Below are 55,301 nucleotides of genomic sequence, written 5' to 3' on the forward strand. Positions count from 1 at the left end.
TTGTAGACGCCGGGACGCACCCCCCCCCCCCCGCCGGCCGGGCGGGGGGGGGGGGGGGGGGGGGGGGGGGGGGGGGCGGGGGGGCCCCCCCCCCCCCCCCCCCCCGCCGCGCTCGTGTCCGTGCTCGTGTCCGCGCTCGCGGCTCAGCTGCCGGACCACACCGTGGTGACGTTGCAGAACTCGCGGATGCCGTGACCGGACAGCTCCCGCCCGTAGCCGGAGCGCTTGACCCCGCCGAACGGGAACGCCGGGTGCGAGGCCGTCATGCCGTTGAAGAAGACGCCGCCCGCCCGCAGGTCGCGCACGCACCGCTCGCGGTCCGCGTCGTCCGTGGTCCAGACGTTCGAACTCAGGCCGAACGGGGAGTCGTTGGCGACGGCGATCGCCTCGTCCAGGTCGGCGACCCGGTAGACGGTGGCGACCGGGCCGAAGGCCTCCTCGCGGTGGATCCGCATCCGGGGGGTCACCCCGGTCAGCACCGTCGGCAGGTAGTACCAGCCGCCCCCCAGCGCCGGGTCGTCCGGCCGGCCGCCGCCGCACTCGACGGACGCGCCGTGCCCGACCGCGTCGGCGACCAGCTCCTCCAGGTCGGTGCGGCCCTGCTCGGTGGCCAGCGGCCCGACCTCGGTGCCCTCCGCCATCGGGTCGCCGACCGTCAGCGCCCGCATCCGGGCCGTGAACGCCGACAGGAACTCCTCGTACACGTCCGTGTGCACGACGAAGCGCTTCGCGGCGATGCAGGACTGCCCGTTGTTCTGCACCCGCGCCGTCACCGCCCGCTCCGCCGCGGCCGCCACGTCCGCCGAGGGCAGCACCAGGAACGGGTCGCTGCCGCCCAGCTCCAGCACCGTCTTCTTGATCTCGTCCCCGGCGACCGCCGCCACCGACCGGCCCGCGCCCTCGCTGCCGGTCAGCGTCACCGCGGCGACCCGCTCGTCGCGGATCACCGCCTCCACCGTGGACGAGCCGATCAGCAGCGTCTGGAAGCAGCCCTGCGGGAACCCGGCCCGGGCGAACAGCTCCTCCAGCGCGAGCGCGGTGCGCGGCACGTTCGAGGCGTGCTTCAGCAGGCCCACGTTGCCCGCCATCAGCGCGGGCGCGGCGAACCGCACCACCTGCCAGAACGGGAAGTTCCACGGCATCACCGCCAGCACCGCACCCAGCGGCCGGTACCGGACGAACGCCGACGCCCCGCCCGAGTCCGCGACGTCCTCCGCCGCCGGGTGCTCGTCGGCGAGCAGCGCCTCGGCCCGGTCGGCGTACCAGCGCATCGCCTTCGCGCACTTCGCCGCCTCGGCCCGGGCCTGCGCCAGCGGCTTGCCCATCTCCAGGGTCATCGTCCGGGCGATCTCGTCGTTCGCCCGGTCGAGCAACTCCGCTGCCCGGTGCATCAGTTCGGCGCGGTGCGCGAACGTGGTCAGCCGCCAGGACTCGAACGCCGACTGCGCCCGGGCCAACCGGTGCTCCACGGCGGCCTCGTCCAGCGGATCGAAGACCTCAACGGTGCGGCCGTCGGCCGGATTGACGGTGGCGATGGCCATCGGGGGCCACTCCCTCCTCGACTGCCGCCCGGCCAACCGGGCGGGGGGCGGACGACCGAGGGGAGCGAGGAGGTGGAGACAGGAATCGAACCTATGTACGCGGCCCTGCAAGCCGCTGCCTCGCCTCTCGGCCACTCCACCGGGCTCCCTCGCGTGACTCACAAGCTAGCAGCGGGAAAACCGCGCACGGGAATCCGACCCACCCGGAACTCACCCGAATGCCATGCCCCCTTCGAAGTACGACGAACGTCCGGCAGATCATCGTTCTGCCCCGCCCCCGCCCCCGCCCCCGCCCTCCGGCCCCCGCCGCCCGTCCGACTCCCCGACTACCCTGGGCGCCGTGCAGATCGACGACCTCAAACGCCTCCGCCGGGCCCGCGACACCATGGACCGCGACTACGCCGAACCGCTGGACGTCGCCGCCCTCGCCAAGGTCGCCCTGATGTCCGTCGGCCACTTCCAGCGCAGCTTCCGCGCCGCGTACGGCGAGACCCCGTACAGCTACCTGATGACCCGCCGCATCGAACGCGCCAAGACCCTGCTGCGCCGCGGCGACCTGTCGGTCACCGAGGTCTGCATGGCCGTCGGCTGTACCTCGCTGGGCTCCTTCAGCACCCGCTTCACCGAACTCGTCGGCGAGAGCCCCAGCGCCTACCGGGCCCGCGACCACAGCGCCGCCGAACACATCACGGCCTGCGTCGCGATGTACCTCACCCGTCCGATCCGCGGCACCGACACCGGCCGCCCGGGGCAGGCCGCCGACCGGGCCCCGCAGCAGGCCGCCGACCGGGCCCCGGCGCAGGAGATCAGGAACGGAGAAGCGGAGGGCGCGGCCGGTCAGTAGCGTCGGGGGCATGGACATCAAGCTCTCGCAGTGCTTCATCGCCGTGGACGACCACGACGCCGCCCTCGGCTTCTACCGCGACGCCCTCGGCCTGGAGGTGCGCAACGACGTCGCCTTCGAGGGAATGCGCTGGGTCACCCTCGGCTCGGCCGCGCAGCCCGAGGTCGAGGTCGTGCTCGAACCCCCGGTCGCCGACCCCGGCGCCACCGACGCCGACCGCCAGGCCGCCGCCGAACTGCTCGCCAAGGGCCTGCTGCGCGCCGTCAACTTCCGCACCCCCGACTGCGACACCACCTTCGAGAAGATCCGCGCCACCGGGGCCGACGTGCTCCAGGAGCCGATGGACCAGCCCTACGGCGTCCGCGACTGCGCCTTCCGCGACCCGGCCGGCAACATGGTCCGCTTCGCCCAGCCCCGCCGGTAGCGGCCCGTCGGCGGGCCCCGCCGCGGGGCCCGCCGAGGCCGGAGCCTCAGCCCGCCAGCAGCGGGTAGTGGTCCGACAGGTCGGTGTACGTGTACGAGGTGCCCCAACTGCTCACCGTCCAGGGCGCGGAGTGGAACCGGTGCACCGTGTTGGTGTACTGCTGCGGGCGCGCGTGGTCGGCCCGGTACAGCACGTAGTCCAGGTCCTCCTGCGGCTCGCCCGGGTACCGGTAGGCCGCGATCGAGTTGTCGACGGTGTCGAAGGAGTTCGCCCAGCCGGTGCGCGCCGTCGCCGGGGCCAGGTTGCCGTTGGCCAGCAGCGCCGGGTACTCGCCGCCGTGCGAGTCGATGTTCAGGTCGCCCGCCAGCACGACCGGCTCGCCCGCCGGGATCCGCTTGGCGTCCAGGAACGCCCGCATCGCCTGCAACTGCTTCGCCCGGACGTCCGCGGCCTGCCCGCTCGCGCAGCCGGAGTCGGTGGACTGCAGGTGCGTGCCGACCACATGGGTGAGCTGCCCGTTCACGTTGATCTGCGCGTAGACGAACCCCTTGTTGGACCACCAGTCCGACCCGCACGCGTCCTTGAACACGTACTGCTCCTTGCGCAGGATCAGCCACCTGCTCAGCAGCAGCACTCCGCCGTCCTCCGGCGTCGTGCTGCTGTAGCCGCCGGACGTCGCGTCCCACCCGGAGGTCGAGCGACCCACCACCGGGGTGCGGTACGGGTAGGCGCCCGCCGCCTTCGCCGCCAGCGCGTCGGAGGCCGCGTTGTCGAACGCCTCCTGCAGCACCACCACGTCGTGGCCCTGGAAGAAGTCCGCGCCCGCGATGGCCTGCGCGCGCTGCGCCTGGCCCCAGTTCGGGTACAGCGAGGTGCTCATCAGGAAGGTGTTGTAGCTGAGCACGTCCAGCGGGGCGACGGCGGCGGGCGCGGTCTCGGCGGGTGCGCTCTCGGCGTGCGCGGCGGTGGCCGCGGTGACGGCCGTGACGGCCTGCGCGGTCGTCAACAGGGTTGCGGCGACGGCGAGTACGGCGGTGGTGCGGGTGGCGCGGGGCGCGGTCATCGGGTCTCCGGTGGGTGAGGGCCGGTCGGATGTCGTGCATCCAACTCGGGCCCGCGTGACGCGGACAAGACAGCGGGCGGCCGGTGGGTGAACTCGGCTGAAACACCCCCTACCGGCGAGTAGGAATCGGCCGCGCCGGGAGCTGTCAACTGACGGTTGACACTCCTCCTACTGTCAACCTAGGGTTGCCTCATGGCAGACACCTCCGGAGCGAAGCCCTCCGTCCGGCTCGACGACCTGATCGAGGGCATCAAGAAGTCGTACCCCGAAGCGCTCGACCAGCTGTCCAACGCGGTGCTGGTCGCCGACCACCTCGGCGACGTCGCCGACCACCTGATCGGCCACTTCGTCGACCAGGCCCGTCGCTCCGGCGCGTCCTGGACCGACATCGGCCGCAGCATGGGCGTCACCCGCCAGGCCGCCCAGAAGCGCTTCGTCCCCAAGGACCCGGGCGAGGTCAGCGAGATCGACACCGCGCAGGGCTTCAACCGCTTCACCCCGCGCGCCCGCAACGTGGTGATGGCCGCCCACCAGGCCGCCAAGGACGCCCGCAACGACGAGGTCCGCCCCGAGCACCTCGTCCTCGGACTGCTCGCCGAACCCGAGGGCCTCGCCGCCGCGTACGTCGTCACCAGCGGCGTGCCCCTGGAAGCCGTCCGGGAGGCCGCCCTGGCCGCCCTCCCGCCCGCCGTCGAGGAGGCCCCCGAACTCGTCCCCTACGACGCCGGGTCCAAGAAGGTCCTCGAACTCACCATGCGCGAGGCCCTCCGCCTCGGCCACAACTACGTCGGCACCGAGCACCTGCTGCTGGCCCTCCTCGAACACGAGGCGGGCCACGGCATCCTCACCTCCCTCGGCCTCGACAAGACCGCCGCCGAGACCGAGTTCCTCGCCACCCTCGCCCAACTCAGCACCGAATCCTGAGGATTCCCCCACACCCCGCGAGCGGCGGGACCGCCCTGGGACGGGAGCGGCCCGCCGCTCCCGGCTGCCCGGCCCGTCCTCCGGCCCGGCCCGGGACGCCCACGAGTCGATCAGCGCCAGCAGTTGGGCGTTGAACTCCCGGGCCTCCCCGGGCCTCCCCGGGCGTCAGCCGCAGCCAGGCCTCGGTCGACATCGCGCACCCCGTGCGCCGGTCACCGGCACCGACCGGTCGATGAGCGGGTCGACCTCACGCGCCGGGCGGTGCGGCCGCGGGAACGATCCGCGCCCCCGTGCGGCGGGCCCGCCCCTCGCCCCACGCGTGCAACGCCTCCAGGACCGGTACCAGGCTCTCGCCCTCCGCAGTCAGCCGGTACTCGACCGACGGCGGAACACCCCCGTCCGAACGTCGGGACACCAGGCCCGCGGCCTCCAGCCCGCGCAGCCGCTGCACCAGCACCTTCTCGCTGACCCCCGGGATCCGCCGCCGCAGCGCACCGTAGCGGTGCACGCCCTCCTTCAGGTGGGCGAGCACCACCACCGCCCACTTGCCGCCGATCACGCTCAACGACAACTCGACCGCGCAGTTGTACTGCTGACGACCCGTCGCCGCCGCGCCCGTCGACTCCTCCGAGTCCGCCACCGTGCAACCCCCGTCCAGGTGCTTACCGCGAAGTGCGTTCTTGCTCCGTGCCGAGTCCTGCGGTTGGGTTCCGATCATGACGGTCGAATACATCCGCTACCGGATCGACGCGGCGCGCGCCGCCGCCTTCGAGGAAGCCTATGCCCGGGCCGCCGGGCCGCTCGCCCGGGCCGAGCAGTGCCTGGACTTCGAACTGAGCCGGTGCACCGAGGAACCGGACCACTACGTCCTGCGGATCCGGTGGACCTCCACCGAGGAGCACCTCGAGGGCTTCCGCAAGGGCGAGCACTTCGCCGCGTTCTTCGCCGAGATCAAGCCCTACGTCGCGGACATCGCGGAGATGCGCCACTACGAGCCCACGGCGGTGGCCGGAAGGGGCGGCGCCCACCCGACCCTGTACGACTGGGCGGGCGGAGCGCCCGCCCTGGAACGCTGGTTCACCCGGTTCTACGAACACGTCGACGCGGACCCGCTGCTGGCCCCGCTCTTCGCGGACAAGCACCCCGACCACGCCCGGCACGTCGCCGCCTGGCTCGGCGAGGTGTTCGGCGGCCCCCGCGCCTACAGCACCGACCACGGCGGCCACCGCCACATGGCCGCCCGCCACCTCGGCCGCGGCATCGAAGAGGCGCAGCGCCGCCGCTGGGTCGCCCTGCTGCAGGACACCGCGGACGAGGCCGGCCTCCCCGCCGACCCCGAGTTCCGCGCCGTCCTCGCCTACTACCTGGAGTGGGGCACCCGGATGGCCGTCCTGTACGCCGGACCCACCCCGCCCCCGGTCCTCGACGCGCCGGTGCCCCGCTGGGACTGGGGCCTCACCCCGCCCTACCGGGGCTGACCGACCCGCCTGCCGGTGCCGGGGAGTTCGTCGGGGAAGAGTGGGCGTCCACGGGGCGAAACTCCGTTGACGCCGGTCCGCCCCCGCCGGTTCGCTGCTGTCGACGAAGATCCCGAAGGAACGGAGCGGACATGGCATACCGGCTGGAGGGCCCCGTGCTGGAGGGCGCCCTGGTGCGGCTGGAGCCGCTGGAGCAGCGGCACGCCGCGGAGTTGGCGCAGGCCGCGGAGGAGAGCCGGGACAGCTACGGGTTCACCTGGGTGCCGCGCGCCGACGAGGTCGCCGGGTACATCGCCACCCAGCACGGCCGCGTCGCCACCGGCAGGCTCGCCCCGTACGCGCAGATCTCCCGGGCCACCGGCCGGGCCGTCGGCGCCACCGCCCTCTGGGAGCCGCGCACCCACCCCGACACCGACGTCCTGTACGCCGTCGAGGTCGGCTTCACCTGGCTGGCCGCCTCCGCGCAGGGCACCGGCATCAACGCCGAGGCGAAGCTGCTCCTGTTCCGGTACGCCTTCGAACGGCTGAGCGTCCGCCGGGTCGACCTCAAGACCGACGCCCGCAACGAGCGCTCCCGCGCCGCCATCGCCTCCGTCGGCGCCCGCTTCGAGGGCGTCCTGCGCAACTGGTCGCGCTCCTGGGCCCCCGGCGAGGACGGCCGCCTGCGGGACGCCGCGATCTTCTCGATCACCGACGACGAGTGGCCGCAGGTCGAGGCCGCCCTCCAGGAGCGCGTCGCCCGCTACCGGAAGTGACGCTCGGTCCGTCACTTCCCGTGCGGCGGCGGCGGATTGGCCGGTCCGGGCGGCGGCGGGGGCGCGCCGCCCATCCCGGTCGGCTTCCCGGACGGAGCTTTCTGCGGTGCCACGTTGCCCCTCCTCGGTGCGTGCGTCGGCGGCGGAACGGACCACCGCCGACCGGTGCGGTCTACGGCTGGATTCCCGTCCCGCGCCCGTCTGATGCGGCAGTGCGCCCCGTGCGCCGTCGCCTGCCCGCACCCCCGGCGAGGCTACGGCGCCGGCGGGGACAGGGGCGACCGGGGCAGCCGGGGCGGCACCCAGGCGTGGTGGCGCAGGATCGCCCGCACCGCCGCCCGGCCGGGCGTCAGCCGCATCGCGGTGTTGCGCACCGCCACCGCCACCGGGTGCGACAGCCCCTGCCCCAGCCGCCCCGCCTGCCGGGCCGCCCGCGCCACCGCCTGCGCCCGCGGTCGGCGCTCCGCGTCGTACCGGGTCGCCGCGGCGGCCGGAGTGGGCGCGCCCGCGACGGCGGCGGCCAGGGTCACCGCGTCCTCCAGGGCCTGGCAGGCGCCCTGGCCCAGGTTCGGCGTCATCGCGTGCGCGGCGTCCCCCAGCAGCACGATCCGGCCGTGGGCGAACGAGGGCAGCGGGGTGCGCAGTTCGCGCAGGTCGTGGTGGAGGACGGCCTCCGGACGGGTCGCCCCCAGCAGTTCCGGGACGGGGTGGTGCCAGTGCCCGAAGCGCCGGCCCAACTCGGCGAGCGGGTCGGTGAAGCGGCTGCCCGGCGGCAGGTCCAGCACGGCGTGCCACTCGGCGCGGCCGTCCGGCAGCAGGATGTGGCCGAACTCGGCGCCGTCGCCCCAGGTCAGCTCGAAGTCGCTGACGGGCCCGAACCGCCCACCCGGTGCGTCCGGTCCGCTCGGGGGAGCGGTGTCGGGAGCGGTGTCGGTCGCGGGGGCGACGGGCTCGGCGGTGATCGCGCGCAGCACCGCGGTGCCGACCAGTACCGCCCCCGGGTGGTCCGGCAGCGCCCGGGCGCGCAGGCGGCTGCCGACACCGTCCGCCGCCACCACCAGGTCGGCTTCCAGGACGCGGTCCGCGCAGCGCACCCGCACCGGGCCGGGCCCGTCCTGCTCGACCGCCGTGGCCTGCACGCCGAGCAGCAGCGCGTCGGACGGCAGGGCCGCCCGCAGCAGCCGGTGCAACTCGGCGCGGGTGATCCCGACGATCGGGGAGCCGACCGCCCGCTCCAGCGCCGCCCCGTCCATCCGCGCCAGCCACGTCCCGTCCGGGGTACGGGTGCCGCCCCGGTACTGCCCGCGGGCGGCGGCCCGCACCGCGGCGCCGACGCCCAACTCGTCCAGGGCCCGCAGTCCGTTGGCCGCCAGCGAGATCGCCGCACCGGCGTCCGCCGGGACCGCCGACCGCTCCACCACCGTCACCGACCACCCTACCCGCCGCAGCCCGAGCGCCGCCGCCAGCCCGCCGATCCCGCCGCCGACCACCACCGCCGTGCCGTTCACCCTGGCACCTCCGTTCTTCTACACCTGTAGAAGGCCCACGGTAACCGACCGCCGAAACCGCCCACCCACGGCCCCCTCCCGCCCCCGCCGCGCCCGGCCGCCACCGCCCACCGAGCCGCTGACCACCTCGAGGGGCCCGCCGTCCCCCTGCCGGGCCTCACCGGCCCCTTGCCGTGCCTGGTCAGGCTTCCCCCACCGCCCGCAGACGCTCCGGCCGCGCCTCCCGTGCCCTGCCGGTCGCCCGCCCACCATCCGCCGCCCGCCCCGGCCCTACCGCCCACCCGTCGGTCCCGCCAAGCCCGCGCCCGGAGTGGCGTACAAAGGGGTGCATGGCCATCGACCGACGCACGCTCCTCGCCGACACCGCCCTCGGCGTCCTCGCCGACCAGGGCATCCGCGGCCTCACCCACCGCGCCGTCGACCGGGCCGCCGCGCTGCCCGAGGGCACCACCTCCGCCTACTTCCGCACCCGCTCGGCCCTGCTCACCGCGGTGGTCCGCCGACTCGTCGAGCTGGACCAGGCCGAGCTGCGCCGGGCGGCCGAACGGCTCCCGCCGCCCCGCACCCCGGCCGAACTGGTCGACGGCCTCGCCGCCCTGGCCCGGCAGCGGCTGGGCGGCGAAGGGCGCCGCCGCTCGCTCGCCCGGGCCGCCTGCGCGGTGGAGAGCGTCCGCGACCCGGAGTTGCGCGAGATCCTGCAGCCGCGCGAGAACCCCGGCCGGGACGCGGTGCGCCGCCTGCTCGCCGCGCACCGCGTCCCGGACGTCGAGACCCGGACCCTCACCCTGCTCGCCTGCTTCGACGGTCTGGTCCTCGACGCCCTGCTCGCCGGCGGGCGGCCGGAGGTGGCGCGGGCGTCCCTGGAGGGGCTGGTGGTCGCCGCGCTGCGCCCGTGACGGCCCGCCAGGAGGCCGTCAGGGGCCGGTCGGAGCGGCCCACTGGTGGACGGTGCCCTGGTGCAGGGCGGCGTAGACGCGGTCGCGCAGCGCGTTGGCGTCCGCGTCGGTGAGGGTGCGGTGCAGGTCGCGCAGGACGACCTTGACCAGCAGGTTGTGCTGCTCCGGACGGGCCCCGAGCCGGGCCAGCGCCTGCGGCGGCAGGTCGTGGCAGGGGGTGCTGGAGAGCACCTCGACGGTCTCCACGCAGTCCGCGTCCGCGCCGAGGGCGTCCCGGACGCGGTCGCCGAGGTCCTCGGCGAGGTCGGCGCCGTCCACCGCGACGGACAAGTCACGGCGGACCGCGGGCAGCGCGGAGACCGGCCGGTACGGGGCGAGGTCGGTGAGCTGGACGGCCACGGCGGGGTCGGCGGAGCGCAGCAGGCGGATGTCCGGGACGCCCTTGCGCAGCATCAGCACCCGGTCCAGGCCCATGCCGAGCGCCAGCCCGCTCCACTCCGGCCCCAGCCCGGCCCCGGCCAGCACCTCGGGGTGCGCGAGCCCGCACTCGGCGACCTCCACCCACTCGCCGCCACCCGCCCCGTCCGCCCTCACGTCCAGTTGACGCCCCGCCAGGGTGTACGGGTGGACGCGCTCCTCGGTGCGGTGCGCCGCCCCCGGCAGCAGCGCCTCCACGAGCGCGGCGACCATCCCGGTGAGGTCGTCCGCCCCGGCCGGGGCTGGACGGCGGGTCAGGTACCACAGGTCCAGCTGGTGCGGCGTGCCGCTGTGCAGCCGGTCGATGCTGTCGCGCCGGTACACCAGGCCCGGGCAGGCCAGCAGCACCGCCTCCGGTGCCTCCCCGGCCGCCGCCCGCGCGGCGAGGGCCCGCAGCGCGCCCGGGACCAGCGCGCTGGAGTGGCTGCGCAGCATCCGCCGGTCGTCGACGTACCGGGTGTAGCGGGCGTCCCGGGTGACGTCGTCGCCGCAGTAGTTGAGGTGGTCGTAGTTGTCGGCGACGGTCACCACCCGCTCGCCCCGGTGCACCCGCACCGGGCAGCTCCAGTGCCCGGTCAGCGCCCGTACGGCGTGGTCGACGAGCAACTGCAGGGCGTGCGGCCCGGCGGCCGGATCGGTCAGGTCGCGGACGGCGAGGTCACGGGCGAGCTGTTCGGGGGAGAGGAGGCGGACGGCGGGGTGAACGGACACGGCGTGCTCCAGGCAGGACGGATCGGGACGGGACCAACAGGGGGGACACCACACCCCCCGGCCCCTGGGCACGACCCGCCGCCGGGCCGACCCGATCCGCCGAACTCCCTACCGGCGCAACGGAACCAATCCCCTGCGGCACCCATCGGGAGCCGGGGGGCCGGTAAATCGGCGAGAGATCGCTACGACGGCCATGGCCCGGAGTCTACGCACCCCGCCCCACCCGCCCGCAACGCGTTTTCCACCGGACGGACCACCCGCCCCGAGGGCCTAGGCTGAGCGCTTCCACGCAACGGGCGACGGACGGGACGGGGGCGCGGCGGATGACGGCGGACGGCGGGGTCGGGCAGGCGTACGACGGGGTGGCGGAGCTGTACGCCACCCTGTTCCGGGGCGAACTCGGCGGCAAGGAAGCGGAGTTGGCGCTGATCCGACGGCTGGTCGCGGCGCCCCCGGTGGCCGGGCGCGGACTGCCGGTGGGCGACCTCGGCTGCGGGCCGGGGGAGGCGACGGAGCTGCTCGCCGGGCTCGGCGTCCGCGCGTTCGGCCTGGACCTCTCGGCCGGGATGTTGGCCCAGGCCCGACTCGCCCACCCGGCACGGCCGTTCGTGCGGGGCACCCTGACCGCGCTCCCGCTCGCCGACGGCAGCCTCGGCGCGGTCCTCGCCCGCTACTCGCTGATCCACCTCCCGCCCGCCGAACTCCCCACCGCGCTCGCCGAGTTGCATCGCGTCCTGGCCCCGGGCGGCCTGCTGCTGACCGGGTTCTTCGCCGCCGACCCCGACCTCGGCGACACCGACCGCCCGGTCCCGTTCGACCACAAGGTCACCACCGCCCACCGCTGGCCGGTCGACACCCTCGCCGCCCTCTTCCGGCAGGCCGGTTTCACCGAGACCGCCCGCACCCTGCGCGCCCCGGCCCCCGGCGAACGCTTCCCGCAGGCCACCCTGCTGCTCGGCCGGGACGGCGGTGCGTGACAGGGGCGCGTGACGGCAGGTACGGGGCGCGCCCCGCCCTCACCCGACCGCGCGGAACGCCGGGTAGCCGGGCAGCTCGGGCGCGTCCCACCCCGCGGCGACCTCGGTGAGCAGCAGCCGCACGGTGGCGCCGAAGGCCGGGTACCCGGCCAGCCCGAGCGCGCCCGTCCAGCGGTGCCGCAGCAGCTGGCGACGGGTGGGCACCGGTCGGCGGGTGCGGTGCATCGGCCCGTCCTCGAGCAGCGCGCGGCGCAGGAGGTGCAGCGTCGAGTCGACCGTCCAGACCACCACCGCCCGGTCCATCCCGGCCTGCCAGAGCGCGTCCTCGGCCAGGTCGGGGTACTGCGCCACCACCTCGGAGCGGTAGGCCTCCTCGACCCGCCGGGCCAGGTCGCCCGGCAGCCGGTAGACGCACCAGCAACTGGAGAACGGCATCCGGCAGTAGGCGGCGGTCAGGAAGACCGACTGGTAGCCGGCCGCCTCGAAGTCGAGCAACCGCAGGCCGCCCGGGGTGATCAGGTTGTTGTCGGGGCAGGTGTCCCCCGGCGTGAAGCCGGGGTACCGCTCGCCGTCGGCGGTGCCGACCGCGGTGAGCTCCGCGGCCAGCCCGGGCGGGGCGGTCAGGCCGCACTCGGCGAGCAACTCGACGAAGGCGTCGACGTTCTGCCGCTGCCACGGCTCGTCCTCCCAGCTCGGCAGGCCCCGGCCGTGCCGCTGCCAGAGGGCCGCGAACTCGGCCCGCCGCGGCACCGAACGGGCCGCCAGCCGGCCCAGGCCACCGGCCCACTCCAGCAGGCCGCGCTCGGCGGCCTTCGGGTCGGTGCCCAGCAGCAGGTCTGCCAGGGTGGGGGCGTCCCCCAGGTCCGCCATCACCAGCAGCCGCTGCTCGTGGTCCGCGGCGAGCAGCTCCGGCCCGGCCAGGCCGAGCGAGAGACCGGCCGCCTCCCCGGCGTACGCCCGCCGCGCCCCGGGCTCGTCGACGAACGCCTTGACGACCACGCTGCCGCCGGTGGCCGTCCGGCAACGCAGCACGGCGCTCCGCGGGCTGCCGCCGAGATCGACGGGGTCCCTGAGGGGCTGGCCCAGCAGCGCGCCCGCGGCGCGGATGATCTCGTCCACCCCGGCATCCTGCCAGTGCGCCGGGCCGACCTCACCCGGTTTGTTCCGGCGGGACGGGGACGATCCGGCTCCCCGCCCCCCGGCAACCGGAGCGGGGCGGAGCGGACGGAGCGGGGATCAGCCGTCCAGCCCGCCCGGCCCCTCCCGTTCGTCCAGTTCGTCCAGTTCGTCCAGCAACTCGGCGACCAGCCGGTGCAGTTCGTCCGGCCGCTCCAGGTGCACGTCGTGCCCGGCGCCCAGCAGGCTGATCGCGCGGACCTCGGGGCGCAGCGCCAGCATCCGGTCGGTCTCGGCGGGCGGGATGATGCCGTGCTGCCCGAGCACCAGCAGGGTCGGGCAGCGCAGCGCGGCCCACTCGTCCCAGTGGTCGCGGGCGGCGACCGGGGCCAACGAGGCGACCATCAGCTCGACCTCGAAGCGCGGCCACCAGCCGTCCGGGCGCTGCTCCAGGCCGTCCGCCCAGGCCTCGCCGCCCGGTCCGCCGCCGAAGAAGCCGACGGCCGCGGCCCGGTCCGGGAAGGGCAGCGGCCACCCGCTCAGCAGGCCTTCGATCTGCGCGGGCGCGTCCTCGGCGCGCCCGGCGGCGGCCTCGACCAGCACCAGGCCGCCGAACCGCTCCGGGTGCGCGGCGGCGGCCAGCAGCGCGGTGTGGCCGCCGAGCGACTGCCCGACCAGCAGCGGCCGTTCCAGCCCGAGGCGGTCCGCGACGGCGAGCGCGTCGGCGACGTACGCGGCCCGGTCGACCTGCTCCGGGCGGCGGGTGGAGCGTCCGTGCCCGCGCTGGTCGAAGGCCACCACCCGGCGTCCGGGGGCCAGCGCCGCGGCCAGCGCGTCCCACTCGCCCGCGTACCCGGCCAGCCCGTGCAGCAGCAGCACCGGCCGCCCGTCGGCGGCGCCCGCCCAGTCCCGGCAGTGCAGTTCGACGTCGCCGCGCACCACCGTCCGCGCTTCCCAACCCCGGCCCGTCACCCGTTCCCCCCTCGTCCTGCGCCCTGTGCCCGCCCGGCGCTGCCGCGGCAGCGCCGGGCCGGAGCGCCGAGGATGGCACACCGACCCGCTCATGATCAACAGGACGCCCGCCGCGCCCGGATCCTCCTGGGGGCGTACGCGGCGGCCGATCCGGCGCGACACCATGGCGGAGGACCGACCACCGTGCGCAGGAGGAACGATGAGACGACGGACGCTGCTCGGGATCGGCGCGACGGTCACGCTCGGCGGGGCCGGGGTGGCCGGGATGGTCGGCGGCGTCCTCATGACGGCCGGGGCGGTCGGGACGGTCGGTGACGTCCGCGCGGCGGCGCCGCCCGACGGGGCGGGCGCGGGCTTCGTCACCACCGGCGTGCGCACCGACACCGCCCCGATGGCCCTGCTGTTCGACGGGCTCGGGCCGATCGAGCAGGCCCACTGGGTCATGGAGGGCCCCGGGCCCCGACGGCCAGCCGCTCCGAGCTGGTGACGCGGTGGTCTACGCCCTGCTGCGGCCCTCCGCGCCCCGGGCCGCTCCCTCCACCCAGCCCGCGCCGACCGCGCCGACCGTCCCGGCCCAGGCGTCCGCGCCGCTCGCCTTCCGTGACCACGACCGTCCCGCCGCCGACGACCGGGTCCCGCACGCCCTGGCCGCCTTCGCCCCGCCCGGTGCGGTCTGGGAGCCGACCCCCGGCCTCCCCCTGACCACGAACGCCGAGAGCTGCACCGCCTGGATCGACCGCGGCTCCGGCACCCTCTGCGCCCGGGTGCTCCGGCCCCGGGTGCCGCTCGGCTGACCGGGCCCGCCGACCCCGCTCAGCCGTGCGGGTAGCGGATCACCAGCACTGCCTCGACGTCCGCCCCCACCGCCTCGTAGCGGTGCGGGACGTCCGCCGCCCAGGTGTGGTGCCCGCCCGCGGCGACCGTCGCGGGCGCGGCCTCCGCACCCACCAGGGCGGTGCCGGACAGGACGACCAGGTGCTCCACCGTCCCCGGCGGGTGCGCCGCCGAACGCTGCACCCCGCTCGGCCGGATCCGGATCCGGTACGTCTCCGACACCGCCGCCGCGTCCTCGAACCGCTCCAGCAGCACGGCGTCCAGCACCCGCCCCGACACCCCGGGCCCGGCCACGTCCCGGAGGGCCGCCCGCGAGGGGCCCGGCAGCACGTCGCTCAGCGGCAGGCCCAGCGCGGTCGTCAGCGCGTACAGCGTCTCCAGCGTCGGGTTGCGGGTGCCCGCCTCCAGCCCCGACAGCGTGGCCTTGCCGACGCCCGAACGCCGCGCCAGCTCCGAGAGCGAGAGGCCGCGGGAGGCGCGCAGCTCGCGCAGCCGCAGCCCGATCCGCGCCGAGAGTTCGGCGCTCGTCGGGTCGGCCGCCCGCGCGGTGCCCGCCGCGTCCGGTCCATCCGTTGCTCGCATGCGGCCCATCGTTCCAGAGCCGGAACGCACGCACCGCGGTGGCTCCGCCGCACCCCGCGGCGCGCAGCGGTCAGTCGCTCGGGCCGATCCGCCCGTGCAGGTCGGTGAGCAGACGGTCGAGCAGCCCGGCGAGCTGCCCGCGCTCGGCCGGGGACAGCTCGGTGACCAGCTCCGACTCCCGACCCAGGACGGCGTCCACCGAACGTTCGACGAGCGCGTGCCCGTCCGGGGTGAGTGCGACCAGGACGGCCCGCCCGCCCGCCGGATCGGGGCTCCGCCGCACCAGCCCCTCCCGCTCGGCCCGGGCCACCCGCTGCGAGACGGCCCCCGCGGTGACCAGGGTCCGCCGGGTCAGCTCACGGGTCGTCAGCTCGTACGGAGCGCCGGAGCGACGCAGCACCGCGAGCAGGTCGAGCGTCGCCGCGTCGATCCCGGCGGCCCGCAGCACCCGGTTGCGGTCGTCCGCGAAGAGCTTGGCCAGCCGCCAGATCGGCGTGACGATCTCGATCGAGTCGGTCGGCACCCCGGGCCGCTCCCGCTGCCACGCAGCCGCGATCGCCGCCGCCGACCGCCCCGCCACCTCCTCCGCAGACCGCGCCCCGGGCCCGGCCTCGGCCTCCGATCGCGCTCCGGCCCCAGGGCCGGCCGCCGACTCGGCTCCGACCCCGGTCACCGGTCCAGCCCCGGCCTCCGGCCCCACTCCGGTCCCGGCTTCCGGTCTGGCACCTTCCTCGGCCCCGGCCTCCGGCCCGACCCCGGTCACCGGCTCCGCCCCGCCCGCCGCCCCGGCATCCGCCCCCGTACTGGATCCGGTCATGGGGTTGCCTCCCGCTGCTCCTGAGCTATGTTTAGCACTAAACGTACCAGTCGCCACCGCAGGAGGACGCAGTGACCCGCACCGTGCTCGTCACCGGAGGAAGCAGCGGCATCGGCCGCGCCGTCGCCGCCCGGTTCGTCGCCGACGGGGCCGAGGTGCACCTGACCGGGCGGCGGGCCGAGGCGGTGGAGCGGACGGCGGCGGAGCTCGGGGCGCACGGGGTGGTCTGCGACGCGACCGACCCGGTGGCCACCGCCGCCCTGGCCGCCCGCTTCCGGACGCTGGACGTGCTGGTCAACGCCGCGGGCGGCCTGCCCGCCGGGCCCGCCACCGGCAGCCCGCTCGGCGACCTGCTCGCCACCTGGCAGGCCAACCTCGCGCAGAACCTGCTCGGCGCCGTCCTCACCACCGAGGCCCTGCGCCCCGTCCTGGCCCCGGGCGGCACGGTGATCAGCCTGGGCTCGATCGGCGCCGAGCGCCGCGGCGGTGCGTACGGGGCCGCGAAGGCCGCCCTCGCGGCCTGGAACGCCGCGCTGTCGGCCGAGTTGGCGCCCCGCGGGGTCAGCTGCAACGTCATCGCGGCGGGCTACGTCGAGGGCACCGGCTTCTTCGGCGGGGCCATCGCCGAGGAGCGCCGCCGCGCCCTGATCGAGGAGACCCACGACGGCCGCCCCGGCACCGTCGAGGACATCGCCGCCACCGCGTACTTCCTCGCCTCGCCCGGGGCCCACCACCTCACCGGCCAGACCCTGCACGTCAACGGCGGTGCGCACACCACCCGTTGACGTGACGGGGGGCGGGCGTCAGGCGTTCCGCCCGGCCCGCTGCTCGCCGTCGCGCAGCAGGCTCGCGGCGTCCTTGAGGTGGGTGTGCGCCGACCACGCGTGCCAGTTGGCGTTCCGGCGTTCGAGGGCGATGTCCGCCAGCTCCTGCAGCGACTCCACCACGCCCGCCAGCGCCCCCAGCAGGAGGTGCTCGTCCGTCTCCGGGAACCGGCCCCGACCGGCCCGCAGCGGGGCGGTCACCTCGCCCCGGAGCTTCTCCCGCGTCTCGTCCAGCCCGGTGACGGCCTTCTGCAGCTCGGCGTCCACACCCGCTCCTCTCCGCCGCGGACGGCCGGACGCCGCCCTCTCCCGTGCGATCTACCCGGTTCCGGATCACCGCATCCGCAGCGAAAGCCCCCGGCGCCCCGCGTCCCTCCCGGGCACCGCCCCCACCCGCCGCTAGCCTGGCCCGATGAGCAGCGGGCGAGGCGGCGGGCGCGGCAGCGGCCGGGCGGACGGAGCGGACGGAACGGACGACGGACGGGCCGGCGCGCAGCACGGCGCACGGCCCGCCGCACCACCCCCCGGCAAGCGCCGCAAGCCCCGCTACCGCGCCCTGTCGCCGCTGCGCGAGCACCTGCGCGAGGCGTTCTGGTTCGCCCCGCTGCTGACCTGCGTCGGCGCGGTGCTGCTGGCCGGCCTGACCGACCTGCTGGACCGCGAGATCTTCGCCGAGGCGTCCGCCGCGCAGACCGCCGACACCCTGCTCTCGTTCAGCTCGGCGGCCAAGAGCGTGGTCTCCACCGTCAGTTCGGCGATGCTGACCTTCATCGGCGTGGTCTTCTCGATCTCGCTGGTCTCGCTGCAGATGGGCGCCAGCCAGTTCAGCCCCCGGGTGCTGCGGCTGTACGTGCGCAGCCGCCTGATCAAGGCGACCTTCGCGACCTGCCTGGCCACCTTCGTCTACACCCTGCTCGTCCAGCTCGGCTACGACGACACCAGCGACCCGTCCCGCGCGGTGTCCGTCCCGATCGTCTCCACGATCGTCGCGCTCGCCATGGTGATGCTCAGCCTGGCCCTGTTCGTGCTGTACGTGCAGGCCACGATGCGCCTGCTGCGCGTCCCGCACGTGATCGACCGGGTCACCCGGGAGTCCCTGCAGGTGCTGCAGGCCTACCGCTGGCTGACCCCCGAGCTGGGCCCGACGCCCGGCGACGTCCCGCCGGGGCCGACCCTGCTGCACGAGGGGCGCGGCGGTGTCCTGCGCGACGTCAACATCCGCTGGCTGATCCGGGTCGCCCGGCGGCACGACGCGGTGCTGTACCAGGTGCCGCGGATCGGCGACTTCATCGCGCCCGGCACCCCGACCGTGGTCGTGGTCGGCGGCAGCGCGCCCCGGCCGCGCCGGATCACCACCGCGCTGAACGTCGGCGTCGACCGCACCATGCACCAGGACCTCAGCTTCGGCTTCCGCCAACTCGTCGACATCGCCATCCGCGCCCTGTCCCCGGCCGTCAACGACCCCACCACCGCCGTCCAGGCCGTCGACCGGATCCACCAACTGCTGGCCGTCCTCGCCCCCGTCCACCTCGGCGAGCTGCGCCACCGCGACAAGGACGGCGTGGTCCGGCTGGTCCAGCCGGTGCCGGGCTGGGAGGCCACCGTCGACCTGGCGTTCACCGAGATCCGGATCTGCGGCGCCGGACAGCCCCAGGTCACCCGCCGCCTCACCGCCGCCCTCGACGACCTGCTGCGGATCACCCCCGAGCAGCGCCGCGCCCCGCTGCTGCTCCAGCGCCGCCTGCTGGAGCGCGCCGTCGCCGCGTCCGTCCACGACGAGGACAACCGCCGCTTCGCCCTGGCCCCCGACCGCCAGGGCATCGGCTGACCCGCCCGGAACGACGAGAACCGCCCGGAACGGACGGGCCGTTCCGGGCGGTTCTCCGCTCTCCCCGCGCTACGAGGCCTGACCGGCGGCCTGACCGGCGGCCCGGTCGGCAGCCTGACCGGCGCTCTGACCGGCAGCCCGGCCGGCGGCCCCCCGGTCCAGCGAGGCCAGGTACCGGTTGTACGCCTCCAGCTCGGCGTCGCCGTCCCGGTCGGCGGCCCGGTCGCGGCGGCGGGCCTGCCGCTCCTCGGACTTGGCCCACTGCAGGGTCAGCGCGATCAGCACGATCGCGGTCGGGATCTCGCCGAACGCCCAGGTGATGCCACCGGCCAACTGCTGGTCGTCGTGCAGGTTCGTGCCCGGCGGCGCCGTCGCGGCGCTGAAGGTGGAGACCAGCTGCCCGGAGGCCATCATCACCGCGACGCCGAAGAAGGCGTGGAACGGCATGCCCATGAACAGCTCGATGATCCGCATCACGAAGCCGGGGCGGTGCGGGCCCGGGTCGACGCCCATGATCGGCCAGAAGAACAGCATGCCGACGGCCAGGAAGTGCAGCATCATCGCCAGGTGCCCGACCCGGTACTGCATCAGGAAGTCGAACAGCGGCGTGAAGTACAGCACGTACAGGCTGGCGATGAACAGCGGGATGGTGAACGCCGGGTGCGAGACGATCCGCACGTACGTGGAGTGCAGCAGGGCGACGAGCAGTTCGCGCGGGCCCCTGCCGCTGCCCTTGCGGGCCGGGCGCAGGGCGCGCAGCGCGAGGGTGATCGGGGCGCCCAGCAGCAGCAGGATCGGGGAGAGCATGGACAGCACCATGTGCTGCATCATGTGCGCGCTGAACAGCACCATGCCGTAGTCGTTCAGGCCGGTGCTGGTGACCAGCAGCACCGTGCCGACGCCCGCCGTCCAGGCGACCGCCCGGCCGACCGGCCACTTGTCGCCGCGCCGCCACAGCCGGACGGCCCCCGCCAGGTACAGGCCGAGGGCGAGCGCGCAGAAGAGCAGGTAGGGCCAGTCCGGCGACCACTCCAGGGCGCGGGAGAGGGAGAAGGGTGGGAGCGGTCCGCCTCCGTGGTGGTGCATCCCCGTCATGCCGTCGCCCATCGGGCGGCCCCGCTTTCGTCCATGCCGACCGGGGCCGCGCGAGCGGCGGCCCGGGCGGCCCGGTGTGGTCCGGTCCGGTTTGGTCCGGTTTCGTTCGGCCCCCAGCCTAAGCGGCGCTTACCCCGCCCCGCCGAGCGCCCCCGTCCGCCCGCCGCCGCCCGTGCGGCGGTCAGTCCTGCGGCACCAGCGTGTTCTCGTTGGTGCGGCCCTGCGCGAAGTCGTCCACGTTGCGGGCGGTGGCCTCGATGATCTGGCCGACCGCGGTGCGGGTGAAGTACGCCTGGTGCGAGGTGACCAGGACCTGCGGGAAGCTGATCAGCCGGGCCAGCGTGTCGTCGGTGATGCCCTGGACGGAGCGGTCGGTGAAGAACACGTCGGCCTCCTCCTCGTACACGTCCAGGCCGACCCCGGCCAGCCGTCCGGCGCGCAGCGTCTCGACCAGGGCGGTGGCGTCGACCAGGCCGCCGCGGGAGGAGTTCACCAGGATCGCGTCGTCCTTCATCAGGGCCAGCGCGTCCCGGTCGATCACGTGGTGGGTGGAGTCCAGCAGCGGCACGTGCAGCGAGACCAGGTCGCTGCGGGAGAGCAGCTCCTCCTTGCCGACGTACCGCATGCCGAGCGCCTCGCACTCGGGGTTGGGGGCGATGTCCCAGCCGAGCAGGGAGGTGCCGAAACCGGCCGCGATCCGGGCGAAGCACTCGCCGATCTTGCCGGTGCCCAGCACCCCGACCGTCATCCCGTGGATGTCGCGGCCCATCAGGCCGTCCAGCCGGAAGTCGAACTCCCGGGAGCGGTTGACCGAGCGGATCAGCCGCCGGTTGACCGCCAGCGCCAGCGTCCAGGCGTGCTCGGCCACCGAGAACGGCGAGTAGTACGAGACCCGGGCCACGGTCAGGCCGAGCTTCGCGGCGGCGTTCAGGTCGATGTTGTTGAAGCCGGTGGAACGCTGGGCGACCAGCCGGGTGCCGCCGGCCGCGAGCAGCGAGAGCACCTCCGCGTCCAGGGCGTCGTTGACGCTGCTGGAGACGACCGGGAACCCGGCGGCCAGCGGGGCGGTGTCGGCGGTGAGGAAGACGTCCAGCATGCGCAACTGGTGCCGCTCCAGGGCGGCGTCGAGCAGCGGGCGCTCGTCGGACTGGACGCCGTACGCGAGGATCTCCATGCGGTGAGGCTAGGCCCTGTCCGGCCGATCTTGTCGGATCAGCGCGCGGCGTCGGGCGCCCGGCAAGATCGGCCGGACGGGGCCGAGCCCCCGGGGGCGTGCGCGGCGGGCCGCGACGCGCCCCCGGGGCGGGGGAGCCGACCGGCCGTCAGATGACGGTCTCGGCCTCCTTGTAGCGCTCCGCCGGGACGGTCTTCAGCTCGGCCACGGCCTCGCCCAGCGGCACCAGCTTGATCTCGGTGCCCTGCAGCGCCGTGATGTGGCCGAAGGCACCCTTGTGGGCGGCCTCCACCGCGTGCCAGCCGAAGCGGGTGGCCAGGACGCGGTCGTACGCGGTCGGGGTGCCGCCGCGCTGGGTGTGGCCCAGGATCACCGGACGGGCCTCCTTGCCGAGGCGGTGCTCCAGCTCGCGGGAGAGCTGGGTGGCGATGCCGGTGAAGCGCTCGTGGCCGTACATGTCCTTGACGCCCTCCTCCCACGGCATGCTGCCGGGCTCGGGCTTCGCGCCCTCGGCGCAGACCACGATCGCGAACTTCTTCTGCCGGTCGAAGCGCTCGCGCACGACGTCGGTCAGCTTGTCGATGTGGAACGGGCGCTCCGGCACGATGATGGCGTGCGCACCGGCCGCCATGCCCGCGTTCAGCGCGATCCAGCCGGTGTGCCGACCCATCACCTCGACCACCATGACGCGCTGGTGCGACTCGGCGGTGGTCTTCAGCCGGTCCAGCGCCTCGGTGGCCACCGAGACGGCGGTGTCGAAGCCGAAGGTGACGTCGGTGCAGGCGATGTCGTTGTCGATGGTCTTCGGCACGCCGACCACCGGCAGGCCCGCGTCGCTCATCAGCTTCGCGGCCTTCAGGGTGCCCTCGCCGCCGATCGGGATCACCGCGTCGATGCCCAGGTCCGCGCAGTGCTGCTTGGCGCGCTCCACGCCGTCGCGCAGGTGGCTCGGCTGGACCCGGGAGGAGCCCAGGATCGTCCCGCCCTGGGCGAGGATGCCGCTCACCGAGTCGAGCGTCAGCGGGCGGTGCACGCCCTCCAGGAGACCGCGCCAGCCGTCCTCGAAGCCGATGATCTCGTCGCCGTGGTCGACCACCCCCCGGTGGACCACGGAACGGATGACGGCGTTCAGGCCGGGGCAGTCACCGCCGCTGGTCAGGACACCAATACGCATTGCTTTGCCAACTCCCGAGCAGGATCGGACGGCCGGACTGGTGGGTGGGAATCGGACATCTCGCCCGAAACTGACCTGCTGCACAGCATACGGTTCCTGCGTCCGGCCGAGCCGAAACCGACGCGGGAGCGGCTTCCTCGACGCACCACACGTAACTGCGACCCGACCGCCGAGGAGGGTGTTGCGCCCGGGCACTCCTATTCTCCTATGAAGTTGTCCCGCCGTGGGACGGCTGACCACATGGCGGTCAGCCGTCCACCGCCGTGACCTCGGCTTACGCGCGGGTGAACGCCCGGCGGGGCCGCTCCGGCGGCCCCACCGGGCGTTCACCCCGGCCGTCAGGCGGGGCGGGCCGCGGCGATCCGCTCGGCGCGCAGCTCGTCGTACCAGGTGGTGTCGGCGGGCGGCAGCGCGTTCACGTCCAGCGCCAGCTTGATCAGCATGTCGGCGACCGCGGGGTTGCGGGCCATCACCGGGCCGTGCAGGTAGGTGCCGAACACGGTGTCGCGCCAGGCGCCCTCGGTGCCGTCGCCGGTGCCGTTGCCCCGGCCTACCTGCACGGTGGCGAGCGGGCTGACGCCCTCGCCGAGGTGGGTGACGCCCTGGTGGTTCTCGAAGCCGGTCAGCTGCGGCAGGTTCAGCTGCGGGTCCACGTCCGCCAGCACGTCGCCGACGCAGCGCGCGCCCTCGCCGCGGACCGTCCACACGTCCAGCAGGCCCAGGCCCGCCTCTCGCTCGCCCAGGTCGTTGACGAACTCGTGGCCCAGGATCTGGAAGCCCGCGCAGACCGAGAAGATGATCGCACCGTTCTCGGCCGCCCGGACCAGCCCGCCGTCGTTGCGCAGCCGCTCCGCAGCCAGCCGCTGCGGCCGGTCCTCACCGCCGCCGATCAGGTAGATGTCGCCGCTGGTCGGCACCGACTGGTCCGAGCGCACGTCGATCCGCTGCACCCCGAGGCCGCGCTGCCGCGCCCGCCGCTCCACCACCAGCGCGTTGCCGCGGTCGCCGTACGTCGACAGCAGGTCCGGGTAGACCCAGACCACCCGCAGGCTGCTCTCGCTCATCCTCGAAGACCTCCCGAACTGCTGCTGGGGCGCGGGCTGCTGCGGAGCGTCCCCGCCGTACTGCCGGTGCTGCGGCTGGTGCTGGTACTGCTGGTGCTGTCGGCCGTCGTACGCCTGCTGCTGGTCGTACTGCTGCTGCTGCGGGGGCTGCTGCTCGTACTGGCCGTACTGCTGCTGGTCGTACTGCTGGGGCTGCTGCTCGTACCGGCCGTACTGCTGCTGGCCGTAGTCGCCGTGGCCCTGCTGCCCGTCGCCGAACTGCGGCTGCTGCCCGTAGTACTGGTCGCTCATCAGGCCACCACGGCCTTGCGCAGCTGCTGGAAGGCCGTGTAGTTGGCGATGGCCTCGATCCGGCCGCCCGGGGCGGCGTCCACCGCCTGGGCGAGCGTGTCGACCACCTGGAACTGCAGGTTGGCGACCTCCAGGCGGACGGCGAGGTCGAGCTTGCGCTGGCCCATCACGAAGATCGGGTGCCCGGCCAGGCGCTCGTAGTCGACGTCCCACAGCCAGGAGGTGTCGGTGCCGTCCGCGTCCAGCGCGTTCACCGACAGGACCACCGGCGCGGGCGGCCCGTCGATCAGCGAGAAGGTCTCCAGCCAACCGGCCGGGTTCTTCGCCAGCAGCAGCCGGACGTCCCGGCCGCGGTACTGCACCACGTCGTAGCGGCCCGCGACCGCGGCCACCGACTGCATCCGCTGCAGCGCGACCTGCGGGGCCACCCCGAAGACCGCCGCGACGGCGGCCGAGCTGGCGGCGTTCGCCAGGTTGGCGCGGCCCGGCAGCTGCAGCTGGATCGGCCAGGCACCGCGGTGCGGGTCGATCACGTGCGTGCCCTGGAGCGCCCAGTGCGGGTTCGGACGGCGGAAGCCGCACTCGCCGCAGAACCAGTCGTCGCCGGGACGCTGCATCACGCCGCCGCAGGACGGGCACGACCAGGCGTCCTCCTTCCAGGCCTGCCCGGCGGCCACCCAGACCACCTTCTTGCAGGAGGAGGCGGCCCAGGTCACCAGCGGGTCGTCCGCGTTGGCGACGATCACTGCCTCGGTGTCCTTGAGGCCCTCGCGCCACTTCTCGGCCATCATCCGGGTCTCCGCCGCGCGGTCCAGCTGGTCGCGGGAGAGGTTCAGCAGCGCTATGGCCTTCGGCCGGGTGTCCCGGGCGACCATCGGCAGGTACTTCTCGTCGACCTCGATCACGCCGAAGCGGGCGGTGGTGTTGTTGGCCAGCGCACCGGTGATGCCGGCCGGCATGTTCGCGCCCAGTGCGTTGGAGACCACCGGGCCGGCCGCCCGCAGCGCCTCGGCGATCAGCCGGGTGGTGGTGGTCTTGCCGTTGGTGGCGCTGACCAGGACCACGTCCAGGTGCTCGGTGAGGGTCGCCAGCAGGTCCGGGTCGAGCTTGAGCGCGACCTTGCCGCCGATCACCGAACCGCTGCCGCGGCCCGCCTTCTGGGAGAGCGCGGCGGCCATCTTGCCGGCCGTCACGGCGATCTTCGCGCGGGCGGGCAGCGAGGCGTCGCGCGGGGCTTCCGAATCGGTGCCTGGCATGCTCAGGGGTTCCTCCTTGCTGCGGCACCGCCCGGGCCGTTCGACGTCCCACGGGCGGCGGGGTCGGGATCAGCCTACCGACTCCCGCCCGCACACTTGAGCAGGGGCGACAACCTGCGGCGCGAGCCCAGCCTTCCGGCAGACGACCACGCACATCAGGGGCCCGGTGAGAACCGCGGGCGCGAGGCTGCTCACGGTGCACTGCCGGTGCGCGCCGTGGCTTCGGGTTCTGTCACCCCGGCCCGAAGCAGCACGGACACATCGATGGGCTCCGGCCGCCGGCAGCTCGGACTCGCCGTTCCCCGAGCCCCTGAATGCGCGCCCCGCCGTTCTCCCCGAGCCCCTGGAGGGACCTTTCTCAGCGGGAGGGCCAGGGGGCCGGGAGCTTCTCGGTGGCCTCGGCGAGGTGGGCGGTGATGACCAGGGTGCCGTCCTCGACCTGGTAGTCCAGCGGGGCGGAGAGCCGTCGCATGGTGGAGATCAGTCCGGTGTTGGCGGCGGTGGTGACGGCGTAGACGGTGCGCACGCCCGCCTCCAGGGCGAGGGCGGCCATCCGGCGGACCAGGTCGACGCCCAGGCCGCGGCGCTGCCAGGCGTCCTCGACCAGCAGGGCGATCTCCGCGCCCTCGTCGTCCCACATCAGGTGGGCGAGGGCGACCAGGCGCCCGTCGGCGGTCTCGACGGCGAGGGTCTGGCCGTGGCGGTGGTCGAGCAGGTGGTCGAGGTAGCGGTCGGCGTCCTTGACCGGGCCGTGGTAGCGCCGGCGCAGCGACTCCGCGGAGCAGCGGGCGTGCATGGCCAGGGCGGCGGGCTTGTCCTCGGGGGTGGCGCGGCGGACGGTGAGCTCGGCGCCGTCCAGGTGGTCGATCCGGGCGGCGACGGCCGGGACGCGCGGGCCGAGGACGGTGTCGAGCTCGACCAGGGCGCGGGCCCGGGCGAACTCGGTGGGCGTGAAGGGCAGGTGGGGCCGGGAGAGTTCGAGCAGGTCGCCGCCCGGCAGGGGCAGTCGCATCAGGTGTCCTTCCAGGCCGGCCTGGGTGCCGTCACCGCGGCCGGGGTACTGCCGGATGGTGGCGCGGCCGAACAACTGGCGCAGCGCGACCGGGAGTTCGGCGGCGTCCAGGGCGGTGCGGGTGGCCAGCGCGAGCACCTGCCGGGGGACGTCGACCAGCTCGTGGGCGTCGGCCCGGTCGGTCCAGATGTCCCAGCCGCCACCGGCCGCGACGGCCGCGGCGAGCTCGGTGCGGGGCAGCGCCTCGGGGGCGCGGACGATGAACTCGTCGACGGTGCAGTCGGGCAGCGGGTGCGCCTGCATGGAGACGATGTTGACCCGCAGCCCGGCCAGTGCCGTGCACACCCGGGCCAGGCTGCCGGGCGCGTCGGAGACGCTGGTGCGCAGCCGCCACAGGACGGTCGGCTCCTCGGCGGGGGTCATCGCGTCGCCGCCCGGCGGTGCGGCCGGGCCGGGCGGGCCGTGCGGGTGCCGGTGGGCGAGCCAGCCGCGGAACAGCGCGGTGGCGAGCATGGCCGCCGCCGAGGCGACCAGCAGCACCGGCCCGTCGTGGCCGTGCACGACGACGTTGGCGACCAGGTCGGCGGCCGCGACGGCGGCGAAGACCGCCGCGAGCTCGACCGTCTCCCTGCGCCAGCGGTGCCCCCGGTTCCGCCGCCGCTCCTGCCGCTCGTCGCTGACTCTGTCGTGGGTGTACGCCATGGTGTCCATGCCTGCATGGTGGCGCTCCGCTGTTTCACGATCACGAATCCCCCGTGACCTGACGGTAAATGTCTCGGCGGGCCCCCGTCGGATCGGCGCTGATCCGCTCCCGCGCTCAGTTGGACGTACGGCACCGGTCCAGGAGTTCCGCTCCCGCGGACTTCACCTCGTCCAGCAGCAGCCGCAGGTCCGCCTCGGTGGTGGTGGCGTTCAGCAGGCAGGCCCGGAGCGTCTCGCGGCCGCGGTACACGGCGCCGGTGACGAAGACCCGGCCGCGCTGCTGGACGGCCACCGGCAGGAGCGAGTTGAGCCGCTGCAGCCCGGCCCCGTCGAGCCCGGCGGGGCGGTGGCGGAAGGCGACGATGGAGGTCTCGACGGGGGCGACGAGCTCCAACTCCGGGTCCTGCTCGATCCATTCGCCCAGCTGCCGGGCCTGCGCGGTGCAGTGCGCGATGTCCCGGGCGACGCCGGAGCGGCCGCGGTGGGCGATGGACGCCCAGACCTTCAGCGAGCGGAACGGGCGGGTCTGCTCGGTGCCGTACTCGGAGAACCAGCCGAGGTCCCCGGCCGCGTCGTCGCGCAGGTAGGACGGGACGAGGCTGAAGGTGCCGCGCAGCTCCTCGGCGTCGCGCACCAGGGCGCAGCCGCAGTCGACCGGCACGCCCAGCCACTTGTGCGGGTCGAGGGCGAGCGAGTCGGCCCGCTCCATGCCCGCGTAGCGGTGCGCGATCGCCGGGTCGAGGACGCCGAAGGCGCCGTACGCGCCGTCGACGTGGAACCACAGGCCCTCGCGCTCGGCCAGGTCGGCGATCGGCTCGAACGGGTCGACGGCGCCGGTGCCGACGGTGCCCGCGGAGGCGACCACCAGGAAGGGCAGCCGCCCGGCCGCCCGGTCCTCGGCGATCGCGGCCGCCAGGGCGTCCAGGACGAGGTGGCCGTCGGCGTCGGAGGCGACGGTGCGCAGGTGCCTGGAGCCGAGGCCGAGCAGTTCGGCGGCCTTGCGCACGCAGCTGTGCGCCTCACCGGTGACGTAGCCGACCAGCGGGGGCATCCCGGCGAGGCCGTCCTCGCGGACGTCCCACCCGGCCTTGCGGGCGGCCCGGCCGCGGGCGGCGGCCAGGCAGACGATGGTGGCCATCGAGGTGCCGGAGGTGAGCAGGCCGCCGCCGGGCGGGTGCGGGAAGCCGACCAGTTCGGCGATCCAGCGCACCACGGCCCGCTCGAGGTGGACGTCGGCGTGGTCGCCGCCGGCCGAGCTGGGGTTCATCGCGCTCGCGGCCAGGGTGGCGAGCACCCCGGCGGGCTGCGGGGCGGAGTTGACCCAGCCGAAGAAGCGCGGGCTGCCGTTGCCCATCGGGTGCGGCATGATCCGCTGCTCGACCGTCCGCAGCAGCTCCTCCAGCGGGGCGCCGTGCTCGGGCAGCGGGAGGTCGAGCAGCGCGGCCCGCTCCGCCGGGTCCGTCGGCTGCCACACCGGGCGGTCGGGCACCGCGTCGAGGTAGTCGGCCACCAGGTCTGCGGCCGTCCGTGCGGCCCCGCGGAAGTCGTCGTTCACACGGGGCATCGTATGCCCCGGCGGGACCGGCCCCACCGGCCCCACCAGGGGAAAGGGTCAGTCCAGGGTGCTGGAGAGGCCGCCGGCCGAGCGGCAGTAGCCCTGGATCTCCTTGTCGGTGATCTTGGCGCAGAGGCGGCCGGCCGCGCCGGAGTCGGTGTAGTTGACGGTGTAGTAGCTGACCAGGCCCTGCGCGCAGGCCTTGCGCTGCCAGCCGTCCTTGGCGGTGGCGCACTGCTGGGCGGCCCAGTCCTCGCGGTCCAGGTTGTACTTCATGATGCGCGAACCGGCGCCCCGCGAGCAGTCCTGGGCGCCGCCGCCGGCCTGCGCGTTCAGGCACCACTGCAGGGCCTGGGCGAACGCCTCGGGGTGGTTGGCGTAGTCGTGCGAGGAGAGGAAGAAGGTCGGCGCGTAGAAGAAGCAGGCCGACTGGTAGAGGGCGGGCTGCTCGGGGCACGGGTAGAGCGGCTCGGCGGCGAGCTTGTCCGCGGGGAGGTTGGCCTTGGCCTTCTCGTCCTCCTCGTCGGGCGCGAACAACTGCATGAACACGCCCTCGGAGCAGGTGATCCGGCGGCTCTGGCTGGGGAACTTGTCGCACAGCGCGCGGGCGGCCGGGATGTCCTGCTTGGTGACGAACATGATGCCGTGGCCGACGCCGTGGATGCACGGGCCGGTGTTGGCCGGGGCGCACAGGGTCAGGATGTCGCTCTGCGGGTCCTTGGAGTTGGCCAGCATCTCCTCGACCGCGCCGTGCAGGTAGCCCGCCGCGCAGGTCTCGTGCGGGAAGGAGATCACCTTCTGGAAGTCCTGGTGGTAGCGCTGCACCGCGGCGTGCCCGAGCTCGTGCGCGATCGGGTGGCAGAACCGCACGGTGTACGGCTTGTCCTTGGAGATCCTGTCGAGGTCGGCGAGGGCGACCCCGGGGTCGGTGGCCTCCATCTCGGCCATCAGCTTGTTGCGCAGGGTCGAGCGCGTCCACACCGCCGGGTCGCCGGTGGGGGAGGGGGAGGCCGCCGGAGCGGTCGCGGCGCTGTCGGGCACGGCACCGGGGCGCGGGCCGCCCGCGCCGGTGGTGGCGGCGCTGGCGGACTTCGGCGTCCAGTCGGTCACCATGACCGACCCGAGGCCGAGGACGGCCAGCAGGACGGCGGTGACGACGGCGAACACGCGCGGTTGCATGACGGACGTTCCCCCTGTGATCGACACGGACAGTACGCGGCCCATCCTGCGGGGTGACCGCCGGAAACCCGGCCAGGAACACCGCCGACGGGGTCAGATGCCCGCCACGATCACCCGAACACCGATCCGCCCACCGCCCTACAACGACGGCCCCACATCATAGGTGGCGCCCCGCCCGCCCGTTCGACCACCGTTCTTGAGTACGCCGCGGGCCCGGGAAAGGTTGCAGCGGAGCGCCACAACTGGTGCCCCTGCCCGAATTCGGGCAGGATCTTTGGAAAATGAACCCTCCACGCCTAGGCTCCCGCATCGTGCCTGTCTCACCGCACCCTCACGAGGACCTGCTCGCCCACCTCACCAGGACCACCCCCCTGGCCCCGGGGGAGGCCGCGCGGGTCGTCGCGGAGGTGCTGGCGTACTTCGCGGAGACCACCGAGGAGTACGTCCGCCGCCGCCACGGTGAGCTGCAGGCCCGGGGACTGACCAACGAGCAGATCTTCACCCGCCTGGGCGGGGAACTGGCCGCCCGCCGGGTGGCCGCCCCGCAGCTGTCGGCGCGTCAACTACGGCGGATGGTCTACGGCTGACGGTCCCCGGCCCACCCACGACTGACAGAGGAGCCCACGTCATGTGCGGAATCGTGGCCTACATCGGCCCCAAGGACGCCTCCCCCATCCTGCTGGAGGGACTGCAGCGGCTGGAGTACCGCGGGTACGACTCGGCGGGCGTCGCGGTGGTCGCCCCCGCCACCAGGTCCGCCGCCGCCAAGCTGCGCCTGTGCAAGGTCAAGGGCCGGGTCGCCGACCTCGCCGCCGCCCTGCCCGCCCGCTTCAAGGGCGGCGTCGGCATCGGCCACACCCGCTGGGCCACCCACGGCGTCCCCTCCGACGCCAACGCCCACCCGCACACCGACAACGAGGGCCGGATCGCCGTCGTCCACAACGGCATCATCGAGAACGCCGACGAACTGCGCGCCAAGCTCGCCGCCGACGGCGCGGTCTTCCGCTCCGAGACCGACACCGAGGTCCTCGCCCACCTGGTCGCCGCGCACCGCGCCGACGGGGGCGAGCTGGAGGACGCGGTGCGCGCCGCCCTCAAGCTGGTCGTCGGCACCTACGGCATCGCGGTGCTGGACGCCGAGCAGCCCGACCGGATCGTGGTCGCCCGCAACGGCAGCCCGATCGTGCTCGGCATCGGCGAGAAGGAGATGTTCGCCGCCTCCGACGTCTCCGCGCTGGTCCGCTACACCCGCCAGGTCGTCCACCTGGAGGACGGCGAGCTCGCCACCGTCCGGGCCGACGGCTTCCGGACCTTCACCGAGGACGCCCGCACCGTCACCCGGCAGCCCTCCACCGTCGACTGGGAGGTCGGCTCCTACGACACCGGCGGCTACGCCCACTACCTGCTCAAGGAGATCCACGAGCAGCCCGGCGCCGTCGAGCGCACCCTCTCCGGACGGCTCGACGAGCGCTTCGCCACCGCCCACCTCGGCGGCCTCAACCTGGACGCCCGGGAGCTGCGCGAGATCCGCCGGGTGAAGATCCTCGGCTGCGGATCCGCCTACTACGCGGGCGAGATGGGCGCCCAGCTGATCGAGGAACTGGCCCGGATCCCCGCCCACTCCGAGCCCGCCTCCGAGTTCCGCTACCGCAACCCCGTCATCGAGGCCGACACCCTGTACGTCGCGGTCAGCCAGTCCGGCGAGACCTACGACACGCTCGCCGCCGTCCAGGAGGTCAAGCGCAAGGGCGGCCGCGTCCTCGGCGTGGTCAACACCGTCGGCTCGGCGATCGCCCGCGAGTGCGACGGCGGCCTGTACCTGCACGCCGGGCCCGAGGTCTCGGTCGCCTCCACCAAGGCCTTCACCTCCACCGTGGTCGCCTTCGCGCTGCTCGCCCTGCACTTCGGCCGCATCCACGACCTCTCGCCCGCCGACGGACGGCGCATCGTCGCCGGGCTCAAGGCGCTGCCCGACCAGATCCGGCAGGTGCTGGAGCAGCAGAAGGAGATCGAGGCGCTGGCCGCCGAGTACGCCCACAGCCAGGGCATGATGTACATCGGCCGGGTCCGGGGCTACCCCGTCGCCCGGGAGGGCGCGCAGAAGCTCAAGGAGATCTCCTACATCCACGCCGAGGCTTACCCCGCCAGCGAGTTGAAGCACGGGCCGCTCGCGCTGATCTCCCCCGAGCTGCCGACCGTCGCGCTGGTGCCCGACGACGAACTGCTCGACAAGAACCTCACCGCGCTGGGCGAGATCAAGGCCCGCGAGGGCCGCGTGCTGGCCGTCGCGCACCGCCCGATCGAGGCCAAGCTCGCCGACCACTGCCTGGTCGTCCCGAAGAGCGAGCCCGAGCTCGACCCGCTGCTGCTCAACATCCCGCTCCAACTCCTGGCCTACCACGCGGCGGTGGCCCTCGGCCGGGACGTCGACAAGCCGCGCAACCTGGCCAAGAGCGTCACCGTGGAGTAACTGCCGGGCCGCGGTGGCGAGCTGCGCGGGGGGCCGGATCGGGCCCGGTGGGGCAGTCGTTGCCGCCACCTTGGTACGGCGGGGGCGGGCGGTCCCGGTTTCCCCGAACATGTGACAAGGTCCGTCGGCGCGCGAACGGCCCGGCGCGCCCTGGGGCGCGTCGGGCCGTCGGTGTCGGTGCGTCAGGTACTTCGGAGGTGCCGGACGCGTCAGACGCGTCGGCGGGACCAGAACGGGGTGACCAGCAGGATCAGGACGGCGGCCGCGCCGATCTGGAAGAAGTGCCGGATCCAGTCGACGCCGTCGGTGTCGGCGACGCCGAACGCGCTCGCCAGGAAGTTGCCGATGATGCCGCCGACGATGCCCAGCAGGACGGTCAGCCACAGCGGGATCGGCTGACGGCCGGGGATGACCAGCTTCGCCAGCAGGCCGATGACCAGACCGGCGATGATCGCCCAAAGGATCGACATGGTTCCTCCTCGTCTCACGGATGCGCGGCCGGACGGCGCCGCGGCACCCGCATGCCCCATTGCCCGCCTCCGATGCCTGCCCGGGCCGTCGGATTCCCGCCGGATTCCCGCCGGATTCCCGCCGGGGGCGGACGGGGGCGAACCGGCATGGACCGGCCGCCACCGGGCAACCGCCCCCAGCGGCCGGGGCGGAACGACCGCCCGTCAGGAGCCGTACGAGCGGAGGGACGAGCATGAGCGAGCAGCAGAACGTCGACCTGTGGACCTACCGGGACGCGTCCGGCCACCAGGTGGGCATCGACCTGGTCGGCTTCCACGTCGAGGCGGAGGACGGGCCGATCGGCCGGGTGGACCGGATGGCGGAGGACTTCGGGCCGCAGTACCTGGTGGTCGACACCGCGCCGTGGATCTTCCACCACCGCGTCCTGCTGCCCGCCGTGACGGTCCGTGAGGTCGACCTGGAACGGCAGACCGTCCGGGTCGACCGCACCAAGGAGGAGATCGGCTCCGCCCCGCCCCTGCTGCGGGCCGACCAGCACAACGACCACGACCTGCGGGCCGAACTGGCGCTCTACTACGGGCCGTTCTACGGCGGCCGACTGCCGTGAGCTGCTGCTCCGGCACGTGACCAGCGGTTCTTGCCGACGCGGGCAGGTGGCCGGTCGTCCGGGGTCGGCGAAAGGTCGGCAAGCTTCCGGAGGCGAGACCCTCGACCTCGGTCTCGCCGCCTGAAACAGTGGGCGGCCAGGACCCCTGCTGGTCAACCCTGGTCAGTCACGACAACTGGGACGTCATGCCCCAGGGTTATCGGCCGCGATCTGCGATGCGACCCGGCCCTTCGGCACCCGGCGCGGTGCAGGTGCCCGAGTGAGGCGTGAGCGAGATAGCCGCCGGGCTGGCTGTTGCACTCGAAGGCGGCACGGTCTGCTGCCCCACCCCGCGCCTCCGGCGCCAGGGAGCGCACCACGCTGATCCTGACGGCGATGTGGGAGTCCGGAGGCGTTGTCCGGTCGTGGTGCGCCCTCGGGGGCCTTCCTCGGGCGGAGCGGTTCATCCTGCGAGGCGTCATCGCCGCCCCGGGTGGCTGCCGGTCGGCCGCCCGGCGGATCGGGCGGGGGCTGGTGGCGGGCGTCTACGGGTGGAAGGTGACTTCCGGGTTCTGCGGGGTCGGGCCGTCGAGGAGCGGCTGGGCGACGTCCTTCAGGTGCAGGTCGAAGAAGGCCGTGACGTACGTGCGGGTGAGCTGGAGGGCGCGCGGTGCGGGGAGGGACCGGCCCGCGTCGGGCAGGCCGAGCGCGTCGAGCAGGACCGGGAGGTCGGTGAACGAGGCGTGGTTGGTGCCGGCCACGGTCAGCCAGCGCTTCCAGCCGTCCAGGCGGGGCCAGCTCCCGGTCCAGCTGGTGTCCTCGGCGCCGTCCGGCAGGGGGTGCCCGATCATCAGGAACGGTTTGCCGCCGAGGCCGGTGGCGGGCACCGGGACGTCCATGGTGCCGTCCAGGTCCGCGCCGGCCCGGATCCGGTCGTCGGCGAGCAGGGCGGGGACGGTGGCCGCGCCGCCTGCGGAGTGGCCTGCCGTGCCGATCCGGGTCGGGTCGATCATCCGGGAGTGGCGCCAGGCGGGGTGGGGGCGGGCGGTCAACTGGTCGATGACGAAGGAGATGTCCCGGGCTCGGCTGCGGTCCAGGCCCGCCCAGTCCTCCGGGGAACGCAGTTGTCCGCACATCACGCAGGGCAGCGTGGTTCCGTCGGGGAAGGTCGTCCCGGTGTTCTCGTAGGTGTGGTCGACCAGCGCGACCACGTAGCCGTGGCTGGACAGGTCCTCGGCCAGGCCGGTCAGCGAGGTGCGGGGCATGGTGAAGCCCGGCGAGAGGAGCACCAGCGGGTAGCGGCCGGGCGCGGGGCGGGCACCGGAGGCGGCCCAGGTCCGGGTCGTGGTGAGCGCCTCGGTGGGGATGGTGTTGCCCGGCAGCTTGGCGTCCAGCAGCATCCGCGCCGCGCCGGGGGTCATGTAGGGGGCCGGGCCGCCGGTGTCCGCCCTGGCCGGGTAGTAGACCGACACCATCAGTCGGCGCGGGCCCGAGGCCGGCACCCACGGGTCGGTCCGGTCCCGGTCGACGAGTTCCAGGACGTCCTGCCCGACCGCGTACGGCCCGGTGGGGCGCGGGAGTTCGGCCCGGACCGTGGCCGGAGCGACGGCAGCCGCAGCGGCCTGAGCGGCCCCGGCGGGCGGGGCGGCGGCGACGGACAGCGGCAGGGCGAGCAGCAGGGCGGCCAGGGCGGCGGTGGTGCGGATTCCGGTCATGGGCGTGACCGTACTTTCCCCGCAAGGGAGTTGACGTCGGCTCGGCGGTGTAGGGGTTGCGCCGGAGGGCGAACCGGCCGTCGGCACGCGGCCCCTACGGGAAACCCGTAGAGAACGCGGACACGGTCGGGGCAGGCACCTGTCGTCGGCGGGCTGTCAGCGCGGCTGCGCGCACGGCCGCGACAGGCCGGTCGAGTACTGGCGAGTACCCGGTCGGTTGAGCTACGCCGTCGTGGCGCAGGGCGACGATCGCCGTTCTCCGGGCGAGCACCGGCGCAACCCTCGGCGGAACGGACCGCCTTCCGGTCAGGACGCAGTGGGGCGAGGCGGACGCGGGGGAGATCACTACTCTGCACGGGTGTTCTCATATGACGAGTTGACTTCACCTGAACGTGAGTTGTGGGACGCGTTCCCCGAGGGGCGCCTCGTGGACCTGCGCACCGGTGTGCCCGAGGAGGACCCGGTGGCCGGGGGCGGGCGGTGGGGTTCCGGGCGGACGGTGCGGGCCGCCGTGATCGTGGCGCTCCTCCAGGGGGCGAACCCCGCGCGGACGGGTGCCGTGGCGGCTCTCGGGCTCACCGGGGCGCGGATATCCGGGCACCTCGACCTGGCCGGCGCGCAGATCGCCCACGCCCTCCGGATCGAGGACTGCTGGTTCGAGGAGGGGGTGGACCTCTCGGGAGCGTCGACCCGGTCGATCGCGCTCGTGGGCAGCCGGGTGCCGGGCGTGGAAGCCGGCTTGATCCGCATCGACGGACGCCTCGACCTGCGGCGCTCGCACATCACGAGCGGCTCCGCCTCGCCCTTCCACCGCAGGCCCACCGCCCTGTCGCTCATCAACGCCCGGGTGAGCGGCGCGGTGAACCTCGGCGGCGCCCGGATCATCGCACCGGGTGGGCTGGCCGTCTCCGCCGGCGGGCTGGTCGCGGAGGGCGGCGTCTACTGCGAGGACGGATTCACCGCGCACGGTGTGGTCCGGCTCATGGGGGCCCAGTTGCCGGGCGGACTGCACATGCGCGGTGCCCTGCTGGAGCGCCCCGGCCCACGCGGGGTGGTGCTCGCCCTGGACGGTGCCGTCGCCTCGACGCTCGACTTCTCCGACGGGTTCGCCGCGCGAGGAACCGTACGGCTGCGGGGCGCCCGGATCTCGGAGAACGTGACCTTCGCCGGGTCAGTCCTGGACGGGCCGCCCGACGGCCGGGGCCCGTCACTGGCCGCCCCGCTGATGCAGGTGGTCGACTTCGACCTCACCCTCGCCCGGCAAGCGTCCGGCGCCGTGGACCTGCAGGGGGCGCAGGTGTCCCACCTCCACGACAACGACCACAGCTGGCCGGACGTGGTGGAGCTGGACGGCTTCGTCTACGGCTCCATCAAGACGGACGGAGCAGGGGAGCGGCGGAACTCCGCGGCCCACCGCGTGGCGTGGATCCGGCGCGGTCCGGGCTACCACCCCCAGCCCTACGAGCAGTTGGCGAGCTGGTACCGGAAGGCCGGCCACGACGACGACGCCCGCCGCGTCCTGCTGGCCAAACAGCGCCACCGGCGCCTGACCCTGCCCCGGGCCGCGCGGGCGTGGGGGCACCTGCTCGACCTGACCGTCGGCTACGGCTACCGCCCCTGGCTGGCCGGCCTCTGGCTCCTCGCGCTGACCCTGCTGGGCACGCTGACCTTCGGCACCCACTCCCCGGAGCCGGTCAAAGAGGGCGAAGGCGCACCGTTCCAGCCCCTCGTCTACACGCTCGACCTCTTGGTCCCCATCGGCGGACTGGGCCAGCGCACGGCCTGGTACTGGTCGAGCGGCAGCCTCCAGTGCCTCGCCTACCTGCTGATCGCCTTCGGCTGGGTGCTGACGACCGCCGTCATCGCGGGCGTCACCCGCGCCCTGCAGAAGAACTGACGGACCGCAGCCGGGTCCGGGCGTCACCGGCCGACCGGTGCGCAGCCGAGGACGGGGAAGGCTTCGTGGCCGCCGACGGCCGGCCGGAGCGCGGGCGGTGTCGGCGCGTCCGGGGAGCGGTCGCAGTTCGCGAGCGGCTGCTCGCCCCCGGCGCGAGGGCCCGCCGGGGGAGTTCGTCGACGGCGGCACAGCGGGCGGGCGTCGGCCCGGCGCCGCGGCCTTCCCCGACCGGGGCGAGGAGACCGCCCCGTTGGCGCTGCGCGCCGACGTCGAGCAGCACCACGTCCGGCAGGGCCAGCTGGCGGTCCTGCCGATCGGCACCGGGCCGGTGCGGCGCGTCCGGGACCGACCTGGTGGCGGTGTGCGCGCCGACGGGCCGCGTGGCGCGGGACGGTGCCGGCGCTGCGCGGCGTGCGCTTCGGCAGGCGCTCGACCGCCGGTCGGCGGTGCGGGCGCTGGGGACGAGTCGGGCGGGGCTGTTCGTTTCCTCGGGTTCGGTACTGCCGGCTGCCGCCGCTCGTGCACGACCACCGGCGGCGGAACGCCGGGCAGGCGGTGGGCCCGGCCTCGGTGCGGCGCGTGGCAGGGGACTCCTACCTGGGGTTGAGGCGCTTCGCTGCTACAGCGCTGGTTGTGGTCGATGACCAGCCCTGGGATGGATGGCAGGCCGCGGGCCCCGCATTACGGTCGTCCTCCTGGAGGTGCGGAGACGGCAAGGGGCCCTCTCCGCACGACGCAGCACGGTCCCGGGCGAGGGCACGGCCCGCGGGTGGAGTCAAGGGGAGACGTGGACATCAGCGGAGTGCAGGGCGAGCCGACCAGCTACGGTCTCCAGCCGCCGTCACCGGTCCGCCGACGGGAACAGCGGTCCGGCACGGCGACGGGCGCCGAAACGGGGACGGGCGCCGGGGCGGCGACGAAGGCCGGGGCGCCGGACGGTGCCGAGTCGTCGCCGTCCGACCGTCCCACGCCCCGACCGGCGGCGGACGGGCCGGGCCCGGTGGCCGGTGCGGGGCGGCTGATCGGCGGCCGGTACCGGTTGTTGGAGCGCCTCGGCGCGGGCGGCATGGGCACGGTGTGGCGGGCCCACGACGAGGTGGTGGACCGCGACGTGGCGTTGAAGGAGCCGCAGGTACCGGAGCACTTCACCCCGGCGGAGCGCCGTACGGCCCACCTGCGGATGGAGCGCGAGGCCCGGGCGGCGGCCCGGATCGACCATCCGTCGGTGGTCGCCATCTTCGACGTGGTCACCGAGTCCGGCCAGCCCTGGATCGTGATGGAGCTGCTGCGCGGCAGGTCGCTCGCCGAGACGCTGGAGGAGGGCACGCTGGCCCCGCAGGAGGCGGCCAGGATCGGGCTGGCCGTCCTCGGTGCCCTCGGCGCGGCGCACGAGGCGGGCGTGCTGCACCGCGACGTGAAGCCCGGCAACGTGATGCTCGGCCGGTACGACCGGGTGGTGCTCACCGACTTCGGCATCGCGCAGGTGGAGGGCGAGCAGGCGCTCACCGAGACCGGCGCCTTCGTCGGCTCGCCCGAGTACCTCGCGCCCGAGCGGGTGCTCGGGCGGCGCCCCGGACCCGAGTCCGACCTGTGGTCCCTGGGCATCATGCTCTACCAGGCCGTCGAGGGCGTTTCGCCGTTCCGTCGGCAGACCACCCCCTCCACCCTGCAGGCGATCCTGCTCGCCGAACTGCCGCCGCCGCAGCAGGCGAACGGGCTCACCGAGCTGCTGACCGGGCTGCTGCTCAAGGAACCGGAGCGCCGGCTCACCGCCCAGCAGGCCCGGCCGCTGCTGCACGCCGCCGCCGAGCCGCCGTCGCAGCCGGGCCTGCCCTACGCCCCGACCCTGCGGGTCGTGGACCCCCTGCCGGTCCCGCGCGCGCTCCGGGCCCGGCGCTGGCTCCGCAGCCGCACCGGCCTCACCACGAGCGCGGTGGGCGCGGTCGCCCTCGCGCTGCTGCTCGCCCTCACCGTGCGGCTGACCGGGGACGACCTGCCGGATGGGTGGAGGCGCTACGACGAGTACCGGATGGAGCTGACCATCGCGGCCCCGGCCGACTGGACCATCAAGGTCCAGGACGACCTGAGCAAACCCGACAGCCCCTACCGGGGCACCTCCTACACCTCGCCCAAGGGCGACATGTGGATCGGGGTGGACCGGAAGGAGAAGTCCACCGAGACCGCCCGGGCCATCGCCGAGCGCTGGAAGCGGGAGCACGAGCAGGCCACCCCGCCCCAGGGCGGCGCGGCCAGCGTGGCATCGGTGGAGTCCACCACCGAGCAGGGCCGGGACGCGGCGGTCTTCACCGAGTCCTACAACCTGGACGTCAAGGGGGCGCCCAGGCGGCTGTCCAAGACCCTGATCCTGGTCAGCTCCCGTCAGGAACGGCTCACCATCTGGGTGGACGTCCCGGACGGCAAGACGGCGGCCCGGGCCGTCGACGACCTCCTGCGGAAGGCCAGGTCGGGCTACCAGGTCCGGAACCTGTGAGGCGGGACCCGTGGGCCGGAACCGGTGGGCCGGGTTCCGGAGCCGCCGGGCCGCCCGGTCAGCTCCCACCCGGTGCGGCGTTCCGGCCGGGGGTGACCAGGCCGCTCTCGTAGGCCGTCACGACGGCCTGGGCGCGGCTGGCCAGACCGAGTTTGGACATCACCCGGTTCAGGTGGGTCTTGACGGTGGCGATGCTCACCACCAGCCGGTCGGCGACCTCCTCGTTGGTCAGGCCCTGCCCCACCAGGCGCAGCACGTCGGTCTCGCGGCTGGTGAGCGCCTCCAGGCGCGCGGGCTGCTCGCGGTCCGGGCCGGGTTGCCGGGCGAAGGTCTCGATCAGCCGCCGGGTGACGCTGGGGGCGAACAGCAGTTCGCCGCCGGCGATCAACTCGACGGCGGTGAGCAGGCGTTCGGGCGGGGTGTCCTTGAGCAGGAAGCCGCTGGCACCGGCCCGCAGGGCCGCGTAGACGTACTGGTCGAGGTCGAAGACGGTCAGCATGACGACCTTGGGCTTCGGTTCGCGGGCCTCGGCGAGGATCCGTTCCAGGGCGGCGATGCCGCTCATGCCGGGCAGCCGGATGTCCATCAGCACCACGTCCGGGCGGCAGCGGGCGGCCAGTTCGACGGCCTCCTCGCCGGTGGCGGCCTCGCCGGCCACCTCCAGGCCCGGTGCGGCCCGCACCAGGGCCGCCAGCCCCGCCCGGATCAGCACCTGGTCGTCCACGATCAGAACGGTGGTCACGGTTGCCGCCTCCCCCTCGCCGGCGGGCTCCGGCCCCCTGCCGCTACGCGCCGGACACGGGGAAGGGTATCGAGAAGGCGACCTCGAAGCCTCCTCCCGGCCGGGGACCGGCCTCCACCGACCCGCCGTAGAGTTTGACGCGTTCACGCATCCCGATCAAGCCGAGCCCGCTCCCGGGCACACCGGAGCCGCCGTCGCGCCCGTCGTCCGCCACCAGGCCCGTCAGCCGGTCCGCCCCGTACTCCAGGTCCACGCTGGCGGTGACCGGTCGGCCGCCGTGTTTGATCACGTTGGTGAGCGCCTCCTGGACGAGCCGGAAGGCGCAGAGGTCGGCGCCCGCGGGCAGCGGGCGCGCCCGGCCCCGTACGGTGACCTCCACCGCCACACCGGCGGCCCTGGTCCGTTCCACCAGCTCCTCCAGCCGGTCCAGGCCGGGCGCCGAGTGGTAGAGCCGGTCCTCCTCGGACGAGGTCTCGGGAGCCAAGCGCAGGACCTGCAGCAGTCCGCGCATCTCCTCCAGCGCCACCCGGCTGGTGGCCCCGATCGAGGTGAGCGCCGCCCGGGCGGCGGCCGGGTCGGAGGCGAAGACGTAGTCGGCCAGTCCGGCCTGCACGGCCAGGGCCGACAGGTGGTGGGCGACCACGTCGTGCAGCTCCCGGGCGATGCGCACCCGCTCCTCGACCACGGCGTGCCGGGCCCGGAGGGCCTGTTCCTGCCTCAACCGCTCCGTCAGCTCGGCGAGTTGGGCGTTGCGCTCGGACAGGTTGCGCATGCCGGTGGCGAAGTACCACACCGTTCCGACGCAGATCGCCGACTGCGTCAGCGCCAGCGCGGGCGACATGTCGGCCGCCACTCCGCTCACCATCCAGACCCCGGTGGTGACCGCGGCGGCGGCGTTCGCCCGGGCCGGGCGGTGCACGATCACGGTGTAGCAGGCCAGCAGCGGCGCCCACGGGTTCACCGACGGCTGGTAGCGGGCCGCGGTGTAGACCAGCAGCCCTCCGCAGGAGAGCAGGAAGACGGCCCACGGCGCACGGCGCCGCGCCACCAGCGGCAGGTGGACCAGCAGGGTCAGTCCGATCGCCCACGCGTCGAACGGACGCCAGCCCTGGGCCCGGTACTGGGCCCCGTACGCCTGGAAGGCGTAGACGACGGTCACCCCGGCCAAGGTGGCCGCGAGAACCGCGTCGACCACCACGGGATCGACTCGAAGCAGCCGCCCGTACCCACCCTCGCGCATCCCCGCACCATAGGCGGCCGCCCGGGCGTCCGTCGTCAACCCTGGGGTTGACGACGGACGGTCCGTCGATCCCCGGGTGCTCTTCGGCGTGCGCGCAGCCGGTCGGGGCCTGCCGTCCGGTGCAGGAGCTCTGCGGCTTCGTCGGGCGCCCCCGGCGCCCAGGCACCCGAGTTCACCCTCCCCGCTGCCACCGGCGCCACCGTCACGTTCGGCGACCTGCCCGTTCGGGGCCCGGTCGTGGAAGTGGGGGGCCAGGGGCGGGCAGGGTTCGGCGCCGGTGACGCGTCGAGGTCCTCGGGTCGGCCGGCGCCGACCGGGGCGGCGGTCCAGTCGGCGGGGGAGGGGAGTCCGGCTTCGACGGCGGTGGGCGCGCTCCAGGCGGAGGGGCCTTCGCCGTCGGCCCGGAGGCGGACGCGGACGGTGGCGCGTTCGCGGGAGGCGAGCGGCGCGGCGGGCCAGGGCACCAGGCGGTGGTCGGCGCCGGGCAGCGGGCCGTACTGGGTGGCGCCGAAGTCGCCGGTGAAGTTCAGCAGGCCGACCTGGACGGTGCGCAGGTCCTGGCTGTTGGTGAAGGTCAGGGCGACCAGCAGGTCGTTCCAGATGAAGAAGAACTGCACCAGGCCGACGGTGAGGATCGCGACGGCCGCCCCGCGAGTACCCAGGGCGGCCGGCCGACCACGGACCCGGCCTCTCGTGGTCCTGACGGACCGGGCCCACTCGTCAAGGGCCAACCGCCAACACCTACGCCGGCGCGGGATCCGGGCGGTGATCCCCCAACCGGCCGACCAGGTCGCCAACCGCAAACGCAAGGGCCGCAACGGCAGCCGACCGCCTGCCTTCGACCGCGGAGTCGTCATGACGCGCGGGTGCGCGGACGACGGGGGTCATACGGAGGTGATCTCCAGGGTGAGCAGGCCGTAGATGCTGGGGACCGTCCCCAGTCCGGCCGTGCACAGGAGTACGTCGGCCGCGGGTCCGGTCTGGGTGATCACCACCGTGTCGCCCGCGAACAGGCCGGAGGTGACGGTTCCGGTCTGGGTCACCACCAGCGCAGCGCCGGCTCTGGTGGACGTCACGTTCACCGACAGGGTGCTGGTCTGTCCGGTGTTCCACGTGATGGTGAGCGTGCCCGCGCTGACGCCCAGCAGGTCCAGGCAGCTGCGCGAGCTGGCGGGGTTGGTCCTCGTGGATGTGCCTGAGGTCACGGCGGGCTGCGACAGGGAGACGCACGGACCGAACTGGTACGAGAGCGTCGAGGACGAGGGCTGCGGCGTCAGGGTCAGCGGCGGACTGTAGGTGGTCGTGCTGCTGCTGGGCGGCGTGCAGGTCGTGTCCAGCACGCCGGCGGCGTGGGCGGGCGAGGCGAGCAGCCCTATGCTCGCCAGCAGGCAGACTGCTGCTGACAGCGCGGTGAGGCGTAGGCGGGTGAGTGCGCGTGAGGGTATGGGCACGAGAAGGCCTTCCTTCTTGCCATGCGTGATCGGGCGGCGCGGGCGCGCGGTCCAGCCGTGAACGGCGCGAGCGGCGGTCCCGATCGGGGCCCCGACCGTACGCCCGCTCCGCCGTGCGCACTAGGGCGTGCGCACACGCTTCGGAAGCATCGCAGGGCGCCGGAAACACCTGCGCGCCCCCAGGGGCGTGCGGAGAGCGGTCGTAACTCTTGCATCAGGACGACGGGCTGCGGGTGTGTGACGCTGGGCTTGCAGCTCCAGTCGTTCGCACCGGGCTGCGGGCTGCCCGGGAGGTCAGCTCGGCCACGGAGGCGCCTTGATAGACATCTCATTTGGGGAGTCGGCGGGTGCGGATGAGGGCGGCGGCGATGCCGGCGAAGGCAGCGAAGTGGTCGGCCTTGCGCTCGTAGCGGCGGTGCGGTCGGCGGAAGGCGCCGACGAGCGGTGTCAGGGCCTGGCTGTCGTGGACGTTGGCACCGGAGACGGCGAGCGACAGGGGCAGGCCGGTGCGTTCGGTGGGCAGGTGGGTCTTCGACCCGTACTTGCCCCGATCGGCAGGATTCGGACCTGTCAGCTCCCCCTTGTCAGGGCCCGCATGCTCACCGAGTCGACCGCGCACCGCGACCAGTCCCACTCGCCTTCCTCGGCCGCCTCACCCGCGCCGTGGAGACCAACAGCTCCGGTGCCCGCACTGCGGGCTGGCTGTACTGCTACGACGGCGCCGGCAACGAGAGCGCCGCCGCCTCCCCGACCGGCGCCCGCACCGCCGAGACCTGGACCGACTTCTCCCAGCTCGCCGGGATCACCACGGGAGGCACCCACCTGGACGCCGCCTACGCGGGCACCGACAACGGCGAACGCACCCGCCTGGGCACCACCACCTTCGCCAACACCGCCCTGGGCGTGACGGCCTTCCGGGCCGGCACCACCACCAGCAGCATGATCCGGGAACCCTCGGGCACCCTCACCGGTATGACCCGAGGCGGCGCCACCTACCACTACCTCACCGACGCCCAGGGCTCGGTGACCACCGTGGTCGACAACGCCGGCCAGCAGGTCGACGCCTGCACCCACACCCCCTACGGCAGCGCCCGCACCACCACCGAAACCGCCCCCCAGCCCTGGCGCTACACCGGCGCCTACCTCGACCCCACCGGCCTTTCCTCAGTGGGTAGTTAAGCTCTCAGCTGCGTCAAGGGCGGCGGCATGGCAGCTGGCACAGGCCTTGCGACCGGGGTCACCGAAACTCGTATCGGCGCGGCAGTTTCTTTCGGGATCGGTTGCGCGTCGGATGTAGCCGCAGACCTGGTCGGTGACTACGTGGATGAAGGCGCCGGCGACGCAATTGACACCGTCAGTGCGCTCAAGGACTTGGGCGATATCACCGGCGCCCTCCTGTGAAAGGATATCCATGTCCATCATCTGGGTCATTCTTGCCATCGTAGGGGCGATCGCGCTGATGATCCTCTCCAAATGGTCTCGATCTTCATCTGCCAACGAGTTTTTTCTGCGCCGCAAAGAGCGCAAGAAGAATCAGCGTTGAAAATCTCCTAAATGGACCGCCGGCAAGGTGAAATCCCTGCAAACGGCCTCCTCGCGGCTGACCATCCTCGCGTCCCCGCTTGCCGGGCGTTTCATCCATCGACCTCGTGCGTGGTTGCTCAGGTTGAAACCGCGATGTCGCTGGTTGGGGGGGCGGAGGCCGTCGTGATGGCCAGGGCCTCGTCCCGGCTTGGCGTGCGGGCTGGGGCAGGGGGTCAGTACAGGTCGGCGATCCAGGCGTAGTCGTCCGGATTGCGCATCTGGGTGAGGGTGGTGTGCAGGCCTTGCTTCTCGGCGAGGTGGTGGAGCCAGGGAACGGGGGAGAGGAGGTCGGCGAGGTGGTCGGTGGCTTCGGTGTCGAGGAGGGCGTCGAGGTCGGCGGGAATGGGGTCGTCGACGAGGCAGAGCCAGGCGAGGGCTGCGCTGATCCTGACTTCCGCCGGGCGGGCGGGGTCCTGCCACCATGTGCGGGTGCGGGAGACAGCGTCGGCGTCGCGCTGCTCCCAGGCCAGTTCGCCGATGGCCAGGACCAGGCTCGCGCGCGTCACCGGGTCGTCCTCGACATCGAGGCACGTGTGCAGGGCGGCTGTGATCCGGTCGCGCGCTGGAGGCGTCGCGGCCGCGAGTGCGTAGGCGGCAGCTGTCCGGACCGCTGGGACGGTGTGGGAGAGCAAGGGGAGCAGCAGGTCCGCGTCTTCGGTGAGGGCTTGTCGGGCGGCCTGGATGGACCAGGTGCTCACGTAGCCGCTGGGTTCGAAGGCGAGGCTGTCGGCGGGGGCGCTTGTGCGCAGCAGTCCGGTGCGGGTGCCGTCGCCGAGGTGGGAACGGCGGGCGAGGGTCCCGACCAGCCGGAGCGCGCGGGGCAGTGGCACGGGGTGGGTGAGGGCGATGCGGATCAGGAAGGGGACGGCGAGGGCCCCGGCCGCGTTGGGGGTTCCCTGGTGGCAGATCATGTCCCACAGGACGTCCACCTGGTCGTCGGCCCCGCGGGCATCGGCACAGCGGATCCGCTCCAGTCTTTCGGGCAGGTCGCTACCGGGACCGAAGGCGTGGTGGAACCTCTCCCACGGCACCGCGGCGTAGTCCAGGCCGTCCTTGACGGCGGGATCCATCGCATTCACGACCGCCCGTACGTCCTCAGACGTGCCGACGTGGAACTCCGACCCGCCTGCTTCGTAGATCGCCGGGATGCCCTGTCCGCCCCGCCAACTCACAACGACTCCGACTTCCTGCTCACCGTTCGAGCATGTCCCGCCCGCAGGGCAGGATCAACAGTGCTCACGCCGGTGTACGGTAGCGCTCGCCTCCGACACTGACCGGCACAGGCCGCCGCCAGGACATACGGCATGGTGGGAATGACGCTCCCCTGGGGTCTTTCTTTTGGATCAGTGGGCGGACCGGATGAAGATGCCTGCGATGGGGAGTCCGGCCTGGTGGACGGTGGCGGTCTTCTCGTAGCGGGTGGCCGGACCGCGCCGGTTCTTCAGGCGGTTGATGCACCCTTCGACGGTGTGGCGCTGTTTGTCGGCGTCGCGGTCGAAGGTAGGCGGTCGGCCGCCGTTGCGACCCTTGCGTTTGCGGTTGGCGACCTGGTCGGCCGGTTGGGGATCACCGCCCGGATCCCGCGCCGGCAACAACGGCTCCATCCGCGCCCACCGCGCGTCAGTCAACGGCACACCAGACCAACGATCAGATGATCCGAGAGAAACGGCCCAGCGCCCGGGTCACCTTCACCGTCACCGCCCAGGACCTCTCCACCTGGCAGTCCGGTGCCTGGTGCCTCACTCCGGGCCTGTACGCCCTCTCCGCCGGCCGGTCCTCCCGCGACCTGCCCGTCCAGCGCACCATCACCCTCGGCTGACCGGATTCGGCTCCGGTCCGGGCGGGACGGCACTGCCGTCCCGCCCGCAGGTCGTTCGCGCGCCAAGGTTGGGTATGTTGACATAGGTATGGAGGTGTATCTAATCTGGGGCGGTGCCCTCCTCCCGTGCTCGCAGCGAGCAAGTCGACTCCACCGCCGAGGCGTTGGTGTCGGTCCTGCCCGTGCTGAACCGGGTGCTGGAGCGGCAGGTCGCGCTGGACTTCCCGCACCCCGGCCTCCCCGAGGGGCAGCTCGCCCTGCTGCGGCTGGTCGAGGAGCGCGCGGGCGTCACGGTCCGCGAGGCCGCCGAGGTGCTGCTGATGAAGCCGAACAACGTCAGCGCCCTCGTCACGCAGCTCACCGAGCAGGGCCTGCTGGAGCGTCGGCGGGACGCCGGTGACAAGCGCGTCGCGCACCTGCACCCCACGCCGCTGGCCGCCTCGCGGCTGGCCGAGGCCCGGGCGATCAAGACCGCGCACCTGACGCGGCTGCTGGCCACGCTCACCGACGGGGAGCAGGACGCCCTCGGCTCGGCGCTCGGCGCCCTCAACTCGCTCGTCCGGCACCTTCGCTCCGCCGACTGACCGCTCGGCACCGCCCGCTCCCACCCGCCGACCCGGCGCACCCGGGCAGGTCCGACGGCGTTCCGGCGCGCGTCCGTGCCGCGACCGCGGCCCGGCGCGACGTTTCCGTCAACTCCCTTTCAGACAAGGCACCTTCATGTCCTCCTCCACAGCGGTGGACCGCACCGCCCTGCCCGCACGGCCCGGTGAATCCGGCGGGCGGCGCGCCAACCCGTGGCTGACGCTGATCGCCGTCGCGATCGGCCTGTTCATGGTCAACCTCGACGGGTCGGTGGTCTCGATCGCCAACCCGGAGATCGGCCGCGACCTGCACGCCTCCACCTCCGACCTGCAGTGGGTCACCAACGCCTACCTGCTGGCGATGGCCGCCGCGCTGATCCTCGGCGGCAAGCTCGGCGACAGGTTCGGCCGCCGCACCTTCTACCTGGTCGGCGTCGCCGGGTTCGTCCTCTCCTCGGTGCTGATCGGCCTGATCGGCTCGGTGAGCGGTGTCATCGCCTTCCGCGCCCTGCAGGGCCTGTTCGGCGCGCTGCTGATCCCCAACACCCTGGGCCTGCTGCGCGCGGTCTTCCCGCCCCGGCAGTTCGGCACCGCCGTCGGCCTGTGGGCGATGGTCGCCTCCTGCTCGACCGCGCTCGGTCCGATCGTCGGCGGCCTGCTGGTCGAGCACGTCAACTGGGAGTCCGTCTTCTACGTCAACGTGCCCATCGGCATCGGCGCGCTGGTCTTCAGCCTGCTCGTCCTGCCGCAGAGCAAGGACTCCACCGGGCAGCACCGCTTCGACCTGGTCGGTGTCGCCCTCCTGGCCCTCGGCCTGGTCGCCCTGGTCTTCGGCGTGATCAAGGGCGAGAGCTGGGGCTGGAGTTCGGGCGGCACGTTGGGCACCCTGGCGGGCGGCCTGCTGCTGCTGGCGCTCTTCGCCCGGTACGAGACGAGGGTCGGGCACCCGCTGCTGCCGATGCGGCTGTTCCGCAGCCCGGCCCTGACCATCGGCACCGTCGTCACCGCGGTCAACTTCTTCGTCCTGCTCGGCGTGATCTTCTTCCTGATGCTCTACCTGCAGAACGTCCGCGGCCTCGGCCCGGTCGAGGTCGGCGTGCGCACCCTGCCGATGAGCCTGGCCTCCGTCGTCGCCGCCCCCCTCGGCGCCGCCCTGACCGGACGCTTCGGCGCCCGCCTGACCATGCCCGCGGGCATGCTGCTGGAGGCCGTCGCCGCGCTGTGGATGAGCACCTGGGACAGCCACTCCGGGTACGGGGCGATGTGGCCGCCGTTCGTCCTGATCGGCCTCGGCGTCGGCATGGTGATGTCCGCCTCCTCCGACGCGATCGTCGCCAACGCCCCGGTCCGCGACGGCGGCGTGGCCAGCGGCCTGCAGGCCACCGCGCTGCAGATCGGCGGCGCGCTGGGCACCTCCGTGCTGGTCTCGCTGGTCAGCGGCCGGGTGGGCTCCACCCTGGTGCGCGAACTGACCGGCGCGGGCGTGCCGGAACCCGCCGCCCAGGGCTTCGCGGGCACCAAGGACGCCGTCGCGATGGGCGTCGCCCCCGTCGACGCCACCATGCCCGCCCAGTTGAGGGCCGCCGTGGTCGAAGGCAGCGGCAACGCCTTCATGAACGGCGTCCACACCGCCGTCCAGGTCACCGCCGTCCTGTGCGTCATCGGCGCCCTCCTCGCCGCCGCCGGACTCTCCCGCGGCCTCCGCAAGCCGTCCGCCGCCCACGGCTGAGCGACCGACGCGGAGTCGCCCGGCCGGAACCCCGGGGCCGGGCGACGTGGGGCGGGAGCGGCGCCCGAGAGCGGGAGTCCTCCGGTCAGGCGCGCGGCCGACCGCCTGCGTCGGCCAGCGCGGCCCGGGCCGCCGCTGCGCCGTGGTGGTCCGGGCCGAAGTGCGTCCGCCAGTCGGCGAGGACGGCGGTGAGCGTGTCGCTGCCCGCGCCCCGGCGGAGTTCGGCGGTGCCGAGGAGGGTCCGGAGTTCGAGGGCCCGGTGGTGGGCGGGGGCGAGGTGGGGGAGGGTGGTACGGGCCTGCCGCTCCGCTGCGGCGAGTTCGTCGCGGGCCAGCAGGACGGCGGCCTCGGCGTGGGCGAGGGCGGTACGGTCGTGCGCGGGCAGCGCCTGGACCCCACCGGTGAGCATTCTGGCCGCGGCCACCGCGTCGGCGGCCTCCGCGACCCGGCCCAGCGCGAGCAGCGTGCGGGACAGGTTGATCTGCAGCACCACGGCGACCCGGCCCCGGCCGCCCACGGCGCGAAGACCCCCCAGGAGCAGGCGCTCGGCCTCCCCGGGCCGCCCGCGCAGCACCAGGCCGAGGGCCCGGTTGTTGTCCACCGCCACCGGGACGAGGAGGCCCGTCGGGCCGGACAGCCGGGCGGCCCGGGCGCGGAGCTCCACCGCCTCCTCGTCCACCTCCGCGAACCGGCCCAGGAGCACCAGCTGCGCGAGCCGGTCGCTGCGCAGCTTGCAGGAGTACGTCTCGCCGTCGGGCAGGCCGCGGGCGTGCCCGGCCGCCTCCGCGAACAGCTCGGCGGCCTCCCGGTGCCGCCCCGACGAGCCGACCGAGATCGCCAGCCACTGGCGGGTCTCCCAGGTGCCGTGCCCCGCGGCGAGCACCCGCCGGGCCTCCTGCTCGGCCTCCGCCGCCCGTCCGCCGAGCTCCAGCACCACGGCGAGTTCGCCGCGCAGCGTGCCGTCCGACGCGCCGTCGGGTTCCACCGCCGCGAGCGCGGACCGGAGTTCGGCCTCCGCGCCGTCGAAATCCCCCGCCGAGCGCAGCGCCCTGGCCACCAGCGCGCGGGCGCGGGCGGTCGCCTCGGCGCCCGGGCCGAACACCGCGGCGCAGTGCTCGACGGCCCTGCGGGCCTCCCGCCCGGCCCGCCAGGGCGCCGGGCCCGCAGCGACCAACTCGGCCTGCCGGAGGGCGTTCTCCGCCCGGGCCTGCTTGCGCCCGCTGAACAGGGCCATGTGCTGTCCTTCGTTCTTCCGTCCGAGTGGCCGTGATCGTAGCGCCCACGAACGACGGACCGCGGGGCGGACGCCCCACCGGCGCGGAAGGTTGACCGGCACGGGAGCGTGGGCTCGGCCGAGCTCAACGTGCGGGCGCGGGCCGAACGGGCCAGGGAGGGCGCGGTCACCGGGGCCCGGTTCTGCGTCGAGCAGTGGGGGTACGGCGGCGACTGCGCCGGGCCGGCCGTTCCCGCAGCCGCAGCCGTCGTCGTCGCCGACCCCGATGCGGAGGGTCCGCCTCCCCTTCGGGCAGAACTCTGGCTGATCCTGTACATGCTGAGGGACACTCGGCTCACGCGCGGCGCGTGCCCGACTGCACTGCGGGCTTGGCTCCCCGCATGGCCGGGCCCAGGAATGTTAGCGCTAACATCGCCGTCGGCCCGTCCCGCACCGGTGATCCCGGGGGCGGAGGGAGGCCGTGTCGGTCCGGTCGGTGCGCGCCGCGAGGTGGCGTCGACGCCGCTCCTTCACCTCCCGACCCGACAGGGGACCCACACCGTGACATCCACACTCCAGCGCTGGTCGCAACGCTTCCTCGCCTTGGCGGCGAGCCTGCTCTGCGCGGTGGCGCTCCTTCCGGCCGCGGCCCGGGCGGACAACCCGATCGTCCAGCACGTCTACACCGCCGACCCGGCGCCGCTGGTCTACAACGGCCGGGTCTACCTGTACACCGGGCACGACGAGGACAACTCGACGACCTTCAGGATGCGCGACTGGCGGGTGTGGTCCTCGTCGGACATGGTGAACTGGACCGATCACGGCTCGCCGATGAGCCTGGCGACCTTCAGCTGGGCCGGTTCGGACGCCTGGGCCGGGCAGGCCGTCCACCGCAACGGCAAGTTCTACTGGTACGTGCCGGTGCGGATGACCAACGGGTCGCAGGCCATCGGCGTCGGGGTCGCGGACAGCCCCACCGGGCCGTTCCACGACGCGCTCGGCCACCCGCTGATCCAGAACGCCGAGATCGACCCCACCGTCTTCATCGACGACGACGGGCAGGCCTACCTGTACTACGGGAACCCGAGGCTGTGGTACGTGCGGCTCAACGCCGACATGGTCTCGTACTCCGGCAGCCCGACCCAGATACCGCTGACCACCGCGGGATTCGGCACCCGCACGGGAGACGCGAACCGGCCGACCCTGTACGAGGAGGGCCCCTGGTTCTACAAGCGGAACGGCCTGTACTACATGGTGTTCGCGGCGAAGTGCTGCTCCGAGTTCATCGCGTACTCCACCTCGCCCGGCCCGACCGGGCCGTGGACCTACCGCGGCACCATCATGCCCACGCAGGGCAGCAGCTTCACCAACCACGTCGGCATCGTCGACTTCAACGGCGGCTCGTACTTCTTCTACCACAACGGCGCCCTGCCGGGCGGCAGCGGCTACACCCGGTCGGTCGCGGTGGAGAAGTTCGGCTACAACGCCGACGGCACCATTCCGACGATCAACATGACGACGGCCGGGGTGCCGCAGGTCGGCACGCTCGACCCCTACGTCCGCCAGGAGGCCGAGACCATCGCGTGGGGCAGCGGCATCGAGACCGAAGCCTCCAGCGAGGGCGGGATGGACGTCGGCTGGATCGAGAACGGCGACTACACCAAGGTCAAGGGCGCGGCGTTCGGCACCGGTGCCGGATCGTTCAGCGCCAGGGTGGCCTCGGGCGCGAGCGGCGGCCGCATCGAGCTGCACCTGGACGGCGTGACCGGGCCGACGGTCGGGACCTGCACCGTGCCGGGCACCGGGGGTTGGCAGAGCTGGAGCACGGTCTCGTGCCCCGTGGCCGGGGCGACCGGGACCCACGACCTGTACCTGCGCTTCGTCGGCGGCAGCGGGTACCTGTTCAACCTGAACTGGTGGCAGTTCGCCTCCTCCGGCCAGTCCGGGTTCTCGTCGAGCGCCGTCGCCCAGCACAGCGGCCACTGCCTGGACGACCCCGACCTGAGCACCGCCGACGGCACCCAGTACCGGCAGTACACCTGCGACGCCGGTGAGGAGCAGCAGTTCGACTTCCGCCCGGTGCAGGGGACGGCGGACACCTACTCCGTGGTGAACCGCCACAGCGGCAAGTGCCTCGACGTCGAGGGCGCCTCCACCACCGACGGGGCGGCGGTCGAGCAGTGGACCTGCCACGGCGGCACGAACCAGCAGTTCACGCTGCGGCAGGTCGCCGCCGCCGACTACCAGCTCGTCGCGGTGCACAGCGGCAAGTGCGTGGACGTCAGCGGGATCTCCACCGCCGTCGGGGCGCTGGTCCAGCAGTGGACGTGCGACTCCGCCGGTGCCCTGACCACCAAGAAGAACCAGGTCTGGCGCCTGAGCGGCAGGAGCTGAGTCGGCGCGGCGCGGGGCGGTCGGTTCGCGGACGCGGCGGCCGGCGGCCGGCGGCGGGACGGGATACTGCTGCAATGTCAGATCATCAGACCGTCGCCCCGGTCGGGCCCGCCCCGGTGGAGCCGCCCGCCCCGCTGCCGGACCGGCCCTCGTTGCGGCGGGACGCCTCGCTGCCCGCCCTGCTGGCCGGCCTGGTGTGCATCGCCGTCTCCTTCTCCGGCCCGCTGGTCGTCGTGCTCGCCGCGGCCGCCGCCGGGCACCTGGACCGGGCGCACACCGCCTCCTGGATCTGGGCGGTGTCGATCGGCAGCGGACTGAGCTGCCTGCTGCTCAGCTGGTGGACCCGCACCCCCGTGATCGCCGCCTGGTCGACCCCCGGCGCGGCGCTGCTGGTCGGCAGCCTCGGCGCGTACCCCTACCCGGAGGCGGTCGGGGCGTTCCTGCTCAGCTCGGTGGCCGTCGCGCTGTTCGGCGCCACCGGCCTGTTCGGGCGGCTGATCAGGGCGGTCCCGGCCGGCATCGTCAACGCCATGCTGGCCGGGATCCTCTTCACGTTCGGCGCGGGGATCTTCGCCGAACTGCACGCCGCCCCCGCCCTGGTGCTGGGCAGCTTCGCCGTCTTCCTGCTGGCCAAGCGCCTCGTGCCGCGCTACGCCGTCCCGCTGGCGCTGCTCGCGGGCGCGCTGCTGGCCGCGGCCACCGTCGGGCTCCCGCTGCACCTCGGCTCCGGCGGTCCCACCCGTCCCGTCTGGACCACCCCCGCGTTCTCCTGGTCCGCCGCCGTGGGCCTGGCGCTGCCGCTGACCATCGTCGCGCTGGCCTCGCAGAACGCCCCCGGCCTCGGCGTCATGCGGGCCTCCGGCTACCGGCCCGACGACCGGCTGCTGGTCGGCGCGACCGGCGGCCTGTCGGTGCTGCTGGCCCCGTTCGGCTCGCCGGGCGTCAACCTGGCGGCGATCACCGCCGCGATCTGCACCAGCCCCGAGAGCCACCCCGACCCGCGTCGGCGGTACGTGGCCGGAATGTCCACGGGCCTGCTCTACCTGCTGGTCGGCAGCTTCGGCGGCGTCCTGGTCAGCCTGTTCACCGGCCTGCCGCACGCCCTGATCGCGGTGATCGCGGGCGTCGCCCTGCTGGCCTCCTTCCAGGGCAGCCTGGCCGCGGCGGTCGCCGAGGAGCGGGGCCGGGACGGCGCGGTGGTCACCTTCCTGGCCACCGCCTCCGGCATGACCCTGTTCGGCATCGGCGCCCCGTTCTGGGGCCTCCTGCTGGGCCTGGCCACCCACGCCCTGCTGACCCGCCGTCACCGCTCCGGTTGACCCGCCGTCACCGGCCCGGGTGACCCGCCGTCACTGCTCCGGGTGTCCAGCCGTCACCGGCCCAGGTAGTGGAAGGCCGGGCGGGGGTGCATCAGGAACTCGTGGTGCGAGATGTTCCACGCGTAGGCACCGGCCATCGCGAACAGCAGGCGGTCACCGGCCCGCAGGGACGCCACGGGGGTGCGGGAGGCCAGCACGTCCTTGGGGGTGCAGAGCTGGCCGGAGACGGTGACGGGGGCGTCGGTGACGCCGGGGCGGGGCCAGGGGTGCGGCCAGTGGTCGACGGGCAGGACGGTGAAGGGCTGCGAGTGGCCGCGGGTGGCGGGGGTGCGCAGGTGGTGGGTGCCGCCGCGGACGACGGCGAAGTCCTCGCCGTGGCTGCGCTTCACGTCCAGGACCTCGGTGGCGTACCAGCCGCAGTGCGCGGTCAGGGCGCGGCCCGGTTCGATGCGCAGCGTCAAGGACGGGTGGCGGGCCAGCAGTTGGGCCAGACCCCGGCCGAAGGCGGGCCAGTCGAAGCGGGCGTCGGGGTCGTCGTAGTCGACGGCCATGCCGCCGCCGACGTTCACCTCCTCCAGGGCCAGGCCGTGCCGGGCGGCGAGGGCCGCCGACCAGTCGACGACCCGTCCGGCCAGGCGCAGGTGCTCGGCGGCGGACAGGCCGCTGGCCAGGTGGGCGTGGATGCCGCGCAGCCGCAGGCGGGCGGCGCCGGGGGAGGCGAGCAGGGCCAGGCAGCGCTCGACCCGCTCCGGGTCCAGGCCGAACGGGGTGGGGCGGCCGCCCATCGCCAGCGCGACCCCCGCCAGGGCGCCGTCGCCGACCGGGAGGTTGACCCGCAGCAGCACGTCCACCGGGCGGTCGGCGGCCTCGGCCGCCGCGGCGAGCAGGTGCAGTTCGCGTTCGCTCTCCACGTGCCAGCGGTGGACGGCGGGCAGCCGGAGCGCGGCGGCGATCTCCTCCGGGGACTTGCCCGGGCCGCCGAACGCCAGCGGCGCGTCCGGCACGGTGGCGTGGACGTGGGCCAACTCGCCGCCGGAGGAGACCTCGTAGCCGTCCACCAGGCCGTGCAGCGCGGCCAGCACCGGCGCCTCCGGGTTGGCCTTGGCGGCGTAGTACAGCTCGACCCGCTCGGGCAGCGCGGCCCGGACCTGGCGGACGTGCGCCCGCAGCGCCGCCAAGTCGTAGAGGTAGGCCGGGAGTTCGGTCAGGGCGGCGGCCGTCGTCGGGACGCTCACGCGTCCTCCTTCGCGAGGGTGGGGGCGGAGCCGGCCGGGATCGACAGCGGCGAGGCCAGCGGGACGTACCCGGCCTCGCGGTCCGGACGGCGGCTCCACCGGGTGAGCAGGTTGGCCTTGGCGGGCAGCGGGACACCGGCCAGCAGCGCGGCCAGCCGGGGCGGGCAGCCGTGCGCGGCGCCGTACTCCGCCAGCACGGCCCGGACGTCCTCCCAGAGCGCGGCCTCCAGGTCGGGGTGCCGGTCGGCGAGGGCGGCCAGCAGCTCGGCGAGGTGGTTGACGACCAGGCAGTACACGACGCGGTCCCAGCCGCGCTGCGCGTCGTACGTCATCGGCCCGGCGGTGCCGCCGGGGAGCGCCGCGAGCGCGGCGGCGTGCTGCTCGGGCAGCAGCTTGGTGCCCTCCAGGTCGCGGAACAGCACCTGGGCGGGACGGCCCTCGCCGTCCACGCAGACCAGCACGTTCTGCAGGTGCGGTTCGAGGACGACGCCGTGGTCGAAGTACGCGGCCAGCACCGGCGGGACGACCAGCCGCAGGTAGGCGGCCCACCAGGCGCGGGCCCCCGCGGCGTCCCGCCCGGCGGGCAGCGCGCCGACGTGGGCCGAGCTGGTCGGGTACTCGTCGGCGACCGCCCCCGCCAGCAGCGGGGTCAGGCCGGGGCGGACCACCCCGTCCAGGCCCTCGCGCACGATCAGCCCGAAGCCCTCGTACAGGGCGAGGTCCGGCGCGCCGTCCGGGCCGGGCAGCGCCAGCGTGCGGAACGCGGGCTCGCGCAGCACCGCGCTGCCGGGGAAGCGGCGGGCCAGGTCGGCGAGCGGTCCGGCGAGCAGCCGGGTCAGGGTGACGGCCCCGGTCAGCTCGTACGCGGAGTTCTTGCGCAGGCAGTTGGTGATCCGCACGTTCAGGCTGAACTTCAGGAACGCGCCGTCGCCGTACAGGGTGCGCACCGAGGCGGTGGCCGCGTACGGGGCGCCGCCCTCGCCGAGGTCGAGCACGTCGCCGCGGGCCAGCGCGGCGGTGAACAGCGGGTGGTCGGCCAGCAGTCGGTACTGCCACGGGTGGGCGGGCAGCAGGGTGTAGCCGTCCGGGACCGGGCGCAGCGCGTCCAGGCGGGCGAGCGCGGCCGGGTCGGCGGTGTCCTGCGCGACGTACTCGGTGCGCACGGCGAGGTGCCGCAGGCGGAACGCGGCGCGGGCCTCGGGGGCGTAGTCGGACCAGGAACCGCTCGGCGCGGAACGGGACTTGGGCGCGGGGTGGAAGCGGTGGCCGAAGAGCAGCGCCTGCTCCG

The 55,301-nt window shown here is 74.2% G+C and carries 54 protein-coding genes, 1 tRNA gene and 2 pseudogenes (1 of these 57 running past the window's edge); 24 read left to right on the plus strand and 33 right to left on the minus strand.

The genetic code is table 11. The features are described 5' to 3' along the window. Nucleotides 1–143: 143 nt before the first annotated feature. Both ACFY00_RS30060 and ACFY00_RS30065 read right to left on the minus strand, forming a co-directional pair. A complete protein-coding gene (locus ACFY00_RS30060; protein ID WP_388035119.1) occupies nt 144–1,541 on the minus strand; it encodes an NADP-dependent succinic semialdehyde dehydrogenase in 1,398 nt (465 codons plus the stop codon). A gap of 70 nt (nt 1,542–1,611) precedes the next feature. Further along, a tRNA-Cys gene (locus ACFY00_RS30065) sits at nt 1,612–1,682 on the minus strand. Between the two features lie 244 nt (nt 1,683–1,926). Here ACFY00_RS30065 and ACFY00_RS30070 point away from each other — a divergent pair. Further along, nucleotides 1,927–2,385: a helix-turn-helix transcriptional regulator gene (locus ACFY00_RS30070; protein WP_388035316.1), complete on the plus strand. Its 459-nt coding sequence runs from the start codon at nt 1,927–1,929 to the stop codon at nt 2,383–2,385. Nucleotides 2,386–2,395: 10 nt separating this feature from the next. Next, nucleotides 2,396–2,809 (plus strand): VOC family protein, encoded by a 414-nt coding sequence (locus tag ACFY00_RS30075; RefSeq protein ID WP_388035121.1) that lies wholly within the window; start codon nt 2,396–2,398, stop codon nt 2,807–2,809. A 46-nt stretch (nt 2,810–2,855) separates the two neighbouring features. Here ACFY00_RS30075 and sph read toward each other — a convergent pair whose 3' ends face one another. Further along, a complete protein-coding gene (gene sph, locus ACFY00_RS30080; RefSeq protein WP_388035124.1) occupies nt 2,856–3,872 on the minus strand; it encodes a sphingomyelin phosphodiesterase in 1,017 nt (338 codons plus the stop codon). A 192-nt stretch (nt 3,873–4,064) separates the two neighbouring features. Here sph and ACFY00_RS30085 point away from each other — a divergent pair, with 192 nt between their 5' ends. After that, on the plus strand, nt 4,065–4,796 hold the full coding sequence (locus ACFY00_RS30085; protein WP_388035127.1) for a Clp protease N-terminal domain-containing protein: 732 nt from the start codon (nt 4,065–4,067) through the stop codon (nt 4,794–4,796). A gap of 247 nt (nt 4,797–5,043) precedes the next feature. Here the strand turns inward: ACFY00_RS30085 and ACFY00_RS30090 are convergent, their stop codons facing one another. Next, nucleotides 5,044–5,436 (minus strand): winged helix-turn-helix transcriptional regulator, encoded by a 393-nt coding sequence (locus tag ACFY00_RS30090; RefSeq protein WP_388035130.1) that lies wholly within the window; start codon nt 5,434–5,436, stop codon nt 5,044–5,046. 76 nt (nt 5,437–5,512) lie between these two features. Between ACFY00_RS30090 and ACFY00_RS30095 the strand changes: the two genes are divergently transcribed. Together ACFY00_RS30095 and ACFY00_RS30100 are read left to right on the plus strand one after the other, a co-directional pair. Continuing rightward, on the plus strand, nt 5,513–6,274 hold the full coding sequence (locus ACFY00_RS30095; RefSeq protein WP_388035133.1) for a group II truncated hemoglobin: 762 nt from the start codon (nt 5,513–5,515) through the stop codon (nt 6,272–6,274). A 131-nt stretch (nt 6,275–6,405) separates the two neighbouring features. Continuing rightward, complete coding sequence (locus ACFY00_RS30100) at nt 6,406–7,029, plus strand: GNAT family N-acetyltransferase (RefSeq protein ID WP_388035136.1); 624 nt, start codon at nt 6,406–6,408, stop codon at nt 7,027–7,029. Nucleotides 7,030–7,283: 254 nt separating this feature from the next. Here the strand turns inward: ACFY00_RS30100 and ACFY00_RS30105 are convergent, their stop codons facing one another. Beyond that, a complete protein-coding gene (locus ACFY00_RS30105; protein ID WP_388035139.1) occupies nt 7,284–8,537 on the minus strand; it encodes an FAD-dependent monooxygenase in 1,254 nt (417 codons plus the stop codon). A 329-nt stretch (nt 8,538–8,866) separates the two neighbouring features. On the opposite strand from ACFY00_RS30105, the gene ACFY00_RS30110 reads away from it, so the two are divergent. Beyond that, nucleotides 8,867–9,433, plus strand: a complete 567-nt coding sequence (locus ACFY00_RS30110) for a TetR/AcrR family transcriptional regulator (protein ID WP_388035142.1) — start codon at nt 8,867–8,869, stop codon at nt 9,431–9,433. Nucleotides 9,434–9,451: 18 nt separating this feature from the next. On the opposite strand, the gene ACFY00_RS30115 is transcribed toward ACFY00_RS30110, so the two are convergent. Next, entirely contained in the window at nt 9,452–10,621 is a 1,170-nt protein-coding gene (locus ACFY00_RS30115) for a hypothetical protein (protein ID WP_388035144.1), read from the minus strand. Nucleotides 10,622–10,944: 323 nt separating this feature from the next. Between ACFY00_RS30115 and ACFY00_RS30120 the strand changes: the two genes are divergently transcribed. Continuing rightward, the gene (locus ACFY00_RS30120; protein WP_388035147.1) at nt 10,945–11,598 is read left to right on the plus strand and encodes a class I SAM-dependent methyltransferase; all 654 of its coding nucleotides are present in this window, start codon (nt 10,945–10,947) and stop codon (nt 11,596–11,598) included. A 39-nt stretch (nt 11,599–11,637) separates the two neighbouring features. Here ACFY00_RS30120 and ACFY00_RS30125 read toward each other — a convergent pair whose 3' ends face one another. Continuing rightward, nucleotides 11,638–12,717 carry a hypothetical protein gene (locus ACFY00_RS30125; protein WP_388035149.1) on the minus strand — a complete coding sequence of 360 codons (1,080 nt, stop codon included), beginning with the start codon at nt 12,715–12,717 and terminating at the stop codon, nt 11,638–11,640. Between the two features lie 117 nt (nt 12,718–12,834). Then, nucleotides 12,835–13,686: an alpha/beta fold hydrolase gene (locus ACFY00_RS30130; RefSeq protein ID WP_388035152.1), complete on the minus strand. Its 852-nt coding sequence runs from the start codon at nt 13,684–13,686 to the stop codon at nt 12,835–12,837. 199 nt (nt 13,687–13,885) lie between these two features. Between ACFY00_RS30130 and ACFY00_RS30135 the strand changes: the two genes are divergently transcribed. Further along, nucleotides 13,886–14,173, plus strand: coding sequence for a hypothetical protein (locus ACFY00_RS30135; protein ID WP_388035155.1), 288 nt, complete (start codon nt 13,886–13,888; stop codon nt 14,171–14,173). Between the two features lie 4 nt (nt 14,174–14,177). Then, on the plus strand, nt 14,178–14,480 hold the full coding sequence (locus ACFY00_RS30140) for a hypothetical protein (protein WP_388035158.1): 303 nt from the start codon (nt 14,178–14,180) through the stop codon (nt 14,478–14,480). Nucleotides 14,481–14,499: 19 nt separating this feature from the next. On the opposite strand, the gene ACFY00_RS30145 is transcribed toward ACFY00_RS30140, so the two are convergent. Further along, a complete protein-coding gene (locus ACFY00_RS30145; protein WP_388035160.1) occupies nt 14,500–15,102 on the minus strand; it encodes a helix-turn-helix domain-containing protein in 603 nt (200 codons plus the stop codon). A gap of 70 nt (nt 15,103–15,172) precedes the next feature. Further along, entirely contained in the window at nt 15,173–15,682 is a 510-nt protein-coding gene (locus ACFY00_RS30150; protein ID WP_388035163.1) for a MarR family winged helix-turn-helix transcriptional regulator, read from the minus strand. Nucleotides 15,683–15,990: 308 nt separating this feature from the next. On the opposite strand from ACFY00_RS30150, the gene ACFY00_RS30155 reads away from it, so the two are divergent. After that, nucleotides 15,991–16,704: an SDR family NAD(P)-dependent oxidoreductase gene (locus ACFY00_RS30155; protein ID WP_388035166.1), complete on the plus strand. Its 714-nt coding sequence runs from the start codon at nt 15,991–15,993 to the stop codon at nt 16,702–16,704. Nucleotides 16,705–16,722: 18 nt separating this feature from the next. On the opposite strand, the gene ACFY00_RS30160 is transcribed toward ACFY00_RS30155, so the two are convergent. Beyond that, nucleotides 16,723–17,010 carry a hypothetical protein gene (locus ACFY00_RS30160; protein ID WP_388035169.1) on the minus strand — a complete coding sequence of 96 codons (288 nt, stop codon included), beginning with the start codon at nt 17,008–17,010 and terminating at the stop codon, nt 16,723–16,725. 145 nt (nt 17,011–17,155) lie between these two features. On the opposite strand from ACFY00_RS30160, the gene ACFY00_RS30165 reads away from it, so the two are divergent. Next, on the plus strand, nt 17,156–18,571 hold the full coding sequence (locus ACFY00_RS30165) for a DUF2254 domain-containing protein (RefSeq protein ID WP_388035172.1): 1,416 nt from the start codon (nt 17,156–17,158) through the stop codon (nt 18,569–18,571). Nucleotides 18,572–18,640: 69 nt separating this feature from the next. On the opposite strand, the gene ACFY00_RS30170 is transcribed toward ACFY00_RS30165, so the two are convergent. The 8 genes from ACFY00_RS30170 to ACFY00_RS30205 form a co-directional block, all read right to left on the minus strand. After that, the gene (locus ACFY00_RS30170) at nt 18,641–19,657 is read right to left on the minus strand and encodes a cytochrome c oxidase assembly protein (RefSeq protein ID WP_388035175.1); all 1,017 of its coding nucleotides are present in this window, start codon (nt 19,655–19,657) and stop codon (nt 18,641–18,643) included. A 190-nt stretch (nt 19,658–19,847) separates the two neighbouring features. After that, complete coding sequence (locus tag ACFY00_RS30175; protein WP_388035177.1) at nt 19,848–20,840, minus strand: 2-hydroxyacid dehydrogenase; 993 nt, start codon at nt 20,838–20,840, stop codon at nt 19,848–19,850. Between the two features lie 148 nt (nt 20,841–20,988). Continuing rightward, nucleotides 20,989–22,014 (minus strand): 6-phosphofructokinase, encoded by a 1,026-nt coding sequence (locus ACFY00_RS30180; protein ID WP_388035179.1) that lies wholly within the window; start codon nt 22,012–22,014, stop codon nt 20,989–20,991. A 338-nt stretch (nt 22,015–22,352) separates the two neighbouring features. Further along, nucleotides 22,353–23,078 carry a type 1 glutamine amidotransferase gene (locus tag ACFY00_RS30185; protein ID WP_388035319.1) on the minus strand — a complete coding sequence of 242 codons (726 nt, stop codon included), beginning with the start codon at nt 23,076–23,078 and terminating at the stop codon, nt 22,353–22,355. 290 nt (nt 23,079–23,368) lie between these two features. After that, nucleotides 23,369–24,625 (minus strand): MurT ligase domain-containing protein, encoded by a 1,257-nt coding sequence (locus tag ACFY00_RS30190; RefSeq protein WP_388035182.1) that lies wholly within the window; start codon nt 24,623–24,625, stop codon nt 23,369–23,371. Between the two features lie 358 nt (nt 24,626–24,983). Further along, complete coding sequence (locus ACFY00_RS30195; RefSeq protein ID WP_388035185.1) at nt 24,984–26,348, minus strand: GNAT family N-acetyltransferase; 1,365 nt, start codon at nt 26,346–26,348, stop codon at nt 24,984–24,986. Between the two features lie 106 nt (nt 26,349–26,454). Beyond that, nucleotides 26,455–27,903, minus strand: a complete 1,449-nt coding sequence (locus tag ACFY00_RS30200) for a pyridoxal phosphate-dependent decarboxylase family protein (RefSeq protein WP_388035188.1) — start codon at nt 27,901–27,903, stop codon at nt 26,455–26,457. Nucleotides 27,904–27,951: 48 nt separating this feature from the next. Beyond that, nucleotides 27,952–29,073, minus strand: coding sequence for a hypothetical protein (locus ACFY00_RS30205; protein ID WP_388035191.1), 1,122 nt, complete (start codon nt 29,071–29,073; stop codon nt 27,952–27,954). Between the two features lie 281 nt (nt 29,074–29,354). Here ACFY00_RS30205 and ACFY00_RS30210 point away from each other — a divergent pair, with 281 nt between their 5' ends. Continuing rightward, on the plus strand, nt 29,355–29,660 hold the full coding sequence (locus ACFY00_RS30210; protein WP_388035192.1) for a hypothetical protein: 306 nt from the start codon (nt 29,355–29,357) through the stop codon (nt 29,658–29,660). Between the two features lie 41 nt (nt 29,661–29,701). Then, a complete protein-coding gene (gene glmS / locus ACFY00_RS30215) occupies nt 29,702–31,543 on the plus strand; it encodes a glutamine--fructose-6-phosphate transaminase (isomerizing) (RefSeq protein ID WP_388035195.1) in 1,842 nt (613 codons plus the stop codon). 209 nt (nt 31,544–31,752) lie between these two features. Here glmS and ACFY00_RS30220 read toward each other — a convergent pair whose 3' ends face one another. Then, complete coding sequence (locus ACFY00_RS30220; protein WP_388035198.1) at nt 31,753–32,013, minus strand: GlsB/YeaQ/YmgE family stress response membrane protein; 261 nt, start codon at nt 32,011–32,013, stop codon at nt 31,753–31,755. A 233-nt stretch (nt 32,014–32,246) separates the two neighbouring features. Here ACFY00_RS30220 and ACFY00_RS30225 point away from each other — a divergent pair, with 233 nt between their 5' ends. Then, the gene (locus ACFY00_RS30225; RefSeq protein WP_388035200.1) at nt 32,247–32,621 is read left to right on the plus strand and encodes a PRC-barrel domain containing protein; all 375 of its coding nucleotides are present in this window, start codon (nt 32,247–32,249) and stop codon (nt 32,619–32,621) included. A 524-nt stretch (nt 32,622–33,145) separates the two neighbouring features. Here ACFY00_RS30225 and ACFY00_RS30230 read toward each other — a convergent pair. Continuing rightward, entirely contained in the window at nt 33,146–34,315 is a 1,170-nt protein-coding gene (locus ACFY00_RS30230; RefSeq protein WP_388035203.1) for an alpha/beta hydrolase family protein, read from the minus strand. Nucleotides 34,316–34,673: 358 nt separating this feature from the next. Here ACFY00_RS30230 and ACFY00_RS30235 point away from each other — a divergent pair, with 358 nt between their 5' ends. Both ACFY00_RS30235 and ACFY00_RS30240 read left to right on the plus strand, forming a co-directional pair. Beyond that, the gene (locus tag ACFY00_RS30235; protein WP_388035205.1) at nt 34,674–36,212 is read left to right on the plus strand and encodes an oxidoreductase; all 1,539 of its coding nucleotides are present in this window, start codon (nt 34,674–34,676) and stop codon (nt 36,210–36,212) included. Between the two features lie 787 nt (nt 36,213–36,999). After that, nucleotides 37,000–38,703 (plus strand): protein kinase, encoded by a 1,704-nt coding sequence (locus ACFY00_RS30240; protein WP_388035208.1) that lies wholly within the window; start codon nt 37,000–37,002, stop codon nt 38,701–38,703. A gap of 58 nt (nt 38,704–38,761) precedes the next feature. On the opposite strand, the gene ACFY00_RS30245 is transcribed toward ACFY00_RS30240, so the two are convergent. From ACFY00_RS30245 to ACFY00_RS30255, 3 genes are read right to left on the minus strand one after another with little or no spacing between them, the layout of a single operon-like run. Beyond that, nucleotides 38,762–39,445 carry a response regulator gene (locus ACFY00_RS30245; RefSeq protein ID WP_388035210.1) on the minus strand — a complete coding sequence of 228 codons (684 nt, stop codon included), beginning with the start codon at nt 39,443–39,445 and terminating at the stop codon, nt 38,762–38,764. A gap of 43 nt (nt 39,446–39,488) precedes the next feature. After that, nucleotides 39,489–40,685, minus strand: coding sequence for a sensor histidine kinase (locus ACFY00_RS30250; RefSeq protein WP_388035212.1), 1,197 nt, complete (start codon nt 40,683–40,685; stop codon nt 39,489–39,491). Between the two features lie 35 nt (nt 40,686–40,720). Beyond that, nucleotides 40,721–41,302 (minus strand): hypothetical protein, encoded by a 582-nt coding sequence (locus ACFY00_RS30255; protein WP_388035215.1) that lies wholly within the window; start codon nt 41,300–41,302, stop codon nt 40,721–40,723. 34 nt (nt 41,303–41,336) lie between these two features. Between ACFY00_RS30255 and ACFY00_RS30260 the strand changes: the two are divergent. Next, nucleotides 41,337–41,561: pseudogene (locus ACFY00_RS30260) on the plus strand (IS5/IS1182 family transposase); the annotation flags it as partial. Between the two features lie 8 nt (nt 41,562–41,569). On the opposite strand, the gene ACFY00_RS30265 reads toward ACFY00_RS30260, so the two are convergent. The 3 genes and pseudogenes from ACFY00_RS30265 to ACFY00_RS30275 form a co-directional block, all read right to left on the minus strand. Continuing rightward, nucleotides 41,570–42,136, minus strand: a complete 567-nt coding sequence (locus tag ACFY00_RS30265; RefSeq protein WP_388035217.1) for a hypothetical protein — start codon at nt 42,134–42,136, stop codon at nt 41,570–41,572. A gap of 328 nt (nt 42,137–42,464) precedes the next feature. Further along, nucleotides 42,465–42,790, minus strand: a pseudogene (locus ACFY00_RS30270) (transposase); the annotation flags it as partial. Nucleotides 42,791–42,969: 179 nt separating this feature from the next. Continuing rightward, nucleotides 42,970–43,098 (minus strand): hypothetical protein, encoded by a 129-nt coding sequence (locus tag ACFY00_RS30275; protein ID WP_388035220.1) that lies wholly within the window; start codon nt 43,096–43,098, stop codon nt 42,970–42,972. 10 nt (nt 43,099–43,108) lie between these two features. On the opposite strand from ACFY00_RS30275, the gene ACFY00_RS30280 reads away from it, so the two are divergent. Further along, nucleotides 43,109–43,315, plus strand: a complete 207-nt coding sequence (locus ACFY00_RS30280; protein WP_388035222.1) for a hypothetical protein — start codon at nt 43,109–43,111, stop codon at nt 43,313–43,315. Here the strand turns inward: ACFY00_RS30280 and ACFY00_RS30285 are convergent. Next, the gene (locus ACFY00_RS30285) at nt 43,301–43,567 is read right to left on the minus strand and encodes a hypothetical protein (RefSeq protein WP_388035224.1); all 267 of its coding nucleotides are present in this window, start codon (nt 43,565–43,567) and stop codon (nt 43,301–43,303) included. The two genes, ACFY00_RS30280 and ACFY00_RS30285, sit on opposite strands and share 15 nt — an antisense overlap. On the opposite strand from ACFY00_RS30285, the gene ACFY00_RS30290 reads away from it, so the two are divergent. Further along, complete coding sequence (locus ACFY00_RS30290) at nt 43,548–43,679, plus strand: hypothetical protein (RefSeq protein ID WP_388035227.1); 132 nt, start codon at nt 43,548–43,550, stop codon at nt 43,677–43,679. The two genes, ACFY00_RS30285 and ACFY00_RS30290, sit on opposite strands and share 20 nt — an antisense overlap. A 214-nt stretch (nt 43,680–43,893) precedes the next feature. On the opposite strand, the gene ACFY00_RS30295 is transcribed toward ACFY00_RS30290, so the two are convergent. Next, nucleotides 43,894–44,799, minus strand: coding sequence for a hypothetical protein (locus ACFY00_RS30295; RefSeq protein ID WP_388035229.1), 906 nt, complete (start codon nt 44,797–44,799; stop codon nt 43,894–43,896). A 264-nt stretch (nt 44,800–45,063) separates the two neighbouring features. After that, complete coding sequence (locus tag ACFY00_RS30300) at nt 45,064–45,324, minus strand: hypothetical protein (protein ID WP_388035232.1); 261 nt, start codon at nt 45,322–45,324, stop codon at nt 45,064–45,066. 47 nt (nt 45,325–45,371) lie between these two features. On the opposite strand from ACFY00_RS30300, the gene ACFY00_RS30305 reads away from it, so the two are divergent. The 3 genes from ACFY00_RS30305 to ACFY00_RS30315 all read left to right on the plus strand — a co-directional run bounded on the left by ACFY00_RS30305 (nt 45,372) and on the right by ACFY00_RS30315 (nt 47,852). Further along, on the plus strand, nt 45,372–45,539 hold the full coding sequence (locus ACFY00_RS30305; RefSeq protein ID WP_388035234.1) for a fibronectin type III-like domain-contianing protein: 168 nt from the start codon (nt 45,372–45,374) through the stop codon (nt 45,537–45,539). A 113-nt stretch (nt 45,540–45,652) separates the two neighbouring features. After that, nucleotides 45,653–46,123, plus strand: a complete 471-nt coding sequence (locus ACFY00_RS30310; protein ID WP_388035237.1) for a MarR family winged helix-turn-helix transcriptional regulator — start codon at nt 45,653–45,655, stop codon at nt 46,121–46,123. Between the two features lie 136 nt (nt 46,124–46,259). Further along, nucleotides 46,260–47,852, plus strand: a complete 1,593-nt coding sequence (locus tag ACFY00_RS30315; protein WP_388035240.1) for an MFS transporter — start codon at nt 46,260–46,262, stop codon at nt 47,850–47,852. A gap of 85 nt (nt 47,853–47,937) precedes the next feature. On the opposite strand, the gene ACFY00_RS30320 is transcribed toward ACFY00_RS30315, so the two are convergent. Next, nucleotides 47,938–49,086 carry a hypothetical protein gene (locus tag ACFY00_RS30320; protein ID WP_388035243.1) on the minus strand — a complete coding sequence of 383 codons (1,149 nt, stop codon included), beginning with the start codon at nt 49,084–49,086 and terminating at the stop codon, nt 47,938–47,940. Nucleotides 49,087–49,626: 540 nt separating this feature from the next. Between ACFY00_RS30320 and ACFY00_RS30325 the strand changes: the two genes are divergently transcribed. Next, a complete protein-coding gene (locus ACFY00_RS30325; RefSeq protein ID WP_388035246.1) occupies nt 49,627–51,459 on the plus strand; it encodes a family 43 glycosylhydrolase in 1,833 nt (610 codons plus the stop codon). 74 nt (nt 51,460–51,533) lie between these two features. Next, the gene (locus ACFY00_RS30330; RefSeq protein WP_388035249.1) at nt 51,534–52,778 is read left to right on the plus strand and encodes a benzoate/H(+) symporter BenE family transporter; all 1,245 of its coding nucleotides are present in this window, start codon (nt 51,534–51,536) and stop codon (nt 52,776–52,778) included. Between the two features lie 53 nt (nt 52,779–52,831). Here the strand turns inward: ACFY00_RS30330 and ACFY00_RS30335 are convergent, their stop codons facing one another. Both ACFY00_RS30335 and ACFY00_RS30340 read right to left on the minus strand, forming a co-directional pair. After that, complete coding sequence (locus ACFY00_RS30335) at nt 52,832–54,013, minus strand: type III PLP-dependent enzyme (protein ID WP_388035251.1); 1,182 nt, start codon at nt 54,011–54,013, stop codon at nt 52,832–52,834. After that, a protein-coding gene (locus tag ACFY00_RS30340) for an IucA/IucC family protein (RefSeq protein ID WP_388035253.1) crosses the window boundary here: on the minus strand, nt 54,010–55,301 show its 3' portion. It continues 430 nt past the right edge of the window; 1,292 of the gene's 1,722 nt are visible here — the last part of the coding sequence; the start codon falls outside the window, past its right edge — the gene reads right to left on this strand; the stop codon is at nt 54,010–54,012. Before ACFY00_RS30340 ends, ACFY00_RS30335 begins: the two co-directional genes overlap by 4 nt.

It is taken from the genome of Kitasatospora sp. NPDC001540 (assembly GCF_042894345.1).
GTDB classification, from domain to species: Bacteria; Actinomycetota; Actinomycetes; order Streptomycetales; family Streptomycetaceae; genus Kitasatospora; species Kitasatospora phosalacinea_C.

Coding starts and splice junctions, on each gene's coding strand:
- ACFY00_RS30210 (WP_388035192.1), top strand. CDS start 29,355: ATGAACCCTCCACGCCTAGGCTCCCGCATCGTGCCTGTCTCACCGCAC.
- ACFY00_RS30230 (WP_388035203.1), bottom strand. CDS start 34,315: ATGACCGGAATCCGCACCACCGCCGCCCTGGCCGCCCTGCTGCTCGCC.
- glmS (WP_388035195.1), top strand. CDS start 29,702: ATGTGCGGAATCGTGGCCTACATCGGCCCCAAGGACGCCTCCCCCATC.
- ACFY00_RS30330 (WP_388035249.1), top strand. CDS start 51,534: ATGTCAGATCATCAGACCGTCGCCCCGGTCGGGCCCGCCCCGGTGGAG.
- ACFY00_RS30120 (WP_388035147.1), top strand. CDS start 10,945: ATGACGGCGGACGGCGGGGTCGGGCAGGCGTACGACGGGGTGGCGGAG.
- ACFY00_RS30220 (WP_388035198.1), bottom strand. CDS start 32,013: ATGTCGATCCTTTGGGCGATCATCGCCGGTCTGGTCATCGGCCTGCTG.
- ACFY00_RS30095 (WP_388035133.1), top strand. CDS start 5,513: ATGACGGTCGAATACATCCGCTACCGGATCGACGCGGCGCGCGCCGCC.
- ACFY00_RS30190 (WP_388035182.1), bottom strand. CDS start 24,625: ATGCCAGGCACCGATTCGGAAGCCCCGCGCGACGCCTCGCTGCCCGCC.
- ACFY00_RS30100 (WP_388035136.1), top strand. CDS start 6,406: ATGGCATACCGGCTGGAGGGCCCCGTGCTGGAGGGCGCCCTGGTGCGG.
- ACFY00_RS30250 (WP_388035212.1), bottom strand. CDS start 40,685: ATGCGCGAGGGTGGGTACGGGCGGCTGCTTCGAGTCGATCCCGTGGTG.
- ACFY00_RS30280 (WP_388035222.1), top strand. CDS start 43,109: ATGACCCGAGGCGGCGCCACCTACCACTACCTCACCGACGCCCAGGGC.
- ACFY00_RS30085 (WP_388035127.1), top strand. CDS start 4,065: ATGGCAGACACCTCCGGAGCGAAGCCCTCCGTCCGGCTCGACGACCTG.
- ACFY00_RS30315 (WP_388035240.1), top strand. CDS start 46,260: ATGTCCTCCTCCACAGCGGTGGACCGCACCGCCCTGCCCGCACGGCCC.
- ACFY00_RS30110 (WP_388035142.1), top strand. CDS start 8,867: ATGGCCATCGACCGACGCACGCTCCTCGCCGACACCGCCCTCGGCGTC.
- ACFY00_RS30170 (WP_388035175.1), bottom strand. CDS start 19,657: ATGCACCACCACGGAGGCGGACCGCTCCCACCCTTCTCCCTCTCCCGC.
- ACFY00_RS30070 (WP_388035316.1), top strand. CDS start 1,927: ATGGACCGCGACTACGCCGAACCGCTGGACGTCGCCGCCCTCGCCAAG.
- ACFY00_RS30300 (WP_388035232.1), bottom strand. CDS start 45,324: ATGGAGCCGTTGTTGCCGGCGCGGGATCCGGGCGGTGATCCCCAACCG.
- ACFY00_RS30305 (WP_388035234.1), top strand. CDS start 45,372: ATGATCCGAGAGAAACGGCCCAGCGCCCGGGTCACCTTCACCGTCACC.
- ACFY00_RS30225 (WP_388035200.1), top strand. CDS start 32,247: ATGAGCGAGCAGCAGAACGTCGACCTGTGGACCTACCGGGACGCGTCC.
- ACFY00_RS30185 (WP_388035319.1), bottom strand. CDS start 23,078: ATGAGCGAGAGCAGCCTGCGGGTGGTCTGGGTCTACCCGGACCTGCTG.
- ACFY00_RS30075 (WP_388035121.1), top strand. CDS start 2,396: ATGGACATCAAGCTCTCGCAGTGCTTCATCGCCGTGGACGACCACGAC.
- ACFY00_RS30205 (WP_388035191.1), bottom strand. CDS start 29,073: ATGCAACCGCGCGTGTTCGCCGTCGTCACCGCCGTCCTGCTGGCCGTC.
- ACFY00_RS30165 (WP_388035172.1), top strand. CDS start 17,156: ATGAGCAGCGGGCGAGGCGGCGGGCGCGGCAGCGGCCGGGCGGACGGA.
- ACFY00_RS30060 (WP_388035119.1), bottom strand. CDS start 1,541: ATGGCCATCGCCACCGTCAATCCGGCCGACGGCCGCACCGTTGAGGTC.
- ACFY00_RS30285 (WP_388035224.1), bottom strand. CDS start 43,567: ATGACCCAGATGATGGACATGGATATCCTTTCACAGGAGGGCGCCGGT.
- ACFY00_RS30180 (WP_388035179.1), bottom strand. CDS start 22,014: ATGCGTATTGGTGTCCTGACCAGCGGCGGTGACTGCCCCGGCCTGAAC.
- ACFY00_RS30145 (WP_388035160.1), bottom strand. CDS start 15,102: ATGCGAGCAACGGATGGACCGGACGCGGCGGGCACCGCGCGGGCGGCC.
- ACFY00_RS30320 (WP_388035243.1), bottom strand. CDS start 49,086: ATGGCCCTGTTCAGCGGGCGCAAGCAGGCCCGGGCGGAGAACGCCCTC.
- sph (WP_388035124.1), bottom strand. CDS start 3,872: ATGACCGCGCCCCGCGCCACCCGCACCACCGCCGTACTCGCCGTCGCC.
- ACFY00_RS30200 (WP_388035188.1), bottom strand. CDS start 27,903: ATGCCCCGTGTGAACGACGACTTCCGCGGGGCCGCACGGACGGCCGCA.
- ACFY00_RS30175 (WP_388035177.1), bottom strand. CDS start 20,840: ATGGAGATCCTCGCGTACGGCGTCCAGTCCGACGAGCGCCCGCTGCTC.
- ACFY00_RS30135 (WP_388035155.1), top strand. CDS start 13,886: ATGAGACGACGGACGCTGCTCGGGATCGGCGCGACGGTCACGCTCGGC.
- ACFY00_RS30195 (WP_388035185.1), bottom strand. CDS start 26,348: ATGGACACCATGGCGTACACCCACGACAGAGTCAGCGACGAGCGGCAG.
- ACFY00_RS30290 (WP_388035227.1), top strand. CDS start 43,548: ATGTCCATCATCTGGGTCATTCTTGCCATCGTAGGGGCGATCGCGCTG.